Below are 57,671 nucleotides of genomic sequence, written 5' to 3'. Positions count from 1 at the left end.
ATCCAGTTCGCTATCGTCGCCTGCGACGGAAATCGATGCTTCCGGGCGGACTCTTCCCTTTCACGCTTCCTGGCTCCGTGCGCGACTGCGCGCGGACAATTCATGTTTCGCGAAAGGAACATCTCATGCCCATCGGCAAGGTCAAATTCTTCAACAGTGACAAAGGCTATGGCTTCATAGCGCCCGAGGACGGCGGCAATGACAGCTTCGTCCATATCAGCGCCGTCGAGCGTGCCGGCATGACCACGCTCCAGACCGATCAGCGCGTGTCGTACGACATCGAGAACGACCAGCGCGGCAAGGCTTCCGCGGTGAACCTCCAGGCCGTCTGAGCCGGGTGGCCAAAGAGGAACTGATGACCATCGACGGGCAGATCGACGAGATCCTGCCCGACGGGCGCTTTCGCGTCCGGCTCGAGAACGATCATCGGATCATCGCCTATACGGCGGGGAGGATGCGGCGAAACCGCATCCGCTCCGTCGTCGGCGACCGCGTGCAGGTGGAGATGACGCCCTATGATCTCGACAAGGGGCGGATCATCTACCGTGAGCGGACTCCGGGATCGGGGTTCGGCGGACCGCGCGGCGCACGCCGCCGCTGACAGATCACCGGAGTTTCAAGCAACATATGACTGCCTATCGCGCCCCCAATTTCCAAGAGCGCATCACGCTCTCCAGTCAGGCCCGGCAAAAGGCGCTGGATCGCCTGCGCGCCAGACCCGCACCGAGCGAGACCGAACTGGCCGAGCGCAGGGCCGCGGCGCTGAGGCGCGAGGAAGCGAAAGACGCGGAGCGTGCGAAGCGCGCCGCCGAAAAGAAGGCCGCATCCGATGCGCGCCAGCTGGAAGCCGACGCCACGGCCCGCACCGCCGAGGCGGCGATCGCCCCGGCCAGGAGCGAGGCTGACAGGAAGGCCGAACGGGACGCGCGCTACGCCGCCCGCAAGAGCCGCAAATAGCCGTTATCTGGTGGTGGTCAGCAGGACGGCCAGCGTCACACCGTCCTGTGCATGCTCCCACAGCAAATACGCAACTCAGCCCCTTGGCACCGCGCCAAGGGGCTTTTTATTTGCGTCACAACACGCCGAAAACCACGCATCGGGACGCCGCACGCAGCTATTTCGCGGCCGCTGCGGGCGCGAAGTGCAGGTCGTGATAGTCGTAGCTGAAATCGGCCAGCGGTGAGGCCGCCTTCATCGTCACGCGCTCCACCTTGCCGTCGGCGTCGAGGCCGAAGGTGACATAGGCGGGCTCGATCGTCTTGTCGTCGAAGCGCGTGATGAAGGTGTCGTACTGCCAGTGCTCGAGCTTGCCCGCCATGCGCGGCGTCGACTTGAAGTCGATCGTCAGCCCCTTGCCCGCGGGGCGCACCTCGATCCGGCCGTACCACGGGTCGTCATAATCGCCGGCATAGCGCGCGAGCGAAAGCGACGGGCCGACCCTGGCGGGTTCGGCGCTCTTGGCGCTGAACGCCTTGAGCCCGGCCGCGATACGGTCCTTCTTGAAGGCCACCCATTTTTCGGGCCAGCCAGCCGCCGGCCGCCCGAGATAATGGTCGATCAGCTCGTACATCAGCCCGCGCACGATCTCGCCGTCTTCGCAATTGATCTGGATCGCGAAGCCGACGTCGCGGTCGGGGATCAGAACCACGACCGTCTGGACGCCGAACACCGCGCCGCCATGCGAGATGATCCGGACGCCCTGATAGTCGCTGACGTCCCAGCCCAGCGCATAGGTCTTGAACATCGGCTCCGCGTCCTTGAACGCGGGCGGCATCTTCGAGACCGGCATCAGCGTCGCGGGCGTCCACATGTCGCGCGCGACGGCTTCGCTGTAGAGCCGCGCATCGCCCCCGGGCAGCTTCCCCTTGCCAAGCTGGATCTGGAGCCAGAGCGCCATGTCGCTGGCGCTCATCGCAATTCCGCCCGCGGGTGCGGCGTTGCGGCCCAGTTCGTCGCGCTCGTTGAGCACTTCCTGATCGCCTGCGCCGCGCAGGCCGCTGTTCATCCGGGCATGCGGGAAGGCGCGATTGGCGGTGGCGAAGCGCGCCTCGCCATCGGCGGTCGATTCCTGCATCCCCGCGCGCTTTAGGACATGCTCGTTGGTGAAGGCCTCCCAGGTCTGCCCCGTCACCTCCTCGATGAGCTGGCCCGCGACCATGTAGAGGATGTTGTCATAGGCATAGCCGCTGCGAAAGCTCGTCGCGGGCTTGATATGGCGCAGGCGCTTAACGGTCTCGCGGCGGGAGAGGCTGGCACGCGGAACGAACAGCAGGTCGCCCGCGCCCAGCCCCAGGCCGCTGCGATGCACCAGCAGGTCGCGCACGGTGATTTCGCGCGTCACCCAGGGATCGTACATCTGGAACCAGGGAATATGCTTGATGACGGGATCGTCCCATGTGATCCGGCCCTGATCGACGAGCAGCGCAAGCGCGGCGGCGGTCACCGCCTTGCCCGTCGACCCCGTCGGAAAGATGGTGTCGGCGTCGACCGCTGCGGCGTCGCCCAGCTTGCGCACGCCATAGCCCTTGACCAGCGTCGGCTGCCCCTGCTCGACGATCGAGATCGCCATGCCGGGAACGCCGACCTGCTTGCGCAGCGCCTCGACGCGTGCGTCGAAACCGGTCGGTGGCGCAGCCAACGCCGGCGCCACGCCGAACATCAGCGCGGCCGTGGCGACGCGGACGATTAGCTTATGTTTCATCAAATCCCCTTTGTACTTCAGAATGCAAGTTCGACCGCGACGCCGATCGTGCGTGGCTGGACGGGTACGACGGTGTATTGCACCGGCCGACCCAGACCGTCGTTGAAAATGTTGCGCGTGATCGCACCGTCGGTGTCGGTGACGTTGCGGACATAGGTGCGCATCGTCCAGCGTTCGTCGATGGTGAGCGCGGCATTGAGATCGAGCGCGGTATAGGCCTTGGCCGTGACCGAGTCCGGATTGCTTTCCACCGTCGAAATGCGGCTGCCGGTGTGGCGCAGACCGCCGCCGAGGCGCAGCGTCGTATTGTCGCTGACGTCGAAGACATAGTCGGCGGTGAGCGACCCGGCGAAGCGCGGAATGCGCGGCAGCCGGTCACCGTCGAGCCCGCCCACGCTGGGCGGCGTGTCGGAGGTGAGCTGCGCGTCGGTATAGGCACCGTTGGCGCCGAGTGAGAGCCCGCTGACGGGCTGCCACATGATCGACGCCTCGATGCCCTGGCTGCGCGCCGTGCCCGCGTTGGCAAGCCCGCTGACGCCGTTGAAGTCGACGGTCAGCTGGATGTCCTTCCAGTCCATGTAGAAGGCTGCGACATCGATCGACAGTGTCCGGTCGAACAGCAGCGATTTGATGCCGAGTTCGTAGTTGACGAGCGAGTCCGAATCCACCGTCGGCACTACGCCGGGCAGCGTGGTATTAGGGCCGCCGGGACGATAGCCGCTCGCGACGCGCGCATAGATCATCGTGTCTTCATTGACATGGAAGCGCGGGCTGACGCTGTAGGTCACGACCTCTTCGGACGAGGTGCCCGGATCGTTTGCGGTGGGCAGAACCGCGCCCGAGCTGATCTGGCGGAATTTCTGCTCGTTGCGCGCCCAGCGCAATCCGCCGGTGATGTCGAACTGCTCGCTGAACTTGTAGGTCGCGTTTCCGAACACCGCAAATTCCTGGTAGGTGCTGGGCAGTTCGGCGACCGCGAGCGGATCGAGCCCGGCGATCGGCGTCCCGTCAAAGGTCAGTGAACGGACGACCTGTTCGTTGCCGCTGTCCTCATCGGTGTAGAAGCCGCCGATCAGCCATTCGAAACGGTCGCTCGTCGGCGATGTCAGCCGGATTTCCTGCGTGAACTTCTCAAGATCGAGCTTCAGCGTGAACGGGGCCAGCCCCGCGTCGGGCGCGCCGAAGAGCGGGAAGAGCACGCCGAACAGGCGGCTCGCATCCTGCACCTGCCGCGTCTTGGCGCGGCTGTAAGTCGTGGCCGATGTCAGCTCGGCGAAACCCAGGTCGTAGTCGAGCGTCGCCGCATAATATTCCAGCGTCTTGCGGAAGGGCTCGTCGAGATAATTGTTGTTCGACATGCCATCGCCGATGCGCTCGCCGGTGGCGAGGTCCTGGACGATTGTGGAATTGTTCTCGGTATCGATCTTCTGCCAGAGGCCCGAAAGGCGGACCGTGAAATTCTCGCTCGCCTGCCATAGCAGGCTGACGCGCCCGCCCTGCTGATCATATTCGTTCTGATCGCGTGCGCCCGTCTGCACATTGTCGATATAGCCGGGGGTGTGGCGATAGGCATAGCTGGCGGTGATGCCCAGCTTGTCGGCGACCAGCGGGACATTGACCATCGCCTGACCCGCATAGCCCACGTCGGAGCCGTGCCGGATCCCGAAGAGTTCGGCGCCCGCCTTGCCCGAGAATTCGGAGAGGCTCGGCGAAACCGTCACATATTTGAGCAGGCCGCCGATCGAGCTCGCGCCATAGAGCGTGCCCTGCGGGCCGCGCAGCACTTCGACGCGCTCGATATCATAGGGGAGCAGGTCCAGCGTGAACTCGGCGCTGCGTGCGTAGAGCGCGCTCGAGCCGACGGGGGCATCGTCCAGATAGTTGGCGACCGTCGTGCTCGGCCCCACCGGCGCGATGCCGCGCAGCGACACCGTCGACTGGCCGGGCGTGCCCGAGCTGTCGACCTGGAGGCCGGCTATATAGGGGCCGAAATCGGTGAGCTGCGCCGAACCCGATTGCTTCAGTTCCTCGCCGCCGACGACGCTGATCGAAATCGGCACGTCCTGGAGATTTTCGGTGCGCTTCTGCGCAGTCACGACGATGATATTGTCGTCGGGCGCTGCGGGCGCAGTGTCGTCAAGCGCATGCGCCGCCGTTGCGGGCAGCACCAGCCACAGCGCGGTCGTGGCGGCAAGCATCGTGCCGCGAGAAGATGATGTCATTTTCCCGTTTCCCCTTCTTCGTTTTTTCAACCTGGATTCAGATCCAGGTCGCCCCCAGCAGCCGCCTGAAATTCCCCCCGAGGATGGCTGCGATGTTCTCGTTCGAATAGCTGCGGCGGATCAGCTCCTCGGTGAGGTCGTAGACCTTCTTCGGGTGATCGAAGCCGTCGGTGTCGATCTTGTCGCGAAAGGCATAGCTCGCCTTGTAGCCCGCCTTGAGCTGGGCATATTGGTCGGCGGGCATGTCGTCATAGCCGTTGAGATCGGCGTCGGATCCGATGCCGACATGATCGATGCCTGCCAGCTTCACGACATGATCGATATGGTCGACGATGTTGGCAAGCGCCGTCGGCTCTTTGGCGCTGACGAACATGCGCACGCCCGTGATTCCCATCACGCCGCCCTTTGCGCCCAGTGCCTTGATCGCCTCGTCGGTCTTGACGCGCGGATGATCGACGAGCGCGCGGCAGTTGCTGTGCGTGATCGCGATCGGCTTGGGCGACATCTCGATCGCGTCGAGCGTGGTCCGGTCGCCGCAATGCGATACGTCGATCAGCATGCCGACCTCGTTCATCGCCTTGATGATCGCGGCGCCATAGTCGCTGACACCGCCGTCGATGCGGTCGGTGCTGCCCGATCCGATCATGTTCTGGCTGTTATAGGTGAGCTGCGAACAGCGCTGGCCGATCTGGTAGAACATCTTGACGTCTTCGACCGTCCGGAAATGCTCCGAGTTCTGGACGCCCATGATGACGGCGCATTTGCCCTCGCGCTTGGCGCGGTCGAGATCCTCGGCGCGGCCGACGAGCGAGAAGACATGCGCGTTGCGCCCCGCAAAACCCTGCCACGCCGCGATCCATGCCAGCGTCTCCGCGCGGGCTTCGGGGCCGCCGGTGCCGACCGCATTGTGAAAGCCGGTGATGCCGCTGGCCCTGAAATCGGCCGCGTCCTTCTCGCTTAAGGGGCTGGCATAATATTCGGGACGAAAGTCGATCTTGAGCGGCGCCAGCATGTCGATGACGAGCGACTGACGCACGAGATCGACCGCGCGCTTCGAATAGCGTCGCGACGACTGGGCGAACAGTTGATAGGCGCCCGTGTTGATCATCGGAAATCCGCCGATCGCGGCGGCGGTCAGCGCACCCTTCAGAATCGCACGACGCGACGCTCCTGGCATTTTACTCATGGCCCACTTCTCTCCGCATTGCTAATTATCCATTTGGGACATAATTGTCCCGTTTGGAGATTTGTCAATCCACGCTGGCCATCGGGCACGGCGTGCCGCGTCCGACGGCCAGCGCCAGCGTTCAGTAGTCGGTGCCGAAGCCGATGAGCTTGAAGCCGAGTGCTGCCCACAGGATGAAGAAGGCCGCAAGCACGATCAGCACGCTCCACAATCTGGAGAACCAGCCACGCTTGCCCTTCCACGCCAGCCACAGGTGCCACACGGCGATGCCGAGCATCCCGAAGAAGGCGATCACGCCGGCAATCTGAAGCAGCCAGATGAGCCAGTCGAGCGCACCGCCGAGCAGCGCAAAGTCGGACATCATCATGGAGAGCGCCACCGCCCAGCCGATCAGCACCACGCTCACCAGCGCAGCAAAACCGCGCACCAGGCGATATGCCTTGAGGTCGTTGCCCGCGAAGGCGAGCTTCGCACCATAGCGCCGCCGCGCGATCGCCCCGATGGGCCAGGACAGCGCGGTGAGCGCGAGCACGCCGATGCCGAAGAGCAGTGCCGGCATCAGCCAGCTGGCCGAGAGATACCAGGGCGCGCGATCGAGCATCATGAAGGGCGAGATCTCGTCGAAACTCAGCCGCACGACCTTGCCGTCGACGACCTTGGCCGCCATCCGGCCATGCCCATTGGCATCGCGCCAGACAAAGGGCGCGATCTCGACCCATTTGATCGGCTCGCCGCCCAGATTGGTGAGGAAGTTGACGAGCGGCGTGCCGTCGGCGCCGACGCCGACCTTGACCTGCCCGACGAGCTCGAGCGCCTTGAAGAAGTTCGAGTCCGACCGCCGGCTGTTGACATAGGTTCCCGCCAGCATCTGCGCGTGCTGCTTCGCCGTGTCTGCATCGACCCGCGCGTCCTGATAGGGCGCGGGGAAATAGCGATCGGCAAATCCTTCGAACAATGCGGTGCGGATGGCGCCCGATGCGCCGTCCTTGCCCGCGCTGTTCATCGACACATACACACCCGTGTTGCGCTCGGGGAACAGCCACAGATAGCTATGGAACCACTGGGTGTCGCCGCCATGCGCGATCGCGGTCAGCCCGTTGATCTCCTGTTCGTAGAAGCCGAGCGCCATGCGATTGACTTCGGGCAGGATGGTCAACGTCGTCGTGTGCATCATCCGCGCGGTTTCGGGCTTCAGAAGCGCCCCGCCATTGTTCAGATGCGCGAGCATGAACCTGCCCATGTCCGCGCCCGTCGCGGCGAGGCTGCCCGCGGGCGCGAGACCGATCACTTCATAGGGCTTGGGATCGCCGCTCGCGAGCGCATAGCCCCTGGACATCAGCGGCTGAAGTGGCGCGGGAAGCGGCTGGCGGAAGCTCGAGCGCGTCATCCCGATACGCGCAAAGATGTTGCGATCGACATAATCGTCGAACGACAGGCCCGACACGCGTTCGACGACATGGCCGGCGAGCGCGGTGGCATAGTTGGAATAGGCGGGGGTCGTGCCCGGCGCGAAGATGCGCTCGGGCACCCAGCGCTTGAGCAGCTGTCCCAGCGGCGCATCGGGCTTGCCGACGCTGATCAGGCCGCGGATGGTTTCCTCAAAGCCTGCGGTGTGCGTCATCACCTGGCGCATCGTCACGGGCTTTCCGTCACGCGCCGGAATCTTGAAATCGAGATAGGTGTTGATGTCTGCGTCGAGGTCGATCCTGCCCTGCTCGACCAGCTGCATCACCGCGGTCCAGGTGACGAGCTTGGAGACGGACCCGGGGCGGAACATCGTCGCCTCGGGATCGACGCGCTTGCGTGCGGCGACATCGGCATAGCCGAAACCGCGCTGCGTGAGGACCTGACCGTCCTTGACCACGACGACGACCGCGCCGGCGACCTCGCCGCGCGCGAGCGCATAGGGCATATATCCGTCAAGCCAGCTATCGACATCGGCCTTGGTCAAGGTTGCCGCGCCCGACGCCGGTGCGGGGAGCGGCGTCGCTTGTGCAGCCGGTGGCGTGATCGGCTTGGGCGCAATGCTTGGCGCCTGTTGGGTAGATGCGGGCACCGCCGCGAGCGCCAGCACGCCGGCAATCAACATTTTCAACGAACGCAGTTGCATGATCCCTCCCGATCCGTCGTCAGCGCCGCGACCCATCAATGGTAGAATCGAGATCGGCGGCTCATTCTTCTTCGAATTAAACGCGACTTGTCCTGATTGGGTCATAATGATCGCATTTGGAAAATTGTCAAATGGGTAACAAATGCAACGATTATGCGCGCGAGCGGGAGCGCAGCGCGGAGCGTTTGACGATGCCGTGATGGAGGGCGCGCGCCCGATACGCGCATGACGGTGGAATGCCCCGTCAAAAAAAGGGAGCGCGATCGGGTGATCGCGCTCCCAGCTTTTGCCTAAGCCGGGGTCACTAACGGCTGGCAATACGGGTATCGCTGCGGTTCTCGTGCAGCGCTGCGAGCTGCGCGTCGCCGATCTTGCTGACCAGCTGGTCCGAGAGATCCTTGACGCACGCGCCGCGCGTCATGCTGCGGTCAAGTGCGGTTGCGCCGAACTGGCTGCAGGTGTTGCGGACCTGCTTGATCATGCGCTTGTAGACGTTGCGTGTGCCGTCAGGGGTCTGCAACTCATACTGGCGATAGGCGAACTTGATCTCCTGTGCCGAGGCCGAGGGCGCCGCCAATACGGCGAGCATTCCGACGGTGACTGAAAGCACGGTGGTCTTGAATGGGCTGTTCCTGGTCATCTCTGGTCTCCGATGCTTGTAAGCGTTGGCGGGGGCCGTCGCTTGAGATGAGGATTAGGGCATCGCCCCACCGGCATCCTGAGCCTGGGATGGAAAGACTCTGGGGCGCGTTTTTCCAGAATCTTCACAGAATCTGTCGCGGATTTCTGCGGCTCGGCGCCGGCGGCGCGACGTGCTATAAAAAGTGAAGGCGCGTCGAAAGACCAGATCGGCGCTTGCGCGGCTGCGCGTGCGCGCCTGAAGGGGCGGCTGATGGATCGCGAATCGGCGTTCGAGTTCGGCGAGTTCATTGTCGATCGCACCGACGAACGGGTGTGGGGCCCGCACGGTACGGTGCATATCGGCAACAAGGCCTTTCGCGTGCTCGTCATGCTGATCGAGCAGCGCGGGCGGCTGCTTACCAAGGAAGTGCTGTTCGAAACGGTCTGGGACGGCACGATCGTCTCGGAATCGGCGCTGACGTCGGTCATCAAGGAACTGCGCCATGCGCTGGGGGAGGCGCGTGGCGCGCCGCGCTTCATCGAGACCGTCTATGGACGCGGCTATCGATTCCTCGCGCCCGTGCGGATCCTTTCAGAGCTGCCGTCGCGGTGCAGCGTACCCGTGGCGACCGCCGAACCCGGTCACCAGCGGTCGCCCGAGCCGGGCGGCGCGGGCGAGCCGCCACTGCTCTATGTGCCCCCTTTCGACGATGCCGGCATCGCCGACAGCCATCCCCATCTGGCCTCGATTCTGCGCGAAGAGATCCTGTTCAGCCTGTCGCGTTTCCGCGACGTGCGACTGGTTTCGGCGCAGAACGCCGATGGCGGGGGGGCGATGGCGGGGACGGGCGATCGTGATTACCAGCTCGTGCTCACGCTCGTCGACGAGCCCGGTGCGGTCAAGGTTTACGCGCGGCTCTGCCGGCTGGCGAACCAGGCCGTGGTCTGGGCGGACGCCGCGCGGATCGCGCTCGACGGGTCTTCGTTCAATGTCGAGGATCTGCTCCACCGCATCGCCGCGGCCGCCTTGCCCAGCATGCGCGACGATGTGCTCCGCAATCTCCCGCGCCACGCGACCGATGCATATGATGTCTACTTCCAGAACCGCTTGCTCATGCGGCGCATCGAAGGCTTTTCGGACGCGCGCGCGATGGCGGATGCGTGGGAGGCGATGATCGCGCGATATCCCGATTTCGGCCTTGCCTATCCGCCGCTGATCCGCCTCTACAACACCGATTTCGACTATACCGGACTCGGCGCCACGGGCCGCGCCGAACGCGCGCGCGCGCACGAACTCGCTGCGCGCGCGCTTGCGCTCGATCCCGGGGATTCGCACATCCATACGGTCAATGGCTGGTGCCATTTGTGGGCGGGCGAACTCGTGCCCGCGCGCGCGCATCTCGATGAGGCGCTGCGGCTGAACCCCTATAATGCCAACCGGCTCGTTCAGGTCGCGACCGCGCTGATGTTTCTCGCCGATATCGACGCCGCCGTCGCGCTCCTGGAGCGATGCAAGAAGTTGACGCCATTCGCGACCGAGGCGCCGCATGAGGAAGAGGGGCTGCTCCACCTCCTCATGCGCGACTATGCGGCGGCGGCGCGGAGCCTTGCGCAGGTGACGCGTCGGACCATCTCGAGCGAATTCTATGCGCTGATCGCGGCGCAGGCGCTCGGCGTCGACGATGCCGGCGACCGGGCGGCGCAGTGGCGCCGGCACGTCTCCGCCCGCTGGGTGGCCGCCGAGCCGCTCGACAATGCGCGGCTGATGGACTGGCTCATGTTCCAGCACCCGATCCAGGACATCGGGCAGCGCGACACTATTCTGGCGCTGCTTCGCGCAGCACTTGAAGCACATCCATCGCCGTCCCCCCGCAATCACGCGCCAAAGCCGTTACAAAGCCCGGCATGACCGCTTCGGGGCGTATGGCGGCATGTGGTGATTTTGCGAGGGCGGCGGCCGCGCAGGCGCGCGCGTCCAGCGCTTTTTGCATGACATGGTTGGCCTTCAGCCAGCTCCGCAGGGCTGCAGCGCTGGCTTGCGCGCAGTCTGACGCTGCCACTATCCCGTCCCAGTCGCGATCCTGATAGAAAATTGACGTCGCAGCGTCGATCAGCCGCGTCTGATCTTCATCGGTGACGATCCCGCCTTGCCGGGCCGCAGCGAGCGTCGCGCGCACATCGACCAGCGGCAGCGAAATGGGCAGCCAGTCGAGTTCGGCGGGCGCATGGAGCAACGCCACCTCGTCATCGCCATCGATAATGCCGTCGCGGTATGCAGCGTAGATCGCGCCTATGCCGATCATGCCATAGCGATCCATCTCGGCGGCGCGCAGCGCGCCGATGCTGCTCGCGCCATGGATGCGGACGCCCAGCGACAGCAGCAGCAATATCTCCTTGTGCCGCACCGCCGGACGCTGGTCGAAATAGCCGTCGATCAGGCAGATGACGTCGGGGGGATCGGCCACGAGCCGCAACAGGTCGCCGGCCTCGGCAGGCGGCCGCCAGCAGATATGCGGAAAGGCCGCGCGCTCCGCCGCCCCGAGCGAGGGGCCGACAAAGCCGATCACGCGCATGCGCGTGCGCTCGGCTGTTCGGTTCGTCTCAATGATCCCAGCCCGCCGATGAACGCCTTTACGACGCGGATTTCGGCTTCGGGCGGCGAAAGCGTCTTGCACCAGATGCGGTCCAGCCCCGCGCGACCGAGATCGGCGACCAGATCGGGCAGCGCGGAGCGTCTTTCGCCGATCGACTGCCATGCGACCAGCGGAAATCCGGGCGCGGGTGGGGGGACCGGCCCGATCGCCGGCGGCGCTTTGGCGCGCGACGCATAAAGCGAGGGCAGCATGTCGTCGCGCGCGCCCGCGATAAAGGTAAGCCGCGACTGGATCGCCTCGGCCAGTGCGCCGAAGAGCGCGGTCTCGGCCGAGCCATGGCAGGCGGATCCCGCAAATATGGCGATCCCCTCAGCGCGGTCATGACATAGCAGCGTGCAGTGGAATACAGGATGGCCCGTCACCGAGCCGGGCGCGCAGAGGTGCAATTGCATTCCAAGACTGTCGAGATGCGCGCGCCAGTCCTGGAACCAGCGCAGCGTCACGGTGTCGGGATCGAGCAAAGTTGCCATGCGCGAAAGCGGGTCCTCGCGCTCCCAGCGGCCCACCGCATCGTTCTCGATCAGTTCGAGGATCGCCTTCTCGCTCGCGCGCGCCTTGGTCGTGCCCGCGCCAAGACCGCCGCTCGATCGGTCGAAACGCGAGTGCCAGTCGCGGGTGAAATCCAGCGAGACGAATGCGTGCGGCAGGCAGGCGGGCGCGCCGCTGACGATATTGTGTGCCTGGCACCATTGCATCGCCATATCCGCCGGTGGAGGATGCGCGCGATCGAGCGCGAGGTCGGCCAGCGCGGGCGCTTCGGTGCCGGGGGGAAGCTCCGCGAGGGTGCCGTAAGGGCCATCTGCGGGAGCCTGTTCGGCATAATGGCTTTCGATCGCCTCGCAGAGCGCACCGATTTTCGCGGCGAGAGCGCTGATCCCCTTTCCCTGGTGGATGCTGAGCGCGCGTCCGGCCGGTCGCACTGCCTGCCAGACGGGCAGCCCGATCCGGTCGAGCCGCGTGATGTCGGCAAGCCGGCTGACGCCGCAGCGTGCAGCCGTGCGATGGGCGCGTTCAAGGATCGATGCGGTTGCCAGGCGCCGCGTCGGTCCCGCCGCGGTTGCGCCGAACATGGTCACTCGTCGGGCGCGATGGGATTCGTCTGCGCCATGGAGATCACATTGACATGGCGTGGCCGCGTCTGCGCGGCACTGGTGACCATGCTGAACGCGACGACGGCCGCCTCGAATTTCTGCCCGGCGTTGAAAGCCGCTGCGATTGCGGCGACACCCGCCTTGAGCGAAGCGCTGGCGCCGATCGCCGCCGGATCATATTCGAGCACGCTCAGCGTCAGATAAAATTTGCCATCCTTCGCGATGACGAAGGTGGGATCTGAAAGTCCGAACACCGTGGCCATGGCATCATCCTCGCGCGGTTCGAGAAACTGCTCGCCTATCGGGGCCGCATGGGCTCACGCGCAGGCCGCAACCTTCGATAGCATCGCTGCGGCGGCCGCATTGATATTCCGCAAGCGTTCCGGATTAACCAGCGGCCGGAGCGGGCAGCGTCCAGTCCACCGCGCCTCGGCCATGGCTTTCAAGAAAGGCGTTGGCCTTCGAGAAATGGCGGCATCCCAGAAAGCCGTTATGCGCCGACAGCGGCGAGGGGTGCGCGGCCTTGAGCACCAGATGGCGCGTCGTGTCGACGAACGAAGCCTTGCGCTGGGCATAGGCGCCCCAGAGCATGAACACGACGGGTTCGACGCGGTCGTTGACCAGCCGCACGATCGCATCGGTAAACTTTTCCCAGCCCTTGCCCTGATGCGAAGCGGCCCGCGCCATCTCGACGGTCAGCACGCTGTTGAGCAGCAGCACCCCCTGTTGCGCCCAGTGCTCGAGGAAGCCGTGTCCCGGTCGTGCGATGCCCAGATCGGCCTCAAGCTCCTTGTAGATATTGACCAGCGAGGGCGGCGGCCGGACGCCGGGACGCACGCTGAAGCAGAGCCCATGCGCCTGGCCTTCGCCATGATAGGGATCCTGCCCCAGGATCACGACCCTGACGCGATCGAGCGGGGTCAGGTCGAGCGCGCGGAAATATTCGCTTCCCCTGGGAAAGATGCGCTTGCCGCTGTCCTTTTCGTCGATGAGGAACTGCCTGAGCCCGGCCATATAGGGACTCTCGAATTCGCCCGACAAAGGCGTCTTCCAACTCTCATGCAGCTTGACCGCGTCGTTCATGCGGGGCTTTCTCGGTGAGGCGTGCGCGCGAGTCAATTCATGCGGGAGAGAACCATGGCTGAACGCAATGCGAGTGTCGCGATCGTCGGCGCGGGCGACTTCATCGGCAGCGCGATCGCGCGGCGCTTCGCCGCTGAGGGCTATCGGGTCCATCTGGCGCGGCGCGACGGGAGCAAGCTCGCGGGGCTCGTCGACGAGATTGCGGCTGCGGGCGGGCAAGCCACCGCGCACAGCGTCGATGCGCGCAAGGAGGACGAGGTCTCGGGCTTTCTGGAAGGGGTCAATACCGCCGCACCGCTCGAACTCTGCGTCTTCAACATCGGCGCCAATGTCAATTTCCCGATCCTCGACACCACCGAGCGCGTCTTTCGCAAGGTCTGGGAAATGGCATGCTATGCGGGTTTCCTGACGGGGCGCGAGGCGGCGCGGCATCTGCTCGCCAATGGCGGCGGCTCGATCTTCTTCACGGGCGCCACCGCGTCGCTCAGGGGTGGCTCGGGATATGCCGCTTTTGCCGCCGCCAAGTTCGGGCTGCGTGGGCTCGCTCAGTCGATGGCGCGCGAGCTCGGCCCGAAGAACATCCATGTCGCGCATCTGGTGATCGATTCCCCCGTCGACACCGCCTGGGTGCGCGAACGGATTGCGCAGTCGAGCGGTGCGGAGGTGCCGCAGGAACAGCTGATGAACCCCGCCTCGATCGCGGAGACCTATTGGCAGCTCCACCGCCAGCCGCGCGACGCATGGACGCACGAACTCGACCTGCGCCCCTTTGGCGAGACCTGGTGAAAGGATGCCGCGATGACCGATCCGATCTTCTATTTCGATTTCGGCAGCCCCAATGCCTATCTGTCGTGGCGCGTCTTGCCCGGGATCGAGGCGCGCACGGGCGTCCGCTTTCGCCAGATCCCTGCGTTGCTGGGCGGCATCTTCAAGGCCACGGGCAACCAGTCGCCGATGATGGCCTATGCGGATATCCCGGCCAAGCTCGCCTATGAGCGCCGCGAGATGGAACGCTTTGTGGTGAAGCACCGGCTCGCCGAGTTTCGCATGAACCCGCATTTCCCGGTCAACACGCTGATGCTGATGCGCGGCGCAGTGGCGGCCGAGGCCGAAGGCGTGTTCGATCGCTATGTCGCCGCCGCCTGGCATTATATGTGGGAGGATCCGCGAAAGATGGACGATCCCCGAACCTTCGGCGCTGCCTTTGCCGAGGCGGGCCTCCCCGTCGACCGCATCGCCGACCGCGCGCAGATGCAGGGCACCAAGGACGCGCTGATGGCCCAGACCCAGGCTGCGCTCGATCACGGCGTATTCGGACTGCCCGCCTTCGTCGTCGATGGCGAACTCTGGTTCGGCAAGGACCGGCTTGGTGAGGTCGAAGAAGCAATTGGCGCGCGTGTCAGCGCGTGACCTGACAAGGGAGAGACAATGCGCCAGTTCAACACGATCACGACCGACGCCAGCGACGGCATCTTCACGATCACGCTCAACCGGCCCGACAGGCTCAATGCATTCACCGTCGAGATGATGCGCGAGATGATTGCGGCCTTCGACCTGGCCGATGCCGACGATATGGTGCGCGCGGTGATCGTGACGGGCGCCGGGCGTGCCTTTTGCGCGGGCGCGGATCTCGGTGCGGGCGGCGCAACCTTCGACTATGCGCAGGGCGAAGGCTGGAACGACGCCGGTTCGCCGATCGGCGCCGATGGCAACGTCGACTACAGCCACCCCAGCGTGCGCGACGGCGGGGGCATGCTGACACTGCGCATCTTCAACTGCAAAAAGCCCGTGATCGGCGCGATCAATGGCCCCGCAGTCGGGATCGGTGCAACCATGACCTTGCCGATGGACTTCCGGCTGGCGAGCGACGGGGCGCGCTTCGGCTTCGTTTTCGCGCGACGCGGAATCGTGCCCGAAGCGGCGTCGAGCTGGTTCCTGCCGCGGCTGGTCGGCATCGGAAAGGCGCTCGAATGGTGCTATTCGGGCCGCGTCTTCGATGTCGCGGAGGCGCTTTCGGGCGGCCTCGTCCGATCGCTCCACGCCCCCGACGACCTGCTTGGCGCGGCTCGCGCGCTGGCGCATGAACTCACCGCGGAGAGCGCCCCGGTATCCATCGCGCTCACGCGACAGATGCTGTGGCGGATGCTGGGCGCGAGCCACCCGATGGAGGCACACCGCCTCGACAGCCGTGCGATCTGGGCACGCGGGGCAAGTGCCGATGCGAAAGAGGGCGTCTCCTCATTCCTAGAAAAGCGCGCCGCGAACTATCCCGACCGGGTATCGTCCGACACGCCGCATTTTGCGCCGTGGATGGACGATCCGGAGTATCGCTGAGCGCGCAATCGCTCCAGCCGCTGTCCTACATGGCACGTTCCTGTCATGTTCCTCGCGCGGCCGCGTCCGGGTCCGCGGCGCGAGGGACCGATCACGATGGTGTTTTGTGAGAAAATTGCGAAGCTAAGTGAAGCTAAGCGCGCTCCGGGCCGCGCTGTTGCTGGCAACTGCAAATTTTCAGGGAGCCGGTTCGATCACGAAAATCTCGCCATCGAAATCGACGATGAAGAGATTGCCCACCTGATCCAGGCCGAAGCTCGCGATATTGTTGATGCTGCCGGTCTGCGGCGCAAAATCCTGCGTGCGGACGGTGAAGCCGCTGCTGGGCCGTGTCGTGCCGGGCGTGAGCTGGCTGATCGGCACAGACCATATCGCGCCGCGGACAAAATCGCCGAAGATGTAGAGCCCCTGCAATTGCTCGACCGGGCCGCGATAGACATAGCCGCCGGTCACCGAATTGCCCTGAAGCGCGCCGGTGCCGTGGCCGTATTCGGTGACGGGAAAAGTGAATCCCGTTCCCGGCTGGCCCGCAAGCGCCATCGTTCCCTCGAACAGCGGCCAGCCGAAATTGGCGCCGCCGTCGGAGGCGCGCATCAGGTCTATTTCCTCGATCGCGTTTTGCCCGACATCGCCGATCCAGAGGTTCCCGGTCACGCGGTCGAAGCTGTTGCGGAAAGGATTGCGCAGACCGTAAGCCCAGATCTCGCTCGCAAAGGGATTGCCCGCGGGGATCGCATAGTCGCGCGCTGCATCGTTCGGGAAGTCGTCGCGGTTGACGTCGAGGCGAAGGATCTTGCCGAGCAGGCTGGCGCGGTTCTGGCTGTTGGCATTCGGATCGTTGGCGCCACCGCCGTCGCCCGTTGCGACATAGAGGAAGCCATCGGGTCCGAAGTCGATCCAGCCGCCATTATGGTTGCTGAAGCCCGGGTGCGCTATGCTGAGGATGACGTCGGCGCTGGCCGGGTCGAGCCGATCGGGATTGCCCGCAATGGTGCGATAGCGCCTGATCTCGATCGTGCCCGCGGGATTCGTCAGATAGACATAGGCGGTACCGCTTTGCTGGAAGTCGGGGGCGAGTGCGAGGCCAAGCAGTCCGCGTTCGCCATCGGTCGAGATCTGGCCGCTGACATCGAGAAAGGGCACGCCGGCGATCGCGCCCGTCGAGGGCGTGAGGATACGGATCAGCCCGCCGCGCTCGACGACGAGCAGTCGGCTCGAACTGCCGGGAGCGCCGATGGCGTAGAGCGGCGCGCTGAACCCCGTCGCAACGCGGCGGACGCGAAAGGCACCGGTCACCGCGTCGGTGACGGTCACCGAGAGCGTCAATGTCTCGCTTGTGCGCCCGTCCGAGACCGCGATGCGGACCACATAGACATTGTCGCGGTCGGCGTCGGACGGCGCCTCGAAATCGGGCGCGGTCCGGAAGGACAGCGCGCCCGCGCTCGTGATGCTGAACCGGTCGACATCGGCGCCGCCCGAAAGCGAGAAGGTCAGGCGATCGCCATCGACGTCGATCGCGGTCGCAGTGTAGAAGGCCGCGGTGCTACCCTCGGGCGTTGCAACGCGATCCGCCGAGGTGAAGCGCGGGACGTTGTTGAAGATGTCGCCGCCGCCCGAGCGAACCACCACGCGGCAACCGCCCAGCGCCAGCGCCAGCAGGGGGAGAAGCGCCCAACCGATACGCATCGGACCTCCAGTCCAGGGCCCAGCTTGTGCCCGGAAAGACGCGCGAGTTTCGTCCGATCAGAAGGCTTTGGCAAGGGCAGCCACGGGCGCGTGCGTGACTTCGCGCCCGTGGCTGGTCAGCGCCCGCCCTGCACAGACGGCGGGCGGCGGACCTCAGAACTTGGCCGAAATCGTCAGGCCATAGGTGCGCGGATCGCCGGGCAGGCCGACGATCAGACCCGTATTGCCGGGGCCGACGCTCAGCTGTTCGAGATAGTCCTCGTCAAACGCGTTGCGGACCCAGCCAAAGACGTTGAACCCCGACTCCGTCCGGAAGCCAGCGCGGAAGTTCGACAGCGCATAGCCATCGATCCAGGTGTAAGCCGAAGGTGACGGGTTCGAGGAGAAGTCCGAACGATAGTTGCCGTCATAGCCAAGGTAGAACTGGCCCTCGCGATCGAACAGCGACGAGGGCACGTTGACCTCCGCACCGAAGGAGAAGGCCCATTTGGACACGCCGGGCAGGCGCTGCCCCGAAATGTCGCAATTGGCGGGGCTGAGCGCGCCCGGAACACCGGGCGCACCCGGTGTCTGGCCTGCCCCAACGGTGGTGCCGCCAGACAGTTCGGGCGGGCACGGCGCGTCGACGAAGCGGACATATTTGGCATCGGTATAGGCGCCGCTCGCATAGGCGCTGAAGCGCTCGCTCGGCTGGACCGTGAAATCCGCCTCGATGCCCTGGGTGCGCACCTTGCCCGCATTGGCAAGATAGCCGCGGAGAACGCCGAACTGGCCGTTGTTCACATTAGCCTGATAATTCTTGATGTCGGTGCGGAACGCCGCGAGATTGAACGTCGCGCGGTGATCCCAGAATTCGCTCTTCAGGCCGGCCTCGAAATGCTGGACCGATTCCGGCTTCACCGTTGCTGCGGCGAGGATGGGATTGTTCTGGGCGTCGGTGGGCACGCCATTCTGGTTGATGCCGCCCGATTTGAAGGTCTTGGCGTAGGTCGCATACAGGAGAAGATCCTGTGTCGCTTCATAGGTGAGCGTCAGGTCGTAGCTGAAGTTCCAGTCGCTGAAGCTCGGAGAGATTTCCTGCGGCGCGAACACGCTGAGCCGGGCGAGCGTGACCGGATCGGTCGGGCCGAACACGACCGGGGTGCCGTCGCCTGCGAAAACCTTGCGCTGATAGAAGCCGTCCTTCTTGTCATAGTTCAGGCGGGCGCCCGGCTGGATGGTCAGTTCGTCGGTGACCTTCCAGCTCAGCTGACCGAACAGCGCGAGGCTGGTGTTCTTCAGATATTGCGTGTTGATCGCGGTCAACCCGTTAAGCACCGACGGCGTGCAGGCAAGCTGGTTGTTCACGCTCGGGCCGCAGCCCGACGAGCCCGGCGGCACATTGCCGGGATTGAGCGTCCAGCGGCTCGACGCCGGGCCGTGCGATTCGGTGCCCTGGGTGTCGATGCGCTGGTAATAGGCGAAGCCGCCCACCACGAAATCGAACTGGTCGCCGGTGTAATTGTAGCGCAGTTCCTGCGTATACTGGTCCTGCTGCGACGGGTTCTGCGATTTGGTGACGATCGGCAGGCCGGTGAAGTCGCGGTCGTTCTCGGGCTGCCAGTCCCAATAGCGCCAGGCGGTGATCGAGGTCAGCGTTCCCGGCCCCACATCCCATTTGATGCGCAGCGCAGCGCCGCCGATCTCGTTGCCCGCGTTCAGATTGGCGTCGAGGTCGGTCAGCCGGTCAAAGGGATTGGTGCTGACGACGGTATAGCCCTGCGCGGCCGCCAGCGCCGCATATTGGCGATTCAGCGGGCGCTGCGTCGAGCCGGTGCGGACGAAGACCGAGCCGCAGCATACCGCCTCCTGCTTGTTCCAGTCGGCGCTCAGCGTGATGTCTAGATCGTCGGTCGGCCGCCACAGCAACTGGCCGCGCAGGCCGATATTGTCCTGGCTCTGGATCCAGCGATCCGTCGTGACATTGAAGATAGTGCCGCGTCGGTCGGTCGCCGACACCGCGATGCGCGCGGCCAGCGTGTCCGACAGCGGTCCCGAAATCGCGGCCTTGGCCTGCTTGAAATCAAGATTGCCGATGCTGACCTCGGCCTTGCCCTCAAAATCGAAGGTCGGCTGGTTGGTCGTGATGTTGATCGCGCCCGCGGTGGTGTTCTTGCCGTAGAGCGTGCCCTGCGGCCCGCGCAGAACCTCGATCTGCGCGACGTCGAGGAAGTCGAAGGTCGCGGAGGCGACGCGCGAATAATAGACATCGTCGACATAGATGCCGACGCCCTGTTCGATGCCGTCATTGGTGAGGCCGAACGGCGCGCCGATGCCGCGGATGTTGACCGCCGAGTTGCGCGGATTGGTTGTGTAGAATTGCAGCGTAGGCGTGAGCTGCTGGAGACGGCCCACGTTGAAGCTGCCGGTATTGTCGATCTGGTCGCCGCCGACGACCGAGATTGCGATCGGCACGTCCTGGGCGGTTTCCTCGCGGCGTCGTGCGGTGACCACGATCTCGCCCGCAGCGTCGCTGACGCGGGCCTGAGGCTCGACTTCTTCCGCCGGTGTTTCGGCATGGGCGAGCGAAGGCGCGACGGACGCGAGAAAGGCGGCCCCCGTGAGCAGGAAATGGCGCGTGGCAATAGTCATTCAATCCCCCGGATTATGAGTCGAACGATTCCCTACTTTTTTAGTTGAGAAGATCGAAACAAGATTTGCTTGGACCTGCAACGAGGTTTTCTTGTCAACTGGATGAGTTGAGATAATTCTGCGCCAAAGCGTTCGGACCACCCGCGCTCGACATTGGCGCGGGTTTCTCTATCGTTCGCGCAAATCAGGAGCGGGTATGAACAGACTGTTGCGGCGCAAGACGATTCTCACCGGAGAGGACCAGCCGCACGAACACCGCCTGACCCCAACGCTGTCCTGGCCGCATCTCGTGGCGCTCGGCGTCGGCGCGATCGTCGGGACGGGGATATTGACGCTGATCGGCGTCGGCGCCGATCGTGCCGGCCCCGCGGTGCTGGTCTCGTTCGCGATCGCCGGGGTGATCTGCGCATGCGCCGCGCTCGCCTATGCCGAGATGTCGACGATGATGCCCGCCTCGGGCAGTGCCTATACCTACAGCTATGGCGTGCTGGGAGAGGTGTTCGCCTGGGTGGTGGGGTGGAGCCTGATTCTCGAATATTCGCTGGTTGTGTCAACCGTCGCGGTCGGCTGGTCGGGCTATGCCGCGCCACTGCTCGAGGCATGGCTGGGATTCCCCATGGCACTGGCGCAGGGCCCCGAACTCGGCGGGATCATCAACCTGCCCGCGATCTTCATCATCGCGGTCGTCGCCGGCCTGCTGATGCTGGGGACCAAGGAAAGCGCGACGCTCAACGCCGCGCTCGTCATCATCAAGATCGTGACGCTGGCGCTGTTCGTTGCGGTCGCGCTGCCGCATTTCAACGCGACGCATCTCGAACCCTTCATGCCCTTCGGCTTCGGCAAGTCCATGAACCCCGATGGCGTCGAGCGCGGCGTGATGGCGGCCGCGGCGATCATCTTCTTCGCCTTTTACGGCTTCGATGCGATCTCGACCGCGGCTGAGGAAACCAAGAAACCTGAGCGTGATCTGCCGATCGGGATCGTCGGTTCGATGCTCGTCTGCACGCTGATCTACATGATCGTCGCCGCCGCCGCGGTCGGCGCGCTGCCCTTCACGCAATTCGCCAACAGCCCCGAACCGCTGGCACTGATCCTCCGGCAGATCGACCAGCCGGGCGTGGCAACTATCGTCGCCGCAGCGGCCGTGATCGCGCTTCCCACCGTCCTGCTTGCCTTTCTCTATGGCCAGACCCGCATCTTTCTCGTGATGGCGCGCGACGGTTTCCTCCCCGCAGCGCTTGCCAGAATCTCGCTCAGGCGCGGCACGCCCGTGCGCATAACGCTCATCACCGCGCTGTTCGTTTCGATCATCGCAGGGCTGGTGCCGCTCGACGAGATCGCGGCGCTCGCCAATTCGGGGACGTTGATCGCCTTCATCGCGGTGTCGGTGTGCATGCTGGTGCTGCGCAGGCGCGCGCCCGACGCGCATCGGCCGTTCCGCACGCCCGCGGCCTGGCTCGTCGGCGGCACTGCGATCGCCGGGTGCATCTACCTGTTTCTGAGCCTGCCGGTGCAGACGCAGAAATGGTTCTTTGTCTGGAACGCCTTTGGGCTGCTCGTCTATTTTCTGTACGGGATGCGGCGCAGTCTGGCGGACCGTTGAGCTAGCGGGCGGGCTTCCAGGTCTGCGACTGGCAGAACACCGCGATGCAACCCTTCACATTCAGCGTGCCGTCGGCGTTACGCTGCAACACCGAGCGATAGGTCTTTCCCCTTTCGGGATCGTAGATCGAACCCTTCCACTCGGCGCCGGCTGCGGTGAAGCCCGTCAGGATCGAAAGCCCGACGATCGGCCGGTTGCGCAGGCGCGCGTCAGGATTGTTAACGTCGTTCTGCGGCTTGCCAGGCACAGGCCTGAGCACGCGCGCGATCTTGCCGCACAGCGTCTTGCCGCAGGGGGCGATCTCGACCAGCGCTTTGCCGCCTTCAGTCACCCAGCGGCCGGTCACAGGTTCCGCCGCATGTGAAGCCATGGGGAGGAGGAGCGCCGGCAACAGAAGAGCAATTTTCACGCTGGCAATCCCTTGCTGACTTGCGACGCGGTTGCGCTGCCTCACATTGACATTCGTGTAAGCGACCTGCATCCCAAGGTCAAAGAAGCCTTTGCATGAAGGAGAGGCCGTTGGGGATGCGACTGAAATGCGCGGTGGCCGCGGGGGCGCTGGTGGCGGCCCCCTGCTTCGCGAAAACCATTGCCGTGGCGCCGGGCGCCGACGCGCAGGAACGCCTGCAGACCGCACTGATCGAAGCCCTGCCGGGCGATATCGTGTCGATCGGTGAAGGCCGGTTCGAGCTGACCGACGGACTCTCGCTCGATGTCGCGAAGGTGACCGTGAAGGGCGCGGGACCGGACAAGACCGTGCTGAGCTTCAAGGGGCAACAGGGCGCGGGCGAGGGGCTGCTCGTCACCTCCGACGATGTGGTGCTGCGCGACTTCGCGGTCGAGGATTCGAAAGGCGACGGCATCAAATCCAAGGGCGCTGACCGGATCGTTTACCTGAATGTCCGCGTCGAATGGACCGGCGGCCCGAAGGAAACCAACGGCGCTTATGGCGTCTATCCCGTCGAATCACGCGATGTGCTGGTCGACGGCGTGACTGTGAAGGGGGCATCGGACGCGGGCATCTATGTCGGTCAGTCGAAGAACATCGTCGTGCGCAACTCAACTGCGATGTTCAACGTCGCGGGCATCGAGATCGAGAATTGCTACAATGCCGATGTCTACGCGAATGTAGCAACGCGCAACACCGGCGGCATCCTTGTCTTCGACATGCCCAATCTGCCGCAGATGGGCGGACACAGCGTGCGGGTGTTCCGCAACACCGTGGTGAACAACGACACGCCCAATTTTGCGCCCAAGGGCAATATCGTCGCGACCGTGCCCACAGGCACGGGCGTGATGCTGATGGCCAACCGCAACGTCCATGTCTTCGAGAACAGGCTGGCCGACAACGCCACCGCAAACGTGATGGTCGTTTCGTACAAGAAACCGTTTGACGACAAGAATTACGATCCGCTCGCACGCGACATCGTGGTACGCGACAACCAGCATGGCCGCGCCGGCTGGGCGCCGGGCTTCGAAGGCGGCGCGCAGCTTGCCGCAGCGCTTGGCGGAGGCATCCCGCCGATCCTCTGGGATGGAACGGGCAAGGGCAAGGCGCTGATCCAGGTGCGCGAAAAGGTGCCCGTGCTCTCGCTCGGCCTTGCCGAGCCGACTTCGCCGGCCGGCGAAGCGAAGCCCGAACCCGTGGACCTTTCGGGCGGCGCCCCCATCGCCGAACCCGCGGCCGTCGTGCTTCCGCCGCAGATGGAGGCGGCGGCCAGGTGATCCGTCCGATCGGAGTGCTGCTCGGCTGGCTGGCGCTCACGAGCGCGGCGCCACCGCCGCCCGTGGCGCTCGAACTGATCCTCGGCGATACGCTTCCGCAGAAGCTCGCGGACTTCCGCTTCTTCACCGACGCCGGGGCGACAGCGCCCAATGCGCGTGTCGAGCCATATGCGCTCAACACGCCGCTCTTCTCGGACTATGCCGAGAAATTCCGCTTCATCTATGTGCCGCCGGGGAAGACGATCGCGTACACCGAAACAGGCGTGCTCGACTTCCCCGTCGGGAGCGCACTGATCAAGAGCTTCGGCTATCCGGCCGACATGCGTGCGCCGACCAAAAATGTGCACATCCTCGAGACACGATTGCTGCTGCGTCGGGAAAGCGGGTGGGTGGCGCTGCCCTATGTCTGGAATGCGGATGGCACCGAGGCGGTGCTGAAGCGCGGCGGAACGCGGCTGCCCGTGTCGTGGATCGATGCGCGGGGCACGAGGCGCGAAATCAGCTATGCGGTGCCCAACCAGAACCAGTGCAAGGAATGCCATGGCAGCGCGGGCCAGATCGTTCCAATCGGACCGCGGGCAGGTAACCTCAATGACGGCGCGCGGCTCCAGAAACTCTACCGCGCCGGCATGCTCGACAGTGCGCCCGCGGATGCGCCGCGCCTGCCGCGTTGGGACGATGCGCGCTCGGGCACAGTCGCCCAGCGCGCGCGCGCCTATCTCGATGTCAACTGCGCGCATTGCCACAGCCGCGCGGGCGCCGCGAGCAATTCGGGGCTGTTCCTTGCATATGATGAGGCGAGCGCCGTGGCGGTCGGCGTCGGCAAGGTGCCCGTCGCGGCGGGTCGCGGATCGGGCGGGCTTTCGCTCGACATTGCGGCCGGACACCCCGAGCAGTCGATCCTGCTCTATCGGATGAACAGCACCGAGCCCGGCATCGCCATGCCCGAAGTGGGGCGTGCGACGGTGCATGAGGAGGCGGTCGCGCTACTGCGCCAGTGGATAGCGGAGATGCCCGCCGCGCGCTGATTGCAACAGCGGCCTTGCCGTTGCTGCGCCGACAGTGTTCATGGGCCGCGCAACAGATTCAGGGTGACGGCGTGGCAAGCGAATGGGTGATCGGCGTGATCGGGGGATCGGGCCTGTACGATATCGACGGGCTGGAGGATGCCGAGTGGATCCCCGTCGCCTCGCCCTGGGGCCAGCCTTCGGACCATCTTCGCATCGGGCGCATCGCAGGCGTGAAGTTCGTCTTCCTGCCGCGCCACGGCCGCGGCCATCCGCTGTCCCCGAGCGGCATCAACGCGCGCGCAAATATCGACATATTGAAGCGCGCGGGCTGCACCGACATCATATCGCTGTCCGCGATCGGGTCGCTGCGCGAGGAACTGGCGCCGGGCAGGTTCGTCGTCGTCGACCAGTTCGTCGACCGCACCTTCGCGCGCGAGAAGAGCTTTTTCGGCAACGGCATGGTCGCGCATGTCTCGGTTGCCGAGCCCGTCTGCCCGCGGCTTTCGACGATGCTCGGCGAAGCGGGACGCAGGGCGGGCGTGGATGTCCATCAGGGTGGCACCTATCTGGTGATGGAAGGGCCGCAATTCTCGACGCGCGCCGAAAGCCTGCTCTATCGCCAATGGGGCTGCGACGTGATCGGGATGACCGCGATGCCCGAGGCCAAGCTCGCGCGCGAGGCCGAACTGCCCTACGCGCTGATCGGCATGGTCACCGATTATGACTGCTGGCGCGACGGCGAGGACCATGTCGATGTGGATACGGTGATCGCGCAATTGAGGGCCAACGGTGATACGGCCAAACGGCTGGTTGTCGAATTCGCGCAAGCCCTTCCGCCGGTGCGCGAAGCGTCGCCGATCGACACGGTGCTTGATGTCGCGCTGATGACCGCGCCCGACAAGCGCGATCCGCAATTGATGGCACGGCTCGACGCGATCACCGCGCGGGTGCTGTCGGCGCGATGAGCGACTGGGCCTTCTCGATCGACCGCGGCGGCACCTTCACCGACATTGTAGCGCGCGCGCCCGACGGGCGGTTGCTGACCGCCAAGCTGCTGTCGGATAACCCCGAACGCTATGACGACGCTGCGGTCGAGGGCATTCGCCGGCTGATGGCAGGACAGGAGGGCGGCGCGATCGAGACGGTCAAGATGGGCACAACGGTCGCGACCAACGCGCTGCTCGAACGCAAGGGCGAACGCGTCGTCCTCGCGATCACGCGCGGCTTCGGCGATGCGCTCAGGATCGGCTATCAGGCGCGGCCGAAGATCTTCGCGCGACATATCGAACTGCCCGAGCCCTTGTACGAACGCGCGGTCGAGATCGACGAGCGCGTGACGGCCGCGGGCGATGTGCTTCAGCCGCTCGATGTCGAGGCGGCGCGCGTGGGGCTGCAGGCGGCATATGACGCGGGCTTTCGTGCGATCGCGATCGTGCTGATGCACGGCTGGCGCTGGACCGCGCACGAACAGGCTCTCGCCCGCAAGGCGCGCGAAATCGGCTTCACGCAAGTTTCGGCGAGCCATGAGGTGGGGCCTCTGATTAAACTTGTGGGACGTGGCGATACGAGCGTGGTCGACGCCTATCTCTCGCCCGTGCTCAGGCGTTACGTCGACCGTGTCGTTGCGGCGCTGGGCGCCGAGACGCGGCTGCTGTTCATGCAGTCGAGCGGCGGGCTGGTCGACGCCGCGCGCTTTCAGGGCAAGGATGCGATCCTGTCGGGTCCGGCGGGCGGGATCGTCGGCATGGTCAGGACCGCTGCCGAGGCGGGCTTTGACCGCATCATCGGTTTCGACATGGGGGGCACCTCGACCGACGTTTCGCACTATGCGGGCACGTACGAGCGCACCAACGAGACGATGGTCGCGGGCGTGCGCGTGCGCGCGCCGATGCTCGAGATCCATACCGTCGCCGCGGGGGGCGGTTCGATCTGTTCCTTCGATGGCAGCCGCTTCCGGGTCGGCCCCGATTCCGCGGGCGCGGTGCCCGGTCCGGCCTGCTATCGCCGTGGCGGGCCACTGACCGTCACCGACTGCAATGTGCTGCTCGGCAAGATCCGGCCCGAGCATTTTCCCGCAGTGTTCGGCGCGCAGGGCGATCAGCCGATCGATGCCGAAATCGTGCGCAGCAAGTTCGCGGCGCTCGCCGACGAGGTCGCCGCGGCGACGGGGCAGCGCATGACGCCGCAGGCGATCGCGGAAGGGTTCCTCAGGATCGCGGTCGAGAACATGGCGAGCGCGATCAAGCAGATCTCGATTGCGCGGGGGCACGATGTCACGCGCTATACGCTCGCCTGTTTCGGCGGCGCGGGCGGGCAGCATGCGTGCATGGTCGCAGACGCGCTCGGCATGGAGCGCGTGATGATCCATCCGCTCGCGGGCGTGCTCTCGGCCTATGGCATGGGGCTCGCGGACGTGAATGTGCTACGCGAGGAAAGCTGCGGGCTGCCGCTCGGCGGCGACATTTCGCGCATAGATGCGCTCGCCGAAGCCGCGACCGGCGCGCTTGCGGCGCAGCAACTGCCGCTCGCTGCGATGACGGTGCTGAGGCGCGCCGCGCTGCGCTATGACGGCAGCGACAGCACGCTCGAGGTGGCGTTCGATACGCCCGATGCGATGCGAAGCGATTTCGAGACGCAGCATCAGGCGCGCTTCGGCTTCACCGCGCCCGAGACGCAGGTGATTGTGGAGACGCTGGTCGCCGAAGCGGTCGGGAAACCCGAGGATGCGGGCGGCGGCTTGCAGGCACCGATGGGCGGGGCCGAACCCAATGCGGGCGCCGACGTTTATGACCGTGCGACGCTGGGCGCGGGAACGCGGCTTGTTGGCCCCGCGCTGATCATCGACCCTTCGGCCACCACCGTGGTCGAGCCCGGCTGGCAGGCCGAGGTCGACGCGATCGGCAACCTGATCCTCACGCGCGCGGTGCCGCGTGAGGCCGCGCCCGCGATCGGCACCGATGTGGATCCGGTGATGCTCGAGATCTTCAACAACCTCTTCATGGCGATCGCGGAGGAGATGGGCGTCGCGCTCCAGAACACAGCGAGTTCGGTCAATATCAAGGAGCGGCTCGATTTTTCGTGCGCGCTGTTCGACCGTGACGGCGCGCTGATCGCCAATGCGCCGCACATCCCGGTGCATCTGGGGTCGATGGGCGACAGCATCCGCACCATCATTCAGGCACGGGGCGGTGCGCGCGACGGGCGCGGGATGAAGCCCGGCGATGCCTATGTCCTGAACGCGCCCTATCGCGGTGGCACGCATCTGCCCGACATCACCGTGATCATGCCCGTCTTTCTGGAGGGCGGCGTCGAGCCCGACGCCTTTGTCGCGGCGCGCGGGCACCATGCCGATATTGGCGGGATCGCACCCGGGTCCATGCCGCCCGACAGCCGGAGCGTCGATGAAGAGGGCGTGCTGATCGATAATATGCTGCTCGTCGACGAGGGACGCTTTCTCGAGGTGGAGATGCGCGCACTGCTTGCGCTGGGACACTGGCCCGCGCGCAAGCCCGATCGCAATATCGCCGATCTCAAGGCGCAGGTCGCGGCCTGCACCAAGGGGGCCGGCGAGCTGCGCCGCGTTGCGAAAGAGTACGGTGCAGGCGTGATCCACGCCTATATGCGCCACGTTATCGCCAATGCCGAGGAAGCCGTGCGCCGGCTGATCGAGGGTCTCTCCGACGGCGAGGCCCGTATCGAGATGGACAATGGCGCGGCGATTTTGGTGAAGGTGAGCGTCGACCGTTCCGCGCGATCGGCACGGATCGATTTCACCGGCACGAGTGCGCAGCTGCCCGACAATTTCAACGCGCCCTATTCGATCTGCCGCGCAGCGACGCTCTACGTCTTCCGCACGCTCGTCGACGATGCGATCCCGATGAATGACGGGTGTCTCTTGCCCATAGAGCTGGTGGTTCCCGAAGGCTCGATGCTCAATCCGCGCTATCCTGCGGCGGTGGTGGCGGGCAATGTCGAGACGAGCCAGGCGATCACCGACGCGCTGTTCGCGGCGACCGGGGCGCTCGCCAATTCGCAGGGGACGATGAACAACTTCACCTTCGGCAATGATCGCTACCAATATTACGAGACGATCGCAGGCGGCGCGGGCGCGGGGCCGGGCTTTGACGGCGCGAGCGCGGTGCAGACGCACATGACCAACAGCCGGCTGACCGATCCCGAGGTGTTGGAAGCACGCTTTCCCGTTCTGCTCGAATGCTTCGCGGTGCGCGGTGGATCGGGCGGGGCCGGCGCCAACCGCGGCGGTGACGGCGTCGAGCGCCGCATCCGTTTCCTCGAGCCGATGCGCGCGGGCATCCTTTCGAACCGGCGGCGGATCGCGCCGGCCGGGCTGAACGGGGGCGGCGATGCGAAGCCGGGCGTCAATCGCGTGGTACGTGCGGATGGTGGAGAGGAGCTGCTTGCTGCGACCGCCGGCGCGGACATGGCCGCGGGAGATGTCTTCGTGATCGAGACGCCGGGGGGTGGGGGATATGGTGCCCGCCCCGGCACCCCCGATTGTCATTCCCGCGAAAGCGGGAATCCATGAACACGAACCACTCCGGAAAAGTCCGTGTTCATGGATCCCGGATCAAGGGATGACAAGAAAGGGAGCGCGCGCATGATGCACTTTCTGCCGCTGATCGGCATCGCGATCGTCGTCATTGGCTTTGTGCTGCGGTTTAACCCGCTGCTTGTCGTCACTGTTGCGGCGCTCGCCACCGGGATCGCCGCGGGATTCGATCTGGTCAAAGTGGTGGCCGCGCTGGGCAAGGCGTTCAACGACAATCGCTATGTCAGCGTGATCTGGATCGTGCTGCCCGTGATAGGGCTCCTCGAACGTTACGGGCTCCAGCAGCGCGCGCGCACGCTGATCGCGGGGCTGAAGGGCGCGACCACGGGCAAGTTGCTGCTCGCCTATCTCGGTATTCGCCAGATCACCGCTGCGCTCGGGCTCACATCGGTTGCGGGGCATGCGCAGACCGTCCGCCCGCTCGTCGCGCCGATGGCCGAGGCCGCGGCGGAGCAGCAGACTGGCAATCTTGATGATGCGACTCGCGAGAAGGTGAAGAGCTACGCCGCCGCAACCGACAATGTCGGGTTGTTCTTCGGCGAGGACATCTTCATCGCGATCGCCTCGATCCTGCTGATCAAGGGCACCTTCGAGACCTATGGCATCGAGCTCGCGCCGCTCCAGCTTTCGGTCTGGGCGATACCGACCGCGATCCTCGCCTTCCTGATCCATGGCGCGCGGCTGATGCTGCTGGATAGGACGCTCAGGCGCATGGCGCAGCCGGAACCCGTTGCGGTAACGGAGATGGCGCCATGATCACGCTGGACTGGCTCTATACGCTGGGTGGCGCGATGTTTGCGGTCTTCGCGCTACTGAGCGCGCTCGACGCGAGCAATCCGAAGCGCTTCGGCAACGCGGCGTTCTGGGGGCTGCTCGCGCTGAGCTTTCTCGCGGGCAACCGGCTTGGCGATTTCGGCAATGGCGTGCTCGTTCTCTGCCTCGTCGGGCTTGCGGGTTTCGGGCTGCTCGGCCGGGGTGAGCCGCATACGACCACGCTCGCCGAACGCGAGGCGCTGTCGGCGCGGCTGGGCAACAAGCTGTTCCTGCCCGCGCTGATCATCCCGGTGACCGCGCTGCTCGGCACGCTTGCCTATAACTACACGCCCTTCGGGCAATCGGGGATATTCGATCCTAAATGGGTGACGCTGATCCTGCTTGGCGTGGGCGCGCTCACTGCGCTCATCGTGTCGATGGCCTGGCTGCGCCCGCCCGCGCTTGCGCCGCTCAACGAGGGACGCCGGCTGATGGATTCGGTCGGCTGGGCTGCGGTGCTGCCGCAGATGCTGGCGAGCCTCGGCGCGGTCTTCGCGCTTGCGGGTGTGGGCGACATTATCGGCGAGCTTGCGGGGCAAGTGATCCCCGATGGCAATCGCTTCGCCGCGGTTGCGGTCTATGCGCTGGGCATGGCGTTGTTCACGATGATCATGGGCAATGCCTTTGCCGCCTTTCCGGTGATGGCGGCGGCGATCGGCGTGCCGCTGCTGATTCAGGATTTTGGCGGCGATGCCGCGGTGATCGGCGCGGTCGGCATGCTCGCGGGCTTTTGCGGAACACTGATGACGCCGATGGCCGCCAACTTCAACATCGTCCCCGCCGCGCTCCTCGAACTGAAAGACCGCAACGGCGTGATCAAGGCGCAGATCGGTACCGCGCTGCCACTGCTGATCTGCAACCTCCTCCTCATCTATTTCCTGGCGTTTCGATGACCCACAAGCTCACCCCCGAAATGGCGGCGCATTTCGCCGCGCTCGCGCTCGGCCATGTCCGGCGCGAATATCCGCACAAGCTCGACCATGTGATGGACGGTCCCGAGGATGTGCTCGGACCGCGCGCGCTGCACCCGATCTTCCATGGCAGTTTCGACTGGCATAGCTGCGTCCATGGCTACTGGATGCTGCTCAGGATCCTGCGGCTCTTTCCCGATCTGCCGGTGGCGGCTGAGATCAGGGCGCTCGCCGACGAAATGCTGGTGCCGCACAAGATCGCGGGCGAGCTCGCCTATCTCGACCGCGCCTATACCGGCGGGTTCGAGCGGCCCTATGGCTGGGCGTGGCTGCTCGCGCTGCACGCCGAGGCGGCGCGGCACGCGGATGCCGAATGGGGCGAAGCGCTCGAGCCGCTTGCGCGCGCCTTTGCCGATCGCTTCCATGGCTTCCTACCGAGGCTGACCTATCCGATCCGGACGGGGACGCATTTCAATACCGCCTTCGCGCTCGTGCTCGCGCTCGCATGGGCCGAGACGCATGACAAAGCGCTCGCGGGGCTGATCCGTGCGCGCGCGGTCGATTATTATGGCGCGGACCGGGGCTGCAACGGCTGGGAGCCGGGGGGCGACGATTTCCTCTCCTCCGCGCTGATCGAGGCGCTGGCGATGAAGCGTGCGCTGCCGCGCGATGCCTTCGCCGGATGGTTCGCGGCATTCTTGCCCGATCTCGCGACGGGTACGCCCGCGAGCCTGTTTACCCCCGCGACGGTATCCGACCGCAGCGACGGCAAGATCGCGCATCTCGACGGCTTCAACCTCAGCCGCGCATGGTGCTGGCGCGAGATCGGGGACGCGCTTGACGGCCCCATGATGATGCTTGCGCGCGATATGGCGGACGTGCATCTGGCCGCGAGCCTGCCGCATGTGGCGGGCGACTATATGGGCGAGCACTGGCTGGCGAGCTTCGCGCTGCTGGCGCTGACCGCGGGAGAGAGCGAATGACCGTCCGCCTGTTCGATTATTACCGATCCTCGGCGAGCTATCGCGTCCGCATCGCGCTCAACCTCAAGGGCATCGCCTATGAGCGCGTCGACATCAGCCTGCTTGCGGGTGACCAGCGCAGCGCGGAGAACCTCGCGCGCAATCCGCAGGGCTTCGTGCCCACGCTCGAGGTCGATGGCGCCTTCATCCCGCAATCGCTCGCTATCATCGACTATCTGGACGCGCGCAATCCCGAGCCGTCGCTGCTACCGCGCGACGCCGTCGCACGCGCGCAGGCGCTGGCGCAGGCGCTGGTGATCGCGGCGGACACGCATCCGATCAACAATCTGCGCATCCTGCAATATCTGAAGAACGAACTCGGGCTCGACGAGGCAGCGCGCACTGCGTGGATCCATCGCTGGATCGGCGAGGGCTTTGCGGCGCTCGAGGCGATGACGACGCCGGGCGCGCGCTTCCTTGGCGGCGACCGTCCGGGGCTCGCGGACATCTGCCTCGTCCCGCAGATGTACAATGCGCGGCGCTTCGCGATGCCGCTCGATGCCTATCCCGCACTGGTGCGGATCGACGCGGCCTGTGCCGAGGTCGAGGCCTTTGCAGCGGCGCATCCCGACCGTTTCGCTCCGGCGGCCTGAGCCCCCTCATGCGTCACGTGCTTCCCGCGCTGTTGTTGGCCGCCCCCGCCGTCGCGCATGCCGAGGGCGAGATCATCGTCACGGGACACGGTCTTGAAACGGCGGCCGGTGATGCCGCCTATGACATCGTCACCATCGATCGCGACCGGCTGACGAGCAGCGCGAGCGACCGGCTCGAGGACGTGCTGCGTGATGTCGCGGGGCTGCAGCAGTTTCGCCGGTCGGATGCGCGCTCGGCCAATCCGACGAGCCAGGGCGTGACCTTGCGCGGACTGGGGGGCAATGCGTCGAGCCGCGCGCTGCTGATCCTTGACGGCGTGCCGCAGACCGACCCCTTTGGTGGCTGGATAAGCTGGCCCGCCTTTGTGCCCGAGCGGCTCGATCAGGTACGAGTCACGCGCGGCGGGGGAAGCGGGGTTGCCGGGCCGGGCGCGCTGGCGGGGACGATCGAGCTGGCGAGCGCGGGTGCCGACACGCTCGCGCCGTGGGGACTGTCCGCAGCCTGGGGCAGCCGCGATTCGGTGCAGGCCGATGCGTCGCTTGCCGCACAACTGGGGCAGGGCTTCGTGACTCTGGGCGCGCGCTACGAGCGGGGCGACGGTTTCATTCCGGTGGTGCGCGAAGACCGTGGCGCCGCCGATCGCCCCGCGCCATACGAACAGGCGAGCCTTTCGGCGCGTGCGGTGGTGCCGCTTTCTGCGGCGACCGAGCTTCAGGCCAATATGCTGCTGTTCACCGACCGCCGCGAACGCGGTTTCGCTTTCAGCGACAATGGCAGCGACGGCGCCGATGCGAGCGTGCGGCTTGTCGGGCGCGGCGACTGGGGCTGGTCGGCGCTCGGCTATCTCCAGATCCGCGATTTCCAGAGCAGCTTTGCGAGCCTCAATGCCGACCGCTCGGTTGCGACGCAGACCTCGGACCAGTACAGCGTCCCGTCCACGGGGCTGGGCGCGCGCTTCGAGCTGCGCCCGCCGCTGGGCGAGGCGACCGAGCTGCGGCTTGGCTCTGACTGGCGGCGTGCGAGCGGCGTGACGCACGAATTCTTCCAATATGTCGCGGGCAATCCGACGCGCGGGCGGGAGGCGGGCGGTCGCAGCGACACGTTGGGCGCTTTCACCGAACTATCGGCCGAGCTGTCCGAGGCACTGACGCTGACCGGCGGCGCGCGGATCGATCATTGGTGGATCGCGGGCGGCTTTCTGCGCGAGCGCCAGCTTGCCGGCGCGCCGATCACCGACACCGATTTCGCCGACCGGCAGGGCTGGGAGCCGACCGCGCGCGCGGGGCTTGCCTTCCGACCCGTGGAGGCGGTCACGCTCCGAACCGCCGCCTATCTCGGCTGGCGGCTTCCGACCCTCAACGAGCTTTATCGTCCCTTCCGCGTCGGCGCCGACGCGACCGCCGCTAACGCCGATCTCGCGCCCGAGCGGCTCAAGGGTGTCGAGGCGGGGATCGACTGGCGCCCGCTTGCCAATACGCGGCTGAGCGCGACGGTCTTTGCGAACCGGCTCGAGGATGCGATCGCCAATGTCACGATCGCGCGCGGGCCCGGAGCCTTTCCCGGGGTCGGTTTCGTCTCGGCGGCGGGCTTCTATCGCCAGCGGCAGAATCTCGATGCGGTGGAGGCAAAGGGAGTCGAACTCGACGCGGTGCTGTCGATCGCCGATTTCCGGCTTTCGGCGTCCTATGCCTGGACCGACAGCCAGGTGAAGGCGTCGGGCATTGCGCTGCCGCTCGACGGCTTGCGGCCCGCGCAGACTCCCGAGCACATGGCCTCCGCAACGCTCGGCTGGCAGTCACAGGCGCACGCGGGCGCCTCGGTGACGCTGCGCTATGTCTCGGACCAGTATGAGGATGACCAGAACCAGATCGCGCTTGATGACGCCTTTACCGTCGATGCGCGGCTGGCATGGGCGGTGGTGGACGGGCTGCTGATCGAGGCGCGCGGCGAGAATCTTGCCAATGCGAGGATCGAGGCCGCGCGCAGTTCGGGTGGCGTGATCGAGCGCGCGACGCCGCGGACGCTGTGGATCGGCCTCAGCTATTCGGGCGGCACCTGACGCGAAAGGGACGCAGCGATGACCGACGGTGCCACGCTCAAGATCAAGGCGCAGATCATGCTTGGCGACGAGATCGCAATGGGGCCGGGCAAGGCGGCGCTGCTCGAGGCGATCACGCGCGAAGGATCGATCTCGGCCGCCGGCCGCGCGCTGGGAATGAGCTATCGGCGCACATGGATGCTCGTGGATACGATGAACCGCTGTTGGGCGCAGCCGCTGGTCGAAACCGCGGCGGGCGGCCGGCATGGCGGCGGCGCGAGGCTGACCGAAGCCGGCGCGCGCGTGCTCGCGCATTATCGCGCGATCGAGGCGCAGCTTGGCGATGCGCAAGAGGGCACCGACTGGGGCGTGCTGCGCGGCCTCCTGCGCGACCTGCCCGAACCGTCGCGTAGCACCTGACCCAACAGCATGCTGGCATGCCACGCACATCGCTGTATAGGATGATGCATAACGCGAGCCGAGGGCGGAAATGCACAAACTGCTGACAAGGCTGATCATCCTCTGTCTGATGGCGCTTGGCACGCCGGCGACGGCGCAGCAGCGCGGGCCGCTGGTGCTCGCGGCGGCGAGCCTGCAGGAATCGCTGACCGCCGCGGCCAATGCCTGGGCGGCCAAGGGGAATGCGCGCCCCGTCCTGTCCTTCGCGGCATCTTCGGCACTCGCGCGGCAGATCGAGGCCGGGGCGCCCGCGGACATCTTCGTCTCGGCGGACGAGCCCTGGATGGACTCGGTTGCGCAGAAGGGGCTGATCCGCAAGGGGACGCGCGTCTCCTTCCTCGCCAACCGGCTGGCGCTGATCGCGCCGGCATCCAGCCGCGTGACGCTGCCGATCGCGCGCGGATTCCCGATCGCCCGCGCGCTGGGCGACGGGCGGCTGGCGATGGCCGATCCCGATGCTGTGCCCGCGGGGCGCTATGGCAAGACGGCGCTGATGACGCTCGGCGCCTGGCCTTCGGTCGCCAATCGCATCGCGCGCGCGGAGAATGTCCGGGCGGCGATGGCGCTGGTCGAACGGGGTGAGGCGCCGCTCGGAATCGTCTATGCGACCGATGCGCGCGCCTCGCAAAAGGTGAAGCTGGTCGGGCTGTTCCCGGCGTCGAGCCATCCGCCGATCACCTATCCGATCGCGACGCTCGCGGCATCGCGTCATCCGCAGGTTGAGGGCTTCAGGCGCTTTCTGATTTCGCGCGAGGGCAAGGCGATCTTCGCGCGCTTTGGCTTCCAGCCGCGCTGACATGCTCTCCGCCGAGGAAATCGGGATCATCCTGCTCTCGCTGAGGGTCAGCATCGTCGCGGTCGCCGCGATCCTGCCTTTGTCCTTCGGCATCGCCTGGCTGCTCGCGCGCAAGCGCTTCCCGGGGCGCGTGCTGCTCGATGCGCTGGTCCACCTGCCGCTGGTGGTGCCCCCGGTAGTCACGGGCTGGCTGTTGCTGCTCGCTTTCGGCCGCAACGGCCCCGTTGGCGCCTGGCTCGAAAGCTGGTTCGGCGTCACGGTGATGTTCCGCTGGACGGGCGCCGCGATCGCGGCGGCGGTCATGGCGCTGCCGCTTACGGTGCGCGCGATGCGGCTGTCGATCGAGGCGGTCGACCGACGGCTGGAGAGCGCCGCGCGGACGCTGGGCGCGTCGCCGCTGCACGTCTTTGCGACGATCACGCTGCCGCTCGCGGTGCCGGGCATTGTCGCGGGCGCGGTGCTGGGATTTGCGCGTTCGATCGGTGAGTTCGGCGCGACGATTACCTTCGTGTCGAACATCCCCGGCGAGACGCAGACGCTGCCGCTCGCCATCTATGGCGCACTGCAGATTCCGGGTGCGGAGGCGATGGTGACCCGGCTGGCGATCATCTCGGTGATCCTGTCGCTGGCGGCGCTGGTTGCCTCCGAACTGCTCGCACGGCGCGCGGGCCACGGGCGGGGCGGCCATGTCCTTTGAGATCGATGTCGAGGTGCGGCTGGGCGCTGCGGACATCGCTGCGTCATTCAGCGCCGGTCCCGGGCTGACGGCATTGTTCGGCCCCTCGGGCGCGGGCAAGACCACGATCCTCAACATGGTTGCGGGGCTTGTCCGCCCCGACCGGGGCCATATCGTCATTGCGGGCGAGTCGCTCTTCGACCACGACGCAGCCATCGATCGCCCGGTCGAAGCGCGCCGCGCAGGTTATGTGTTCCAGGACGGCCGCCTCTTCCCGCACCGCCGCGTGCGAGCCAACCTGCTTTATGGCGAGCTCGTTGCCGACCCGGCGCGGCGCTGGATATCGCTTGAGGAGGTTACCGACTTCCTCGGGATCGGACATCTGCTCGACCGCTGGCCGCGCACATTGTCGGGCGGCGAAGCGCAGCGTGTCGCGATCGGGCGCGCGCTGCTCTCGGCCCCGCGCTTCCTGCTGATGGACGAGCCGCTCTCCTCACTCGACGCGGCGCGGCGCGAGGAAATCATGCAGGTGATCGAGCGCGTGCGCGACACACTCGGCCTGCCGATCCTCTATGTCAGCCACGACCACGCCGAGGTTGAACGGCTGGCGACGACAGTGATCGCGGTCGGCTGAACCTCACCCATTACGGTCGTTGGGGCAGGAAGGCCCGCTTTGTCGCGGCGAGGAGAGGATTGGTTCTGGACTGTGGCAGATAGCCATAGTTGATCGTCCACAGGATCGTGCCGCCCACGCCTGTCTCGCGCACCCAGCTGCCCTTTGCCGCGATCGAGCGCTCGTCATCGTAGGACAGATAGCCGGCGCGCGGTGAGGCCGGATCGATTGCGGGAACATATCCACCAGCGCCATAGCTGCGATAGCTGGCTTTGGCAGTGTCGTCCCAATGATAGGTGCCATTGCGATCGTCGAGATAACCCTTGCGAACCAGCTCGTTATAGCGAAGTGCCACGTCATCGATTATGAATGTGCTGTTGCCCGCCGTGCTCTGCCGCGGCCCGGTGATCGTCGGGCCGTAGTAGATGCCATAGAAGCCAATACCGATACCGATTTTCCAGCGTGGTACACCCGTCGCGACATAGGCGTTGATACTGGTATTGAGGTCATAGGGCGTTGTCCCGGTGGCGCCGAAGATCGGACCGCTGAACCACGAATCCCAACCAGCGCCGTTGAATGCGGTGCCGGCGCCGTAGCTCATCAGATTATACTGATCGACCATGTTTGCCACATCTGCCTGCCATTGCTCGACCCGTCCGCCGGGTTCGAGGAAGTTGATGCTGACTGCATAGCCGGGAAAGGTGACGATCACCGGGCGGTTGGCGCCACTGTAGCGCGGGCGAGAATTGGCCGCGGTGCGGATGTCGGAGATCAGTGCCATCAGTCGCCGTCGTGCCTCGGCGGCACTCACGCCCATGCCGGCATTGCCCTCGAGTTCGTTCTCCCAGTCGATGTCCACGCCGTCATAGTCGTGCGCCACGAGGTAATCGACGACGTTGCGGACGAACGTGGGACGCATCGCGTCGGTGGTCGAGAGCAGGAAGCCGATGCCGTCGGGGCCGTCACCACCGAGCATGAGAAGCGCCCTGGTCTGTGCGGCGTGCGCGCGCTGCACCAGATAGTCCTCGACGCTGCGCGTACCGTCGGGCGACAGACCGGGATCATGCGCAGTGCCCGCACCACGAACCACCGTGCCGGGGGTGCCGCCAAGCGAACCTCCTCCGGGCGCGACGCGGCCGAAGACGAAGTGCGTCATCGCGGTCATATCGACCTCTTGCGGCGGGTACATCACGTCCCAATACCAGCCCGCATAATAGCCGGTGACCCAGGCTGTCGCTGCGGTGGGGGTGGCGACGCGGACCGTCGCGGTTGCCGTCCTGTTCGGATCGGCAGCGCTCGCGGCAATGACGTGGTAGGTGCCCGTAGCGGCAGGCGCCGTATAGAGCCCCGCCGCACTGATCGTGCCGCCCGCCGCACCTTCCTGAACGCGCCAGTTGCACTGTGTGTTGGTGCTGCCGGTAACGGTGCACGCGAACTGCTGGATGGCGGAGGGCACGATCTCGACGTCCGCGGGCGCGATCGACACCTGAACGACGGGCGGCGGGGGTGGCGGCGGAACCCCGCCACCCTGATCGCCGGAGTCACCGCCGCACGCGGCAAGCAAGAGCGTTGTCGCAAGCAGGGCTATGCCACGTCGATTCATCTGATCCCCCGGTAAGTAACCCACGGCGTCGCTTCGACGACGCTTTGATCGAACCGCTGGCGCGTTCGTACGACCGAGGGCAGATGCGATGCGACCAACGAGCGGTCTGTCACGACGAAGAATGGTAAGCGCGATGTTCAGTAATTCCTGTGCGCCGTCGCCATCAGGCGCGTGCCGAATTGTCTCGCAGATGCTTAAGCGCGCGTGCGGCGCCCGAGTTTGCGGGCCTGGCCTGCAGTTCGTTGTCTTGGGTGTGGCGCAATAACGCGCGGATGGCCTTGGTATAGGTTCTTCCGATACGAATTTCGGCACCCGAAGCCAGGCGCGCGCGGAAGTGCCCATATCCCTCGAGCCGTACTGCGGCGACACAATCCCTGCGCACCAGTGCCGAGCGGCGAACGCGGATAAAGGCTTCGGGATCGAGCCGATCCTGTATGCTGCCCATCGTTTCGCGCAGCATATAGGACTGCCCATAGGCGTGGACGTGCACATAGTCGCGATCGGCTTCGACCCATTCGATATCCTTGACCAGCACGCGCACAAATTCACCCCGCCGCTGCGCCCATATCTCGGTTTCATAACGTGGGGATGCGGCCTGCCCGGCGGCCTGCGCGCGCAGTTCCGAGAGGAGCGCCTGGAGTTGCTCAGCGTGCTGGCAGGCTTCCGCGGCCGCCATCCGGCTACGGGCCTTGTCGAGCGCTGACTGGAGTCGTTCGAACTCGACAGGCTTCAGGATGTAGTCGACAGCGCGCACTTCGAAGGCGCGGGGCGCGAATGCGTTGAGCGCGGTCACAAAGATGACCAGCGGCATATCGGGGCCTTTGAGCGCTTCGACGACTTCGAACCCGCCCATCCCGGCCAGCTTGATATCGAGCAGCAGCACATCGGGTCGATGGGCAGCGATCAGTTCCAGCGCCTGATGACCGCTGCAGGCCGTGCCGACCATCTGTACGCCGCGCATCTGCCCCAGCGCGATCTCCAGCCGCCTCAGTGCCTGCGGCTCCTCGTCGACCGCCAGAACCCGCAAAACGCCCGTCATCATGCAAACTCCAATGGCATTGTAAGCCGCACCCTGAAGCCCGAAGGCTCCATCCCGGCATCCATGCGCGCGCGTGCGCCGAACCGACTGACCAGTCGTTCGCGGACATCGGGCAGGCCCAGGTCCGCGCGCCCTCTGGCTGTGCCGTTGTCCGGTCCATTGTCGTGAACCTCGACCACCAGCAGGTCTCCTTCCGCATGCGCCCCAATCTTAAGAACCAGCGTTTCGCCGGGTTCGCGCAGGTCATGACTGAGCGCGTTCTCGATCAGGGGCTGAAGGATCAGACCGGGCATTCGTGCTCCTTCCAGTATCGACGGCATGTCGATCTCCACGGCAAGACAATCGGCAAAGCGGATCTGCTCGATGTCCAGATAGAGCTTCTGCAACGCGATCTCGTCGGCCAGGCGCACGTCCTTGAGAGGATCCGCTGTGATCGTCGCGCGGAAGAAATTGGCGAGCGCCAGCACCATTCTTTCCGCGTCTTGCGCGCGATGCTCGAGGATCAGCGCCGAAATCGAATTCAGCGTGTTGAACAGGAAATGCGGATTGACCTGATAGCGCAGCGCGCTGACCTGCGCCTGATGTGCCTGCGCCTCGACCATGGCCAGCCTGCGCTCGCGGTCGCGGATTTCGGCGTTGTAGGACAGTGCGAGCACGGTGACCGTCCACAAGCCGAGGGGCGCGATCGATGCGAGCCCGCCGAGCAGCAACAGCCGAAACGTGAACGGCGCGTCCGCCATCGTGGCGATCGTCAGTTGCGCCACCGCCGAGAAGACAAAAGCGCCCGCGAACATCGCCAGCACGGCGCAAACGAGTTGCTGCCAGAAGGGCCGGCCCCTTGCCATCTTGATGGCAAGATAGAGCGCATAGCAGAGCAGTGCGCCCAGCCCGCAAACCACGAGCTCCGACGGAGCCATGACATATTGCAGCAGCCCCGATAGCCATGCGTCGATGCCTTGCTGACGCTCCTGTTCCCGCAAGCTTGCATAGGCAAAGTAGATGATCTGAAAACCGATCCAGTAGACCGCGATCAGCACAAGCACGGTGCGGCGTTCGGCGGCTTCTCCCGATGACAGGAACAGGTTGGACCTGTGCGTGCTCATTTGCATCAGCATGCAGCTTCTCTTTCATCGCCGCCTGCGGCTGTCGATAGACGTTCGTCGCGCAATTCAGCCGTTTGTCGAGGATCGCGCGCGTTGGTGCGAACGACTGGACCGGACGTCGCCGGGACTGTTTTCCCGTCTGGCCGATGCTCTAATATTTGATTGCGGCCCGACCGCGTTTCTGTCGGGCAAGGTCGGCCGCTCGTTCACAGCGGTGTTGTTCTCACTTCTCACCGTTTCGGGGGCGGCGTTTGCCGCTTGCAACTCGAGGGGCGCTACGGCGCCCCTCTTTCTTTTGCGATGCCTGTGGGCGCTACGGCGCCCCTCCTTCGTGTGCGGTGCCTGCGCAATGCGGGCCATAGGGCTGGCGGGGGCAGAAAACACTTCAGCCCCCGGCCACAGGCCGGGGGCTTCGGCGACCCGAAGCACTTTGGGTCAAACGCTATGTCCAAAGTGCTTCAGCGAACCAGCGCTGACGTCGTGGGGTATTCAGGCTGCGATCGCGCCGGGTTGTTCGTGTTGCACAAGGAAGGCGCGCACGATCGCGTCGGGCCCGCTATGCGCTCCGGTTTCAGGGGAGTTGAAGATACTGGTCGAGGTCGCAGCCGCCTGAAGCGTCCACAGGAGCTGAAACGCGGCGCAGTGAGGATCGCCCTTGAACCAGCCTGCGGTTTTTGCGTCGTCGAGAAATGCGATCAGCGCGTCGCTGAGAGGCTTCTGGATCGCGGCGTCATAGGCGGCGGCAATCCAGGGATGCGCATGGCGATCACGGACCACCGAAAGCATGAGGTCGAGATGTCGTTCATCGGCGAAGAGGCGCGATGCCTGTGTGGCGAAGCGCGACAGGGCGAGCGCCCTGGGAAGTCGCGCAGTGACAGCCGTTGGAACGAGCGGCTCGAGGCCGGCGATCAGTGTCTTCAGGGAGACCTCGAAGAGCTCGGTGATGCTCGCGAAGTGGTTGTAGATGGTGCGGCGGGTATAACCAGCCTCTTGCGCGATCAGCTCCATGCTCAGTCCGTCGAGACTGCGTTCGCGCAGCAACTGCCGGGCAACGTCAAGGATCACGCCGCGTCCGCAGCCGCGCCGGCGACGGGCCGGGGGCATCTTTGGAATGCCTGGTGACAGGCTGACAGCTTGTACGAGCATCACTCGCAAATTCCCTCTCTGGCTGCGACGCGTACCATCCGCGTGTCCAGTGAGATCACAGGCTTGGCCGAACTTCGGGAGGGGATTCGCGATCGACAAACGCTGCGCCGCGTCGAATGAGGCCGGCGCACGACCAACGACAAGAATATGCTGACGAATGGCAATCGACAGTCCGGCGCTTTGATGGGACAGTCCGCCGCGAATTCGAATGGAAGGGCTGGGCGCAGTTGCCTATCGCGGTTTCAGGAACAGACGAGCACCGGGCATATGTGCGCGCGATCCTGGCATTCTGGATCGTGCATTTCTGCGTCTTGATGGCGCTGTCCAAGCTGTCCGGCGCGACGTACATGCTCGACATCGCGCTGCGGCGCGTCCCCTTTACGATGGTGGCGATGCTCCTGTGTTATGCGATCTATCGCATATTGCAGCGTCGTCGCGCGGATTCCTTCTGGCGCCTGGCGCTGACCGCCGGCGCACTGGCGCTCGTCGCGGCCGCCATTTATGGCCTGGTGACGACGATCGGCTTTGCCTTCATCGCCCCCATACGTGATTTCGGACCCTATCAGTGGCGCATGTTCCTCGAGGACAGCTTCATCTGGCTCTATTCCTTTTTCTCCTGGGCGGCGATCCATCTGGCGATGGTCTACAGCTTCGAGGTGGGCGACCGCGAAAGGCGGCTGGCGCAGGTGGAGGCGCTCGCGCATCAGGCGCAGGTCCATGCTCTGCGCTATCAGGTCAATCCGCATTTCCTGTTCAACACGCTCAATTCGATCTCGTCGATGATCTGGGAGCGTGAGCTGCAGGGAGCGGAGGCGATGCTCGTGAGCCTTTCGGCGTTCCTGCGCACGACCCTGGAGATCGATCCCGCCGAGGACGTGACGCTGTCGCAGGAAATCGCGCTCCAGAAGCTCTATCTGGAAATCGAGCAGATCCGCTTTTCCGAACGGCTGACGGTCGAGATCGACATTCCGCTCGAACTTCAGGACGCGCGCGTGCCGAGCCTGATACTGCAGCCGCTGGTCGAGAATGTCATCAAATACGCGGTGGCGCCTTCCAAGCAGGCGACCCGGTTGCGCATTGCCGCCAAGCGCTGCGATGACCGGCTGATGCTTCATGTCGAGGATGACGGCGCGGCCGCCAAGATCAATGGTGGCACAGGTGTCGGGCTGCACAATGTCCGTCAGCGGCTCGCCACACGCTTCGGCGAAAGCTGGACATTCGATGCAGGCCCCACGGCGCAACGCGGCTTTCGCGTCACGCTTGGCATGCCCTTGCAGTACGCCGCCCAATGAGACTGCGCGTGCTGGTCGTCGACGATGAGGCTCTTGCGCGGCGCCGGCTGGTGACGATGCTGCGCGACATCGTCGATGTCGAAGTCGTCGGCGAGGCTGCCGATGGCGATGAGGCGCTGGAACTGGTCCGCAAGGCGACGCCCGACATCATCCTGCTCGACATCAAGATGCCAGGGCGCAACGGCTTCGAGCTGGTGCCGCTGCTCGAGGGGCCGGACATCCCCGTGATCATCTTCGTGACCGCGTTCGGCCATTATGCGGTCAAGGCGTTCGAGATGTCCGCGGTAGACTATCTGATGAAGCCAGTGGCGTTTGACCGGATGCGCGAGGCGATCGCGCGCGCGCGCACGACGTTGCGCTCGCGCGACGCGCAGAGCCGCATCGCCGAGATGACCGAAGTCATCGCGGCGCTGCGCGATCATGCCGATGGCGTTCCGGAAGCGCCCGCCTATGAGCGCGAATTCTGGGTCCAGCGGCGCGGCGAATATGTCCGGGTGCCGGTCGCCCGGATCGAATGGATCGGCGCCGAACGCGATTATGTTCGCCTCCATGCGGGAGAGGACGCTCATCTCATGCGTGAGACGATGAACGGAATGGCCGGGCGCCTAGATCCGGCCGCCTTCATCCGGGTGCACAGGTCTGCGCTTGTTCGGCGCGCGATGATCACCGCGATCCGCCAGGCCGGTTACGGTGCGCTCAAGGTCGTCCTGACCAACGGCATCGAAGTTCCCGTCGGGCGGACCTACGCGTCGGCCATTCGCGACCTGCTCAATGGAAAGAGCATTGCTGAATAGTCCGGAAAATATACAAGTAAAAATGATCCATATGTCACATATGTTCGTGTTTTTTCACGAATATGTGAAGGTAAATATGTTCTAATATTTGAATAATTCCATTACGCATCCCGTCACGTCAATATGGGATGTTGTATATGAAGCGCTTGGTTGCCGGGATATGTCGCGCATCGGGCGCTTCGCTTGTAGTGGCGGCGCTGATTTCGGTTTCGCTTCCGGCCACGCCTGCTGCCGCGCAATCCAAGGCGCGCAAGACGCAGGTCAAGAAGACCGCGGAGATCCCGGTCTGCGCGACGAAGATTGGGACGATCGCGATCGTCGAGCCCGAGGCGCCGCAATGGGGGCAGTACGGACTTTCCTCACCCGAAGCGATCCTCAAGCTCTTTGCCGCCAAATCGGGCTGCTTCGGCATCGTCGACCGCAACAAGGGCATGTCGGTGGCGCTCGCGGAGCGCGATCTCGCGGCCTCGGGCGAACTGCAGCGGGGGAGCAATCTGGGCAAGGGGCAGGTCAAGGCCGCCGACTATTTCATCGTGCCCGACATCGTGAACCAGAACGGCAATTCGGGCGGCGGCGGGATCGCCGCGGGGCTTGGCAGCGTCAGCGGGCTGTTCGGCCGCAAGGCCGGGATGCTCGGCGGGCTGGTCGGATCGCTCAATGTGAAGAAGAAGGAAGCCAGCGTCACGCTCGCGCTGGTCAATGCGCGCACCACCGAGCAGGAGCGCGTGGTCGAGGGTTTCGCCAAGAAGACCGACATCGGCTTTGGCGGCGGCACCGGCTATTTCGACGGCTGGGGCGGCGGGTTCGCCGGCAGCAGCTACGAGAATACCGAGATGGGGCAGGTCGTGGCGCTCGCCTATCTCGACGCCTTCACCAATCTCGTCCGCCAGCTCGGCGGCCTCCCCGAAAACGCAGCCGCCGCAGCGCCCGCCGCCAAGGATTGAGCGCGCCGCTGGTGGACGGGCGCCCCGGTCCGCACCCCGGATATGATGTTGAAATTGCAGCGGCAAATGCCGCCTGCCGCGCTCACCCCGTGGACCCCCGAACGCTGAGCGCGAACGGCTGAAATCCACCGGAAATGGCGCGAAACTTCACAGTTTTGTGAAGTTAAATCATTGGAAAATAAACAAAAAAAATGGCACCTGCCCCAAGCTTACGTGGCGATGGATCAGGGGGGATCGCTCGTCGTCGCGCTCATTTTGCAGCAGTTTTTTGGAGGAATTTTGATGTTCAGTGTCGACGCCCCGGTTGCGACTTCCACGCGCAGCGCGATCCATCGCCGTCTCGGCCGTTCGGGCCTGCTGTTGAGCGCGGCTACCGCCGCGATCGTGCTCTCCGCATCGCCCGCGCGCGCCGAATGCGTGACCGCGCCCGATGGCGGCGTGGTGTGCACGGGGACGACGCAGGATTATGTGTCGAGCGTCGACGGCCAGGTCACGACGGTGAATGCGGGCGCGATCCTGACGTCGAGCACGCCCGATGGTTTCGGATTCGTCTTTGATGCGGGCGGCAGGCTCGTCACCAACGGTTCCGTGCTTTCGGAGACGGGCGAGGCAATCGCGGTCTCGGCCCCGGCCGTGCAGATCGTGATCGGCCGCGCCGGCACCGTCACCGGCCGGACCGGGATCAATTCGGAGAGCGGCACCCGCGTCTCGATCGACAATTCAGGAGCGATTCGCGGCGAAAGCCTGGCCGTCAATAATGGCAATGGCTATGTCAACCTGCGCAATCGTGCGGGCGCCACGGTCACTGGCGGAGTTCGTGCGCAGGAAGCGGACGTCGTCAATGACGGGCGGATCGATGGCGGGTCGGCGATCGCGATCGGCGCCGAGGGCGTCAACCTGGTCAATCGCGGTACGGTGACGGGCAGCGGCGCCAATGGAACGGTCAATTCGGTCTTCGTCGGGGTCGAGAATAGCGGCGTGATCGAGGCGACCGGCGACGGACCCGCAATTTATGCGCTCAGCGCGAACATCGTCAACAAGGCGGGTGGTGTGATCCGCGCGGCGACGGGCCCCGCGATCCATGTCCGCAACGCGCAGATTCCCCTCGCGCCCGGTTTTGCGCCCGGCGATGACAACGTCATTGAAAATGCCGGCGCGATCGTCGGCGACGTGGTGTTCGACGGCGATACCGAGGATCTGTTCTTCCAGCGCATCGGTGGCACGGTCACTGGCAATATCAACCTGGGTGGCGGCGACGATGCCTTCTATTTCGAGGGCCGCGGCGATGTGATCGCGGGCGGGGTCAGCGGCACGATCGACGGCGGCGACGGCGTCGACATCTACGGCGTCCGCATGACCGCCACGGGCAATGTCCAGTTCGGCGCGCTGCCCACGGGTTTCGAGCGCTATGGCCTTGATCTATGCGGCTGCGACGTCACCGCGACGATCACCGCGGCGGATTACACCACTCCGCTCACCATCACCGGCGAAGGCCATGTGATCAATCTCGCCAACATCACGGGCACCGTGACGGGTGACCGCGCGTTCATCGAGCTGTTCGGTGAGGCGGAGCAGGATCTCGACGGCGAATTCGGGCTGAGCTTCACCAATCGCGGCACGATCAATATCACGGGCGATGCGGCGGACGAGCTGATCTCCGTTTACGGCGAAGGCGGCGACACGAACTACATCACCCAGTTTGCCAATGAAGGAACGATCTCGTTCGGCGGCGAATTTGATTTCGGGCTGGCGCTTGAGGGCTATGGCTTCGATCCCTTTGGCCAGCAGCGCCCGACATTCGTCAACAGCGGAACCATCAGCGGCGGCTCCACCATTGCTAACAGCGTTCTTGTCTCTTTCTCGAATGGCGGTGCCCGAAATAGCGGCACGATCTCCGCGCAGGGCACCAATACGTCGGCGATAGAGCTGGTCTATGCGGAGCTGACCAATGAGGCTGGCGGGTCGATCGCCGCGCAGGGGGGTGTCGCTGTCTGGCTGGGCGCGGATTCGTCGCTCACCAATCGTGGCATCGTAAGGTCCGATGATGCTGTTGCCGTCCAGCTTTTGAATGATCGCTCTGGCGCCGGCACAGTGACGGTCGTCAACGATGCGGGCGCGAGCATTACCGGCGGTGGCGGCGCGATCGTCCGGGCAGCCAGTCCGTTCTATGACGCGGCCAATATCGCCAACAAGGGAAGCATCGTCGGCAACATCGATCTTTCTGCGGGTGCCGAAGACGACATCGTCTGGCTGGCCGAAGGCAGCACCGTCCAGGGCGATGTGCGCATGGGCGATGGCGACGACATCGTCGTACTCGACGTCTCACGTCTGGATCGCCTGGGCAATGTCGACACCAGCGGCGTCGTCACGGGCACGCTCGATCCGGGGGCGGGGGACGACACGCTCTGGGCGCGCGCGGGCACGACGCAGACCGCTAATATCGTGGTCGAACCGATTGCTGGCTATGAAGGCGGGGTCGTCTATGAAGCCGCTGGCGCCAATACGGTGCTGACGCTGCGGGGCTCGCTCGACGCACAGGGCGAAGAGAACGCGCTGACCAACCACACGCTCAACGTGGGCGGCGATGGGACGATCTTCGTCGATACCGACATCAACACGGCGGGCACCGATCTTTCGGCGATCGTGGTGCACGAGGGCGGCACGGGCCAATGGTTCGACGGCAGCCAGGATCGCGTGAATCTCGTTCTGAATCAGTCGATCTTCGGTGGCGTCGCCGATTACACCGTGGACGCCTTTTATGCGGACCGCGTCGAGCTGGCCAATGGCGGGTCGATCCCGGCGGATATCAGCGTGGTTGGCGGCACCGCCCTGCGCGCGGGCATCGGCACTGAAGTCGTTATTCAGGATGGGGCGAGCATTCGTGTGGTCTCGGTGACCGCGCAGCATAACGCGACGCTCATCGAGGGCACCGGCAGCAATATCGTCAATCGCGGGGACATTTACGAGGATTACAACCAGTTTCCGACCGTCGACGACATCTCGACGGGCATCCGGATGGCGGGCGGCAGCTTCACCAACGAACGCCAGGGCAGCAACAATTACGCCACCGTCAACATGTACGGCCATGCCATCGTGGCCGAGGGCGGCGCGCGCATCGTCAATGACGGCCATATCCTGAGCCAATATGGCAATGCCATCGCGGGCGGACGGTTCTCCGTCAGGAACGAGGCGGGCGGCACGATCGGCGGGCAACTGACCGGTAGCCTGATCGGGGTCGCCGGTGCGGCGATCGTCGGCGATCTCAACCAGCAGACCGTCGACAATGCGGGCACCATCAATGGCCATGTGATTCTGGACCGAGGCGATGACACGTACATCGCCTCGGGCGGCACGCTGAACGGCAATCTCGACCTTGGCGAAGGCAATGACAATTTCCTGATGCGCGATGGCGCGGCCGCGAATGTCACGGGTACGCTGACGGGCGGTGACGGCGTCGACGCCTATGGCCGGTCGTTCACAGCCGATGCCAGCTTCGATCTGGCGGCGAACGTCATGCCTGCCGATTTCGAACTGCACGGTGTCGAGGCGATGGGCGACGGCACCGAAGTGACGCTGACCTCAGCGACCACACAGACCAAGGGCTTGCGCGCGTTCGGCGACGGCACCGTGATCAACACCGCAAACTTCAATATCACGAACTCGATCGACCAATATGCCGCGGTTGAAATCGCGTGGATAGAGGGCGGGGCAAACGCCCTCAACTTCGACAATCGCGGTACGATCACCAGCGACAAAATCGGTGTTTCAGCGGACGGCAGTCTCGCGAGCTTCACCAACTCCGGCACGATCAACGCGACCCAGGCGGCGCTGGAAGTCTATCACTCTGGCGGCGGCAGCTTTACGTTCGCCAATACGGGCACCATGTCGTCCACCGCGGATAACTGGGAAACGGTCTACATCAGCGCAGATGGCGAGGGTGAGAATGGCCAAAACCTCAACTTCACCAATGGCGGCCAGATCAATTCGAGCGGCGCCGACGGCACCGCGCTGGTGGTCAGCGCCAATGAGGCGCTGGCGCGCCTTACCAACACCGGTTCGATCAGCGCCACCGGCGCCAATGGCACGGGCGCTTACCTGCTTGTCGACCATCGACTTGATCTGACCAATGGCGGAATGATCGAGGCATCTGGTGCGAGCGGATCCGCACTCGCGATTATCTCCAGGGGCAACGGCACGCTGGTTACGCCCGATGCCGAGAATTGCGACGAGGAATATACGCCTGCCGTCGCGACGCAGGTCACCAATAGCGGCACGATCCGCGCCAATGGCGGGGGCGTGAGCACCGCGTCCGACTATATGATCGCATCGGCGGTGAGCGCGCATGTCGAAGGCGACTACGGCGCCCTCCACATCGCAAACAATGCGGGCGGCCTGATCGAGGCGACCGGCACCGGCTCGTCGGCGGTCATCGTCTCGGGCGAAATGGAGGCCGGTTATGGCGATGAAATCGGCCAGAACCTGTTCCAGCTCGACAATGCGGGCACGATCCGCGGCGGCATCGATACCGTCATTGGTGACGGCGTCTTCGCCGACGCGGGTGGGGCCATTCTCGACGGCCTGGGCGGCGAGGACCGCGTGGTTGCGGGCGCGATCCAGACGATCGACACCACGGATCATATCCGCAACCTTGCGGGCGGCACGATCATCGGCAATGTCGATCTGGGGACGGGCGACGACGTGTTCGAGAATTTCGGCACGCTCACCGGCGATCTGCGCATGGGCGAAGGCGACGACACCTTCGTCTATGCCGCGGCCTCGACCTTCACGGGCATGGCCTATGGCAATGACGGCGTCGACACGCTGCTCGTCGACCTTTCGGGCACGGGCTCGGTCAATTTCGACCAGTTCCGCGGCTTTGAAACGCTGAGCCAGCGCGGGCAGGGCACGGTCTCGATCCGCGGCACGACCGACCAGGCGACGCTCGGCATCGCCGGCTCCAACGTCAGCATCGCGGCGGGCACGACCTTCGACGCGCAGGGCGCGACCGTGCTTCAGGGCTCCGACGCGGTCGAGACGCTCGAGGTTTCGGGCACCGTCGGCGGCGCGGTCGACATGGGCGGCGGCAACGACACCGTCACGCTCTCGCAGGGCGGCCTCATTGACGGCAACCTCCAGATGGGCGCGGGCGACGACCGCGTCGTGCTGGCCGGCGGCACCGTCAACGGCACCATCGACGGCGGTGACGGTTCGGATACGATCGCGTTTCAGATGACGCAGGATACGAGCAGCCTGCCCGATGTGCTGAACTTCGAATCGCTCGACGCGACCGGCAACCACCGCCTGACGCTGAACATGGACCAGAGCTTCGACGTCATTTCCCTGCGGGGCGGCGCCGATCTGACGCTCAACCCGGGTACGACGCCGGGCCACACCATCGGCCAGATCAACGGCGACGACACCGATCAGGACGTCGTGCTGAACGTCGCGCTGACGGGCGGCGTGAACCTCGGCGGCGGCAATGACAGCCTGTCGATGAGCCTGGGCGGCGCGCTGTCCGGCGGCCTCGACGGCGGCGCCGGCACCGACACGCTCAACCTTGCGCTGAGCGCGGCCTCGTCAATCACCGGCGGGCTCAACGGCTTCGAGACGGTCAATGTCGCCGGCGCGTCGCCGCTGACGCTGGGCGGAACGATCGCGGCGAACCAAACGGTCAACTTCGACGGCGGCGATAGCAGCCTGATCCTCGATGCGGGCGCGTCGATCCTCGGCACCGTCAACGGCGGCGCGGGCGACGATCTGCTGACGATCAACACCGTTGCTGGCGGCACGAGCACGATCGGCACGCAGGTGACGGGCTTCGAGGATCTGGTTTCCAACGGCCCCGGCACTCTGAGCATCACGGGCAATGCAACCTACCAGACGGTCGCGATCAACGGCGGCAACCTGTCGCTCGGCGCGGGCGTGGCCATGATCTCGGGTGGCACCACCTTCGACGGCGCCAACAACGTGCTGACGCTCAACGGCGGCGCTTCGCTGGCGGGGCTGGTCGATGGCGGCGCGGGCACCGATCGCCTCGTCCTCAACCAGGCCGCCAACGAAGTGCGCCAGCTGGGTTCGCTCAACTATACCGGCTTCGAACAGCTCGAAGCAGGCGGTGCGGGTGAACTGCGCGTCGACACCAACGCCACGTTTGAAAGCGTCGACCTGCTCGGCGCGCGGCTGACGGTGGTGGCGGGCGCAACGCTCACTGCGCCGGTCACCGGCAACGATGCCGCCAACGTCCTCGACGTTCGTGGGACGATTGCGGGCAATGTCGATCTCGGCGCGGGCGACGATCGCCTGATCCTGGCCGCGGTCAACGCGGTCACCGGGACCCGCGAGGGCGGCGCCGGCACCGACACGATCGACTTCAACACCACGGGCACCGCGGCGGCGCCGGCGACCTGGGACGGCACGGGCGTGACCGGCTTCGAGAACCTGAATGTCTCGGGTGGTGTGCTGTCGCTTACGGGCAACGCCAACTATCAGACCGTCTCCGTCACCGGGGGCCGTCTGATCGGTCAGGCGGGTACGACGATCACCTCGGCGAACGCCATCCTCGTCAGCCAGGGCGCGACCTTCGGTTCGTCGGGCACGGTGAATGCCAATATCGATGTGCGCGGCACGCTGTCGCCGGGTGCATCGCCGGGCACGATGACGGTCAACGGCAATGTCACCTTCCGCACCGGTTCGAACCTGCTGCTCGAGATGACCAATGGGCCGCGCGACCTGCTCAACATCTCGGGGGGGCTCAACATCGAAACGGGGGCCGCGATCGACATCACCGGGGTGCTCACCGCGGCGCCGGGCGGCGCCGTGGACCTGGTGGTCGCCAATGGCGGCATCACCGGCCGCTTCACGACGATCAACAAGTCGACCAGCGTCTTCGGCTTCGTCGCGCAGCGTGGTAACCGCATCCAGATCGTCGGCGAGTTCGCCAATGACACGGCCTTCCCGACCAACACCCAGGCCTCGATCGCTTACGCCAACGAACTGCTCTCAGGCGGTCAGAAGGTCGCGGCGTTCACGGCAGCGCTCAACACGCTGGTCGATGCGCAGGGTCGTTCGAACGGCCCGGCCTTTGCCCAGCTCACCCCCGAAGCCTATGGCTCTGCGACGCAGGCGGCCATCGACAACGGCCTGACGCTGAGCGATGCGGTCCGCAACATGCGTTACACCGCGCCTTCGAGCACCGGCCTGTATGGCTTCGCTCAGGGGCTGGCGCAGTGGAACAACATGAAGGGCGAAAGCACCACGGGTGCATCGGCGTCCGATGTTCAGACCACGGGCTTCATCGGCGGCATCGGCTACGGCTTTGGCGAGGGCAGCCGGATCGGCGGCTTCATCGGCAACGTCTCGTCCGATCAGCGTCTGACGTCGCTCGATGCCACGACCGACACTGACGGTCTGGTCGCCGGTGTGTTTGCCGACGCCAATCTCTCAGGCTTCGGGTTGCACGCGCTTGTTGCCTATGACGGGTCCGAGGCGAAGACCGTGCGCACGCTGATGGCCAATTCGAGCACGGTCCGCTCCGACTATGATCTTGGTGGCCTCGTCGTCGACCTGTCGGCGGACTACGGCTTTGAAATGGGCGGCGTCGCACTCACGCCGCGCCTTGGCCTGACCTATGTCGAGGCGAAGCGTGACGGAGTGGTCGAGCAGCAAAATGCGTTTGCGCTGACCGTCGAAGGCGACAAGAAGAGCGCATGGTTCGGCGATGTGGGGATGGCCTTCAGCCTGAACGACATCGGTGGATTCAGGCCCTATGCCGAGGTTGGCGTCCGCCACATGCTGAGCGGCGATGGCGTCGCGGTCAGCGGCTATTATTCGGACACGCCGCAGGTTGGGCCGGTGACCGTCAGCGGCGTGGAGCGTGACCGTACGGTGGCACGCCTCGGGGCGGGCTTCGGCGCGGATATCGCCAAGGGCGTACGTCTGAATGTCGGCTATGCCGCAGAGATCGGCTCGAATACGCGCCACAACCTCAACGGCGGTGTCACGATCGATTTCTGATCCTGTGTCAGTAGATTGAAAATCGGGGCCGGGCGCAAAGCGTCCGGCCCTTTTTTGTGTGAAGGGGGGAGCTGATGTCCTATCTGGCGCGATACGAAGCCGGCGAACATGAGCGCGTGTGGACCGAGTTGCGGGCGCTCGGCGCGGCCGCGCTCAACGCCGAACATCTGGCGGACGCGCGTAACGTCGCAGATGCGACAATGCGACGGGCGCTATCCAATCTGCAAAGGATCGAAGCGGGACTGCGTGCGATCGGCTATGTCTTTGAAACAAGCGCGCCACCGCCTCTCGATCCCGGTCGCGCCTTGTCGGCGACGCGGCTCGCGGCCGAAGAAACCGTACTTGGCCTTGGGCTTGATCCGGCGATGACGGCGCAGCTGCTGGCTTCGCTCGATCAGACGCTCGGGCCGGCGGCGGGTAACAGCAACGAAAATGCGGCCGGTCAGCGCGTTCGGGCTTCTGCGCTGGGCGACCCGCACCTCCACCTCGACCAGCTTGATCGCTTTGAACGTCTGGCCGGTCCGGCGCCACTGGCGCTCGGCAGCTTCTGGCGCACCGTCGGCTGGGTCGACTTCACGGGTACGCTGCCGGTGACCGTGATAAGGGGACCCCTTATCCTCATGCCTCCCGTGACGCTGGCCGATGATTATGAAGCGCATGTCGAGGACAATGGCGGCGACGCGGGCTTTGCGATCGAACTCGTCGCCGACGCTGATGGAGACGAGTTGGATCCGCTGATCGCGGTGCCCGTCACGAGCGGCGCTGATGCGCGGTTGCCCGATGGCGAGTGGTTCGTCGATTATCTTCGCGGGGCGACGCGCGCAGCCGGTTTGCCGGGAATGGCTGTCGATGCGATACCCGGTCTGGCGAATATCGCGGCGGACTGGGAGCCATTCTGATCCCCGATCCCCGCGGCCGTCAGTCCGCCGGCTTCAGATCGCCAAGCACGGTCGGGATCAGCTCGGAAACCGTGGGATGGATCGGCACCGCCCATTGGAGCGTCGGATAGGGCGCATCCATGTTCATCGCGTCGAGGACGCCGTGGATCGCCTCGTCGCCGCCCGTGCCAAGGATCGTCGCGCCCAGGATGCGCTTGGTGCCGGCGTCGACAATCACCTTCATGAAGCCCTTGGTCTCGTCCTTTTCCACCGCGCGGCCGACGCGGGTCATCGGACGTTTGGCGACGAGGATTGGGCGTCCGGAGCGACGCGCCTCTGCCTCGCCTATTCCGACGCGTCCCAAAGGTGGATCGATGTAGAGGGCGTAGCCCAGAATGCGCTCGGAGAGCTTGCGATCCGCGCCGTCGAGCAGGTTGGCGGCAATGATCTCGAAATCATTATACGCGGTGTGGGTGAAGGCGCCGCGCCCGTTACAGTCGCCCATCGCCCAGATCCCCGGCACATTGGTCTGAAGCAACTCGTCGACGGTGATGTAGCCGCGCGCGTCGGTCGCGATACCTGCCTTTTCGAGCCCGAGATCATGCGTGTTCGGCACGCGTCCGATCGCGAGCAGCACATGGCTCCCGATCACCTGCGGAGCACCTGCGGTGCAGTCGACGCCGACTGCCACGCCCTGTGCATGGCGTGCAAAGCTGATGCATTCGGCATCGGTGCGGATCTCGATCCCTTCGTCCTCAAGGATCGTGCGGACCGCGTCCGACACGTCTTCATCCTCGCGGCCGACAAGACGCGGTCCCATTTCGACGACTGTCACCTGCGCACCGAAGCGGCGATACATCTGCGCGAACTCGAGCCCGATATAGCTGCCGCCTATAACCACCAGATGCTCGGGGAGCGTGTCGAGATCGAGGATCGAGGTGTTGGTGAGATAGTCGACATCGCCGATCCCGGGCATGTCGGGCACGTTCGCGCGGCCGCCAACATTGATGAAGATCCGCGGCGCGGTGAGCAGTTCATCACCCACGCGGATCGTATCGGACGACTCGAAGCGCGCATGGCCTTCGATGACCGTCAGCCCGTCCATCCCGCGCAGCCATTTCTCGACATTGGTGCGCGCATTGGTGCGCACCGTCTCGGCGCGCGCCTGGACGCGCTTCATGTCGATCGCGATATCCCCGATCATCACGCCATAATCGCTGCCACGCCTTGCGAGGTGCGCGGCATAGGCGCAGGCGACGAGCGCCTTGGTGGGCATGCAGCCCGTATTGACGCATGTCCCGCCAAAGAGCTTGCGCTCGACCAGCGCGACTTTCATACCTGCGCCGGTCAGCCGGCCCGCGAGTGAAGGCCCGGCCTGGCCCGCGCCGATGATGATCGCGTCGAATTTCTTTGCCATCACAAACACCCCACTATCAGCAGCGCTCCCCCGATAGCGATTGCGTCCTCGATCAAGGCGGCAGGGCGGTCACGACCAAAGGTGGCGGCAAGCCGCGCGCGCATTGCCGCCCCGCCATAGGTGCCGATCACCGCGCCGATGATGCCTAGTATGAGCCCTGCGACAAGCGCACCCGCCGAAGCGCCGATCGCAGCGCCGCTCAGGCCCCCGAGGAGGATGCGCGCGCCGAACTGGATCGGCACCTTGCGGCTAGGGGTTGATGGAAGCTGGTCGGTGACGAGTTCGACGAACGCGAGCAGCGTGAAGATCCAGGGCGTGAAGCGCCAGCCCATGAAGGCGAGCGCGGTGCCGCTCAGGTCCAGTTCCCCATAGGCCGTTGCCAGGCTGATGGCCGCCGGTGCCATCATTGCGCGAAGGCCGGCGATCACGCCGATGAGCAAGGCCAGTGCATAGATCATGTCGCGTTTCCCCTTCTATCGTGTCAGACGCTGTTGCGAACGAAACTGGCAATCGTGTCCGCACAGATCCGCGGATGTCGGGGCTGCGGACCGCGGCCCGCCTGTGGAAACGTCCGAATATGAAGCAACGCGTTTGCCGGTTGAGCGCATACCTGTTGTCAGCGAGAACGACGATGTCACGGTCACCGCAGATTGCAAGCACCGGAATATCGGCGTGGGCATGGAGGATCAGGCAGGAGCCGTCATGGCCGGGCAAGGCGCTGCGGGGATCACGGCCGTGATGGGGGCAGTTCCACGTAACGTGCAGCGAAGCTCTGCGCGGCTATCCCGCCCGGAAACCATCCTCCGATCACCCGTCCCCGACGGTATGGACCGGGGGCTCGGGCGCCCTCGGTCATGACTTCGCGGCGCCGCCAACTGGCGACAGCCGCAGCCTTTCCTGGATTTCCGCGAGTTTAAAATTTGGTCGGGGAGAGAGGATGGGTTTCTCCACGACGAATAGAGAAATTCCAATCTAGGAATGATAGCGAACGATAGGCAAGCGAATTCGTGCACCGCGGCGCCGGCGCCTCAAGTGCGGAGTGATCGAGATGACAGTCGCCCATGCTATCGCCTACAAGGAGGTGCTGACTCGCCACATCGAGGTGGGAGGCAGCCGGTTCGTCTATCGCGACATTGGGCCGCGGGCAGGCGTGCCGGTCGTCCTGCTCCGCGCACCCGAGCTGCCGAAGGTCGATCTCAGCGGCGATTTCGTTGAGGTGATGTGGTTCCAGGGAGTGACCGATTTCCTCCAGCCAGGAAATTAAGATTGGAGCGGGCGGCCCTCAGCAGCCAAGGATGTCCGCTAGCCCGGTGAGACTCTCGGCGGCCCAGTCCCAATCCTGCGCCGCCTCGGCGTCGCGCGCGCGGCGTCCGCCATATTCCTGCGGGCGGTCGATATATCGCCCGAGACCGGATGGCTCTGGCGTGCGCGCACGCGAGACTGATGGCCCGCGCCATTTTTCGTTTTTTTCTCACACAACGCGGCGTTGTGATCGGGATCACATACAATGGGAATCGTAGTAGCTTGTAAATTAACATTAAATATACCGTTCGTGTGCACTTGCGGCTCGTCCCCGGTCGACGAGGCAGAAGGGGTAGCCTGCGAAACGGCAACGCGATCGTAATCGAGCGCGCGGTTCAGTAATTGGGGGGAGTAACGAGTGACGCGTCCTGGTCTTTGCCGAAATGTAGTTGTCCGCAGCCGTTCAGCCGCGCTGCTCCATTCCACCGCGCTTGTACTGGTATCGCTGACCTTTGCCACGCCTGCGATGGCGGATGGCGGCGCGGGCGGCGGCATAACAGGAGTGTTCGGCTTCCCGGGCGCAAGCGGCGGTATCGACAACCCTGTCGGTATCGGCGGCAATGGGAATAACGGCACTACGGGCGCATTCGACGCGAGCGGCGGCGGCGGCGGCGGCGCTGGTGCCGGCACCGGCGGCACCGGCGGTAGCAGTGTCAGCAACGGGCCTGCCACCAGTGGAGCAGGAGGAACCGGCGGTGTGCATGGTCAGGTCAGCGCCGGCATTCCCGTCGCTACTACCATTGGCACCGATGGCGCTGCCGGGGGCGATGGCTCCAGTGGCAGCAGTTCTCGCGGTGCTGGCGGCGGTGGCGGTGGCGCGGGCGGCTACGGCGCCGTCATCACGGGGACTGGCCTCTCTGGTACGGTTTCCAACGACATTACGGGTGGCAATGGCGGCGGCGGCGGCAATGGCGTCACTGCGTACGGCAGGGGTGGCTCGGGCGGCTCGGGCGGTATCGGCCTCTTTTTCAACGATGGCAGCGCACCGAAT

The 57,671-nt window shown here is 65.2% G+C and carries 45 protein-coding genes and 1 pseudogene; 28 read left to right on the top strand and 18 right to left on the bottom strand.

The window, feature by feature from the left end:
* Window positions 1-125: 125 nt before the first annotated feature.
* From MKI88_RS13715 to MKI88_RS13705, 3 genes are read left to right on the top strand one after another with little or no spacing between them, the layout of a single operon-like run.
* Entirely contained in the window at window positions 126-332 is a 207-nt protein-coding gene (locus MKI88_RS13715) for a cold-shock protein (RefSeq protein WP_241631954.1), read from the top strand.
* A 5-nt stretch (window positions 333-337) separates the two neighbouring features.
* The gene (gene infA / locus MKI88_RS13710) at window positions 338-601 is read left to right on the top strand and encodes a translation initiation factor IF-1 (protein WP_241631953.1); all 264 of its coding nucleotides are present in this window, start codon (window positions 338-340) and stop codon (window positions 599-601) included.
* Window positions 602-627: 26 nt separating this feature from the next.
* Window positions 628-957, top strand: a complete 330-nt coding sequence (locus MKI88_RS13705; RefSeq protein WP_241631952.1) for a DUF6481 family protein — start codon at window positions 628-630, stop codon at window positions 955-957.
* A gap of 157 nt (window positions 958-1,114) precedes the next feature.
* Here MKI88_RS13705 and MKI88_RS13700 read toward each other — a convergent pair whose 3' ends face one another.
* The 5 genes from MKI88_RS13700 to MKI88_RS13680 all read right to left on the bottom strand — a co-directional run bounded on the left by MKI88_RS13700 (window position 1,115) and on the right by MKI88_RS13680 (window position 8,859).
* Window positions 1,115-2,701 (bottom strand): serine hydrolase, encoded by a 1,587-nt coding sequence (locus tag MKI88_RS13700; protein WP_241631951.1) that lies wholly within the window; start codon window positions 2,699-2,701, stop codon window positions 1,115-1,117.
* Window positions 2,702-2,718: 17 nt separating this feature from the next.
* Complete coding sequence (locus tag MKI88_RS13695; protein ID WP_241631950.1) at window positions 2,719-4,923, bottom strand: TonB-dependent receptor; 2,205 nt, start codon at window positions 4,921-4,923, stop codon at window positions 2,719-2,721.
* Window positions 4,924-4,960: 37 nt separating this feature from the next.
* Complete coding sequence (locus tag MKI88_RS13690) at window positions 4,961-6,109, bottom strand: dipeptidase (protein ID WP_241631949.1); 1,149 nt, start codon at window positions 6,107-6,109, stop codon at window positions 4,961-4,963.
* 121 nt (window positions 6,110-6,230) lie between these two features.
* Window positions 6,231-8,219, bottom strand: a complete 1,989-nt coding sequence (locus tag MKI88_RS13685) for a serine hydrolase domain-containing protein (RefSeq protein WP_241631948.1) — start codon at window positions 8,217-8,219, stop codon at window positions 6,231-6,233.
* Window positions 8,220-8,523: 304 nt separating this feature from the next.
* A complete protein-coding gene (locus MKI88_RS13680) occupies window positions 8,524-8,859 on the bottom strand; it encodes a UrcA family protein (RefSeq protein ID WP_241631947.1) in 336 nt (111 codons plus the stop codon).
* Between the two features lie 252 nt (window positions 8,860-9,111).
* On the opposite strand from MKI88_RS13680, the gene MKI88_RS13675 reads away from it, so the two are divergent.
* Window positions 9,112-10,749 carry a winged helix-turn-helix domain-containing protein gene (locus MKI88_RS13675; protein WP_241631946.1) on the top strand — a complete coding sequence of 546 codons (1,638 nt, stop codon included), beginning with the start codon at window positions 9,112-9,114 and terminating at the stop codon, window positions 10,747-10,749.
* Here the strand turns inward: MKI88_RS13675 and MKI88_RS13670 are convergent.
* From MKI88_RS13670 to ung, 4 genes are all read right to left on the bottom strand, one after another.
* On the bottom strand, window positions 10,658-11,413 hold the full coding sequence (locus MKI88_RS13670; RefSeq protein ID WP_241631945.1) for a TfuA-like protein: 756 nt from the start codon (window positions 11,411-11,413) through the stop codon (window positions 10,658-10,660). The two genes, MKI88_RS13675 and MKI88_RS13670, sit on opposite strands and share 92 nt — an antisense overlap.
* Window positions 11,404-12,564, bottom strand: coding sequence for a YcaO-like family protein (locus MKI88_RS13665; protein ID WP_241631944.1), 1,161 nt, complete (start codon window positions 12,562-12,564; stop codon window positions 11,404-11,406). The genes MKI88_RS13670 and MKI88_RS13665 overlap by 10 nt, the downstream gene beginning before the upstream one ends.
* A 2-nt stretch (window positions 12,565-12,566) precedes the next feature.
* Window positions 12,567-12,848 carry a hypothetical protein gene (locus tag MKI88_RS13660; RefSeq protein WP_241631943.1) on the bottom strand — a complete coding sequence of 94 codons (282 nt, stop codon included), beginning with the start codon at window positions 12,846-12,848 and terminating at the stop codon, window positions 12,567-12,569.
* A 124-nt stretch (window positions 12,849-12,972) separates the two neighbouring features.
* Window positions 12,973-13,668: a uracil-DNA glycosylase gene (ung, locus tag MKI88_RS13655; protein WP_241631942.1), complete on the bottom strand. Its 696-nt coding sequence runs from the start codon at window positions 13,666-13,668 to the stop codon at window positions 12,973-12,975.
* 54 nt (window positions 13,669-13,722) lie between these two features.
* Here ung and MKI88_RS13650 point away from each other — a divergent pair, with 54 nt between their 5' ends.
* From MKI88_RS13650 to MKI88_RS13640, 3 genes are read left to right on the top strand one after another with little or no spacing between them, the layout of a single operon-like run.
* A complete protein-coding gene (locus MKI88_RS13650; RefSeq protein ID WP_241631941.1) occupies window positions 13,723-14,454 on the top strand; it encodes an SDR family oxidoreductase in 732 nt (243 codons plus the stop codon).
* 12 nt (window positions 14,455-14,466) lie between these two features.
* Entirely contained in the window at window positions 14,467-15,078 is a 612-nt protein-coding gene (locus MKI88_RS13645) for a 2-hydroxychromene-2-carboxylate isomerase (RefSeq protein ID WP_241631940.1), read from the top strand.
* Between the two features lie 18 nt (window positions 15,079-15,096).
* Window positions 15,097-16,002, top strand: coding sequence for a crotonase/enoyl-CoA hydratase family protein (locus tag MKI88_RS13640; protein WP_241631939.1), 906 nt, complete (start codon window positions 15,097-15,099; stop codon window positions 16,000-16,002).
* A 177-nt stretch (window positions 16,003-16,179) separates the two neighbouring features.
* On the opposite strand, the gene MKI88_RS13635 is transcribed toward MKI88_RS13640, so the two are convergent.
* Window positions 16,180-17,688, bottom strand: coding sequence for a PQQ-dependent sugar dehydrogenase (locus MKI88_RS13635; protein ID WP_241631938.1), 1,509 nt, complete (start codon window positions 17,686-17,688; stop codon window positions 16,180-16,182).
* Window positions 17,689-17,841: 153 nt separating this feature from the next.
* Window positions 17,842-20,313: a TonB-dependent receptor gene (locus MKI88_RS13630; protein ID WP_407073358.1), complete on the bottom strand. Its 2,472-nt coding sequence runs from the start codon at window positions 20,311-20,313 to the stop codon at window positions 17,842-17,844.
* Window positions 20,314-20,515: 202 nt separating this feature from the next.
* Between MKI88_RS13630 and MKI88_RS13625 the strand changes: the two genes are divergently transcribed.
* Window positions 20,516-21,922 carry an amino acid permease gene (locus tag MKI88_RS13625; RefSeq protein WP_241631936.1) on the top strand — a complete coding sequence of 469 codons (1,407 nt, stop codon included), beginning with the start codon at window positions 20,516-20,518 and terminating at the stop codon, window positions 21,920-21,922.
* 1 nt (window position 21,923) lies between these two features.
* On the opposite strand, the gene MKI88_RS13620 is transcribed toward MKI88_RS13625, so the two are convergent.
* Window positions 21,924-22,292, bottom strand: coding sequence for a DUF2147 domain-containing protein (locus MKI88_RS13620; RefSeq protein WP_241631959.1), 369 nt, complete (start codon window positions 22,290-22,292; stop codon window positions 21,924-21,926).
* Window positions 22,293-22,447: 155 nt separating this feature from the next.
* On the opposite strand from MKI88_RS13620, the gene MKI88_RS13615 reads away from it, so the two are divergent.
* From MKI88_RS13615 to MKI88_RS13555, 13 genes are all read left to right on the top strand, one after another.
* Window positions 22,448-23,647: a parallel beta-helix domain-containing protein gene (locus MKI88_RS13615; protein WP_241631935.1), complete on the top strand. Its 1,200-nt coding sequence runs from the start codon at window positions 22,448-22,450 to the stop codon at window positions 23,645-23,647.
* A complete protein-coding gene (locus MKI88_RS13610) occupies window positions 23,644-24,675 on the top strand; it encodes an SO2930 family diheme c-type cytochrome (protein ID WP_241631934.1) in 1,032 nt (343 codons plus the stop codon). Before MKI88_RS13615 ends, MKI88_RS13610 begins: the two co-directional genes overlap by 4 nt.
* Before the next feature lie 71 nt (window positions 24,676-24,746).
* Entirely contained in the window at window positions 24,747-25,622 is an 876-nt protein-coding gene (locus MKI88_RS13605) for an S-methyl-5'-thioadenosine phosphorylase (RefSeq protein ID WP_241631933.1), read from the top strand.
* Window positions 25,619-29,203 (top strand): hydantoinase B/oxoprolinase family protein, encoded by a 3,585-nt coding sequence (locus MKI88_RS13600; RefSeq protein ID WP_241631932.1) that lies wholly within the window; start codon window positions 25,619-25,621, stop codon window positions 29,201-29,203. The genes MKI88_RS13605 and MKI88_RS13600 overlap by 4 nt, the downstream gene beginning before the upstream one ends.
* 75 nt (window positions 29,204-29,278) lie before the next feature.
* Window positions 29,279-29,983: a DUF969 domain-containing protein gene (locus MKI88_RS13595; protein ID WP_241631958.1), complete on the top strand. Its 705-nt coding sequence runs from the start codon at window positions 29,279-29,281 to the stop codon at window positions 29,981-29,983.
* Complete coding sequence (locus MKI88_RS13590; protein WP_241631931.1) at window positions 29,980-30,933, top strand: DUF979 domain-containing protein; 954 nt, start codon at window positions 29,980-29,982, stop codon at window positions 30,931-30,933. Before MKI88_RS13595 ends, MKI88_RS13590 begins: the two co-directional genes overlap by 4 nt.
* The gene (locus MKI88_RS13585) at window positions 30,930-31,934 is read left to right on the top strand and encodes a DUF2891 domain-containing protein (protein WP_241631930.1); all 1,005 of its coding nucleotides are present in this window, start codon (window positions 30,930-30,932) and stop codon (window positions 31,932-31,934) included. Before MKI88_RS13590 ends, MKI88_RS13585 begins: the two co-directional genes overlap by 4 nt.
* Window positions 31,931-32,566, top strand: a complete 636-nt coding sequence (gene maiA / locus MKI88_RS13580; RefSeq protein ID WP_241631929.1) for a maleylacetoacetate isomerase — start codon at window positions 31,931-31,933, stop codon at window positions 32,564-32,566. Before MKI88_RS13585 ends, maiA begins: the two co-directional genes overlap by 4 nt.
* An 8-nt stretch (window positions 32,567-32,574) precedes the next feature.
* Window positions 32,575-34,626: a TonB-dependent receptor gene (locus MKI88_RS13575; RefSeq protein WP_241631928.1), complete on the top strand. Its 2,052-nt coding sequence runs from the start codon at window positions 32,575-32,577 to the stop codon at window positions 34,624-34,626.
* 18 nt (window positions 34,627-34,644) lie between these two features.
* On the top strand, window positions 34,645-35,025 hold the full coding sequence (locus tag MKI88_RS13570) for a winged helix-turn-helix domain-containing protein (RefSeq protein WP_241631927.1): 381 nt from the start codon (window positions 34,645-34,647) through the stop codon (window positions 35,023-35,025).
* A 70-nt stretch (window positions 35,026-35,095) separates the two neighbouring features.
* Entirely contained in the window at window positions 35,096-35,860 is a 765-nt protein-coding gene (modA, locus tag MKI88_RS13565) for a molybdate ABC transporter substrate-binding protein (RefSeq protein ID WP_241631926.1), read from the top strand.
* 1 nt (window position 35,861) lies between these two features.
* Entirely contained in the window at window positions 35,862-36,557 is a 696-nt protein-coding gene (gene modB, locus MKI88_RS13560; protein ID WP_241631925.1) for a molybdate ABC transporter permease subunit, read from the top strand.
* Window positions 36,547-37,170, top strand: a complete 624-nt coding sequence (locus tag MKI88_RS13555) for a molybdenum ABC transporter ATP-binding protein (protein ID WP_241631924.1) — start codon at window positions 36,547-36,549, stop codon at window positions 37,168-37,170. Before modB ends, MKI88_RS13555 begins: the two co-directional genes overlap by 11 nt.
* Window positions 37,171-37,180: 10 nt before the next feature.
* Here MKI88_RS13555 and MKI88_RS13550 read toward each other — a convergent pair whose 3' ends face one another.
* From MKI88_RS13550 to MKI88_RS13535, 4 genes are all read right to left on the bottom strand, one after another.
* On the bottom strand, window positions 37,181-38,752 hold the full coding sequence (locus MKI88_RS13550; RefSeq protein ID WP_241631923.1) for a glycoside hydrolase family 18 protein: 1,572 nt from the start codon (window positions 38,750-38,752) through the stop codon (window positions 37,181-37,183).
* A gap of 163 nt (window positions 38,753-38,915) precedes the next feature.
* Window positions 38,916-39,794 (bottom strand): LytTR family DNA-binding domain-containing protein, encoded by an 879-nt coding sequence (locus MKI88_RS13545; protein ID WP_241631922.1) that lies wholly within the window; start codon window positions 39,792-39,794, stop codon window positions 38,916-38,918.
* The gene (locus tag MKI88_RS13540) at window positions 39,791-40,906 is read right to left on the bottom strand and encodes a sensor histidine kinase (RefSeq protein ID WP_241631921.1); all 1,116 of its coding nucleotides are present in this window, start codon (window positions 40,904-40,906) and stop codon (window positions 39,791-39,793) included. The genes MKI88_RS13545 and MKI88_RS13540 overlap by 4 nt, the downstream gene beginning before the upstream one ends.
* Window positions 40,907-41,383: 477 nt before the next feature.
* Complete coding sequence (locus MKI88_RS13535) at window positions 41,384-42,040, bottom strand: TetR/AcrR family transcriptional regulator (protein WP_241631920.1); 657 nt, start codon at window positions 42,038-42,040, stop codon at window positions 41,384-41,386.
* Between the two features lie 269 nt (window positions 42,041-42,309).
* On the opposite strand from MKI88_RS13535, the gene MKI88_RS13530 reads away from it, so the two are divergent.
* The 5 genes from MKI88_RS13530 (at window position 42,310) to MKI88_RS13510 (ending at window position 53,982) form a co-directional block, all read left to right on the top strand.
* Window positions 42,310-43,332, top strand: a complete 1,023-nt coding sequence (locus MKI88_RS13530) for a sensor histidine kinase (RefSeq protein ID WP_241631919.1) — start codon at window positions 42,310-42,312, stop codon at window positions 43,330-43,332.
* On the top strand, window positions 43,329-44,126 hold the full coding sequence (locus MKI88_RS13525) for a LytTR family DNA-binding domain-containing protein (RefSeq protein WP_241631918.1): 798 nt from the start codon (window positions 43,329-43,331) through the stop codon (window positions 44,124-44,126). The genes MKI88_RS13530 and MKI88_RS13525 overlap by 4 nt, the downstream gene beginning before the upstream one ends.
* Window positions 44,127-44,263: 137 nt before the next feature.
* On the top strand, window positions 44,264-45,070 hold the full coding sequence (locus MKI88_RS13520; RefSeq protein WP_241631917.1) for a CsgG/HfaB family protein: 807 nt from the start codon (window positions 44,264-44,266) through the stop codon (window positions 45,068-45,070).
* A 282-nt stretch (window positions 45,071-45,352) separates the two neighbouring features.
* On the top strand, window positions 45,353-53,083 hold the full coding sequence (locus tag MKI88_RS13515) for an autotransporter outer membrane beta-barrel domain-containing protein (protein WP_241631916.1): 7,731 nt from the start codon (window positions 45,353-45,355) through the stop codon (window positions 53,081-53,083).
* A 74-nt stretch (window positions 53,084-53,157) separates the two neighbouring features.
* Window positions 53,158-53,982, top strand: coding sequence for a hypothetical protein (locus MKI88_RS13510; protein WP_241631915.1), 825 nt, complete (start codon window positions 53,158-53,160; stop codon window positions 53,980-53,982).
* 19 nt (window positions 53,983-54,001) lie between these two features.
* On the opposite strand, the gene MKI88_RS13505 is transcribed toward MKI88_RS13510, so the two are convergent.
* Both MKI88_RS13505 and MKI88_RS13500 read right to left on the bottom strand, forming a co-directional pair.
* Window positions 54,002-55,378, bottom strand: a complete 1,377-nt coding sequence (locus tag MKI88_RS13505) for an FAD-containing oxidoreductase (RefSeq protein ID WP_241631914.1) — start codon at window positions 55,376-55,378, stop codon at window positions 54,002-54,004.
* Complete coding sequence (locus MKI88_RS13500) at window positions 55,378-55,836, bottom strand: DUF4126 family protein (RefSeq protein ID WP_241631913.1); 459 nt, start codon at window positions 55,834-55,836, stop codon at window positions 55,378-55,380. The genes MKI88_RS13505 and MKI88_RS13500 overlap by 1 nt, the downstream gene beginning before the upstream one ends.
* Before the next feature lie 590 nt (window positions 55,837-56,426).
* On the opposite strand from MKI88_RS13500, the gene MKI88_RS13495 reads away from it, so the two are divergent.
* Window positions 56,427-56,642 carry a hypothetical protein gene (locus MKI88_RS13495; protein WP_241631912.1) on the top strand — a complete coding sequence of 72 codons (216 nt, stop codon included), beginning with the start codon at window positions 56,427-56,429 and terminating at the stop codon, window positions 56,640-56,642.
* A gap of 396 nt (window positions 56,643-57,038) precedes the next feature.
* Window positions 57,039-57,671: pseudogene (locus MKI88_RS13490) on the top strand (hypothetical protein); the annotation flags it as partial.

Source organism: Sphingomonas sp. LaA6.9, from assembly GCF_022601895.1.
In the GTDB taxonomy this organism is placed as follows: domain Bacteria; phylum Pseudomonadota; class Alphaproteobacteria; order Sphingomonadales; family Sphingomonadaceae; genus Sphingobium_A.
The sequence above is the reverse complement of the archived record's forward strand: the minus strand, read 5'-3'. Positions and strand labels throughout refer to the sequence as shown.

Coding starts and splice junctions, on each gene's coding strand:
- MKI88_RS13620 (WP_241631959.1), bottom strand. CDS start 22,292: ATGGCTTCACATGCGGCGGAACCTGTGACCGGCCGCTGGGTGACTGAA.
- MKI88_RS13525 (WP_241631918.1), top strand. CDS start 43,329: ATGAGACTGCGCGTGCTGGTCGTCGACGATGAGGCTCTTGCGCGGCGC.
- MKI88_RS13640 (WP_241631939.1), top strand. CDS start 15,097: ATGCGCCAGTTCAACACGATCACGACCGACGCCAGCGACGGCATCTTC.
- MKI88_RS13520 (WP_241631917.1), top strand. CDS start 44,264: ATGAAGCGCTTGGTTGCCGGGATATGTCGCGCATCGGGCGCTTCGCTT.
- maiA (WP_241631929.1), top strand. CDS start 31,931: ATGACCGTCCGCCTGTTCGATTATTACCGATCCTCGGCGAGCTATCGC.
- MKI88_RS13625 (WP_241631936.1), top strand. CDS start 20,516: ATGAACAGACTGTTGCGGCGCAAGACGATTCTCACCGGAGAGGACCAG.
- MKI88_RS13575 (WP_241631928.1), top strand. CDS start 32,575: ATGCGTCACGTGCTTCCCGCGCTGTTGTTGGCCGCCCCCGCCGTCGCG.
- ung (WP_241631942.1), bottom strand. CDS start 13,668: ATGAACGACGCGGTCAAGCTGCATGAGAGTTGGAAGACGCCTTTGTCG.
- MKI88_RS13510 (WP_241631915.1), top strand. CDS start 53,158: ATGTCCTATCTGGCGCGATACGAAGCCGGCGAACATGAGCGCGTGTGG.
- MKI88_RS13715 (WP_241631954.1), top strand. CDS start 126: ATGCCCATCGGCAAGGTCAAATTCTTCAACAGTGACAAAGGCTATGGC.
- MKI88_RS13495 (WP_241631912.1), top strand. CDS start 56,427: ATGACAGTCGCCCATGCTATCGCCTACAAGGAGGTGCTGACTCGCCAC.
- MKI88_RS13590 (WP_241631931.1), top strand. CDS start 29,980: ATGATCACGCTGGACTGGCTCTATACGCTGGGTGGCGCGATGTTTGCG.
- MKI88_RS13705 (WP_241631952.1), top strand. CDS start 628: ATGACTGCCTATCGCGCCCCCAATTTCCAAGAGCGCATCACGCTCTCC.
- MKI88_RS13665 (WP_241631944.1), bottom strand. CDS start 12,564: ATGTTCGGCGCAACCGCGGCGGGACCGACGCGGCGCCTGGCAACCGCA.
- MKI88_RS13695 (WP_241631950.1), bottom strand. CDS start 4,923: ATGACATCATCTTCTCGCGGCACGATGCTTGCCGCCACGACCGCGCTG.
- MKI88_RS13645 (WP_241631940.1), top strand. CDS start 14,467: ATGACCGATCCGATCTTCTATTTCGATTTCGGCAGCCCCAATGCCTAT.
- modA (WP_241631926.1), top strand. CDS start 35,096: ATGCACAAACTGCTGACAAGGCTGATCATCCTCTGTCTGATGGCGCTT.
- MKI88_RS13515 (WP_241631916.1), top strand. CDS start 45,353: ATGTTCAGTGTCGACGCCCCGGTTGCGACTTCCACGCGCAGCGCGATC.
- MKI88_RS13660 (WP_241631943.1), bottom strand. CDS start 12,848: ATGGCCACGGTGTTCGGACTTTCAGATCCCACCTTCGTCATCGCGAAG.
- MKI88_RS13700 (WP_241631951.1), bottom strand. CDS start 2,701: ATGAAACATAAGCTAATCGTCCGCGTCGCCACGGCCGCGCTGATGTTC.
- MKI88_RS13540 (WP_241631921.1), bottom strand. CDS start 40,906: ATGCTGATGCAAATGAGCACGCACAGGTCCAACCTGTTCCTGTCATCG.
- MKI88_RS13535 (WP_241631920.1), bottom strand. CDS start 42,040: ATGCTCGTACAAGCTGTCAGCCTGTCACCAGGCATTCCAAAGATGCCC.
- MKI88_RS13690 (WP_241631949.1), bottom strand. CDS start 6,109: ATGAGTAAAATGCCAGGAGCGTCGCGTCGTGCGATTCTGAAGGGTGCG.
- MKI88_RS13675 (WP_241631946.1), top strand. CDS start 9,112: ATGGATCGCGAATCGGCGTTCGAGTTCGGCGAGTTCATTGTCGATCGC.
- MKI88_RS13570 (WP_241631927.1), top strand. CDS start 34,645: ATGACCGACGGTGCCACGCTCAAGATCAAGGCGCAGATCATGCTTGGC.
- MKI88_RS13595 (WP_241631958.1), top strand. CDS start 29,279: ATGCACTTTCTGCCGCTGATCGGCATCGCGATCGTCGTCATTGGCTTT.
- MKI88_RS13550 (WP_241631923.1), bottom strand. CDS start 38,752: ATGAATCGACGTGGCATAGCCCTGCTTGCGACAACGCTCTTGCTTGCC.
- MKI88_RS13650 (WP_241631941.1), top strand. CDS start 13,723: ATGGCTGAACGCAATGCGAGTGTCGCGATCGTCGGCGCGGGCGACTTC.
- MKI88_RS13670 (WP_241631945.1), bottom strand. CDS start 11,413: ATGCGCGTGATCGGCTTTGTCGGCCCCTCGCTCGGGGCGGCGGAGCGC.
- MKI88_RS13635 (WP_241631938.1), bottom strand. CDS start 17,688: ATGCGTATCGGTTGGGCGCTTCTCCCCCTGCTGGCGCTGGCGCTGGGC.
- modB (WP_241631925.1), top strand. CDS start 35,862: ATGCTCTCCGCCGAGGAAATCGGGATCATCCTGCTCTCGCTGAGGGTC.
- MKI88_RS13505 (WP_241631914.1), bottom strand. CDS start 55,378: ATGGCAAAGAAATTCGACGCGATCATCATCGGCGCGGGCCAGGCCGGG.
- MKI88_RS13680 (WP_241631947.1), bottom strand. CDS start 8,859: ATGACCAGGAACAGCCCATTCAAGACCACCGTGCTTTCAGTCACCGTC.
- MKI88_RS13545 (WP_241631922.1), bottom strand. CDS start 39,794: ATGATGACGGGCGTTTTGCGGGTTCTGGCGGTCGACGAGGAGCCGCAG.
- MKI88_RS13685 (WP_241631948.1), bottom strand. CDS start 8,219: ATGCAACTGCGTTCGTTGAAAATGTTGATTGCCGGCGTGCTGGCGCTC.
- MKI88_RS13600 (WP_241631932.1), top strand. CDS start 25,619: ATGAGCGACTGGGCCTTCTCGATCGACCGCGGCGGCACCTTCACCGAC.
- MKI88_RS13585 (WP_241631930.1), top strand. CDS start 30,930: ATGACCCACAAGCTCACCCCCGAAATGGCGGCGCATTTCGCCGCGCTC.
- MKI88_RS13615 (WP_241631935.1), top strand. CDS start 22,448: ATGCGACTGAAATGCGCGGTGGCCGCGGGGGCGCTGGTGGCGGCCCCC.
- MKI88_RS13500 (WP_241631913.1), bottom strand. CDS start 55,836: ATGATCTATGCACTGGCCTTGCTCATCGGCGTGATCGCCGGCCTTCGC.
- MKI88_RS13555 (WP_241631924.1), top strand. CDS start 36,547: ATGTCCTTTGAGATCGATGTCGAGGTGCGGCTGGGCGCTGCGGACATC.